We start from the raw sequence: 57671 nt of genomic DNA on the forward strand, positions 1-57671 counted from the left end.
CCCTCGACGAGCTCGACCCGCTGGTCCGCCAGGCGTACGAGATCGCCATCGAACGTCGCCGCGTCGTCGCCCAGCAGGAACTCGGCCCCCAGCAGGTCGACGTCGAGGTGGCGACCGGCGCGGTCATCAGCCAGAAGATGATCCCGGTCAACCGGGTCGGCCTCTACGTCCCCGGCGGGCGCGCACCGCTGGCCTCCTCGGTGATCCACAACGTCGTCCCGGCCCAGGTCGCGGGCGTACGGCAGATCGCCGTCACCTCGCCGCCGCAGGCCGACTTCGGCGGTCTGCCGCACCCGAACATCCTCGCCGTCTGCGCCCTGCTCGGCGTCGAGGAGGTCTACGCGGTCGGCGGCTCCCAGGCCGTGGCGATGTTCGCGTACGGCGTGCCCGACCTCTGTCGCCCGGTCGACATGATCTGCGGGCCGGGCAACATCTACGTCGCGGCCGCCAAGCGCTACGTCCAGGGCAAGGTCGGCATCGACTCCGAGGCCGGACCGACCGAGATCGCCATCGTCGCCGACGACAGCGCGATCCCCAGCCACGTCGCCGCCGACATGGTCTCCCAGGCCGAGCATGACCCGATGGCCGGCGCGGTCCTGATCACCGACTCCGAGGAGCTCGCCGCCCGCGTCGACGCCGTCATCGCGACCCAGGCCGTCGAGGCCCGGCACAGTGAGCGGATCCACGAGGCGCTGAAGGGTGAGCAGTCCGGCATCGTCCTGGTGCGGGACATGGAGCAGGGGCTCGCGGTCGCCGACGCGTACGCCGCCGAACACCTGGAGATCCACACCCGCGATGCGGAGGCGCTCGCCCAGCGGGTCACGAACGCCGGCGCGATCTTCATCGGCACCTGGTCGCCGGTGTCGCTCGGCGACTACCTTGCAGGGTCGACCCACGTGCTGCCGACGGGCGGCGGGGCCAAGCACTCCTCCGGGCTGAACGTGAAGTCGTTCCTCCGCGCGGTGCACCTGATCCGCTACCAACGGGGCGCCACGGACGCCGTGGCGAAGGACGTCATCACCTTCGCCGAGTCCGAGGACCTGCCCTCACACGGCAACGCCCTGCGTGTCCGCGTCGAGGACCCCGAGGGGAGCCGGTCGTGACCGACGTCCCGCTGAGGGCCGCGGCTGACGTCGGCCTGGCCGACCTGCCCCTGCGTCCCGAACTTGTCGGCGAGGAACCGTACGGTGCCCCCCAGTTGGACGTGCCGGTCTGCCTCAACGTCAACGAGAACCCGTACGGGCCGAGCCCCGAGGTGCTGGCCGACATCTCCCGCGCCGTCACCACGGCGGCCGCCTCGATGAACCGCTACCCCGACCGTGAGGCGACGGCGCTGCGGGTGGCCCTGGCCGGTTACCTCAACCGGGGCGGCTACGCGCTGACGGCGAACCACATCTGGGCGGCGAACGGGTCGAACGAGGTGATGGTCCACCTGATGCAGGCCTTCGCGGGCCCCGATCGGGTGGTGATGTCGTTCCCCCCGACGTACTCGATGTACCCGGAGTACGCCCGCGACACCCACAGCCGTTATGTGACGGTCCCGCGGCGCGAGGACTTCACCATCGACGTGGACGAGGCGCTGAAGCGGATCGGCCTGGACCGGCCGGACCTGATCATCGTCTGCTCACCGAACAATCCGACCGGCACCAGCACCGATCTCGAGGTGCTGCGCACGCTCTGCCGGGCGACCGACGCCATCGTGGTGGCGGACGAGGCCTACCAAGAGTTCGCGCGGGAGGGCACCCGCTCGGCGCTCGACCTGCTGCCCGACCACCCCAACCTGGTGGTCAGCCGCACCATGTCGAAGGCCTTCGCGTTCGCGGGGGACGGCTCGGCTACCTCGCGGCTGCCCCGGCGATCGTGGACGCCTGCCGTATCGTCCGGCTGCCGTACCACCTGTCGACCATCACCCAGGCCGTGGCCAGGGTGGCCCTCGAGCACGCGGACGAGATGCTGTCCCGGGTCGACGACCTGCGCTCGGAGCGGGACAAGCTGGTCACCTGGCTGGGCGAGCAGGGGCTGCGGACCGCCGAGACGAATGCGAACTTCGTCCTCTTCGGCCGCTTCGAGGACCGCCACGCCGTCTTCGAGGGCCTGCTCGATCGCGGCGTGCTGATCCGCGAGGTCGGTCCGGAGGGTTGGTTGCGGGTCAGCGCCGGCACGCCCGCTGAGATGGACGCGTTCCGGACCGCCCTGCTGGAGGTCCTGCCGAGCACCCGCGTGCTGACCGACCCGACCGCGAACACCGAGGAGTGACGATGGGCGAGCGTTCCGCCGAGATCAACCGGGAAACCTCCGAGTCCTCCGTCTTGGTGCGGATCGACCTCGACGGCCGGGGCCGGACGGAGATCAGCACCGGTGTCCCGTTCTACGACCACATGCTCACCTCCCTGGGCAAGCACGGCCTGTTCGACCTGACGATCCGGACCACCGGCGACGTCGACGTCGACGCCCACCACAGCGTCGAGGACACCGCGATCGTGCTGGGGCAGGCCTTCCTGCGCGCCCTCGGCGACAAGAAGGGGATCCGGCGCTTCGCCGATGCGTACGTGCCGCTGGACGAGGCGCTGGCCCATGCGGTCGTCGACGTCTCCGGGCGTCCCTACAGCGTCGTGTCCGGTGAGCCGGACGGCCAGGCGTACGCCCTCATCGGGGGAGGCGGCGGCGCGGTGCCCTACGCCGGCTCGATGACCCGGCACGTGCTGGAGACCTTCGCAGCCAATGCGCAGATGTGCCTCCACCTGCGTCTGCTGGCCGGTCGCGATCCGCATCACATCGTCGAGGCGCAGTTCAAGGCCCTTGCCCGGGCCCTGCGCGACGCCGTCGCGCTCGACCCGCGGGTCGAGGGCGTGCCGTCCACGAAGGGAGCCCTGTGATGGCCCCGATCGTCGCACTGCTCGACTACGGGTCCGGCAATCTCCGCTCCGCCGAGCGGGCCCTCGAGGCCGCCGGCGCGGACGTACGGCTCACTGCTGATCCGGTCCTCGGTCGCGACGCGGACGGGCTGGTGGTGCCCGGAGTGGGCGCCTTCGCGGCCTGTGTCGAGGGCCTTCGCGCGGTCGACGGGGAGTCGGTGATCCGCGACCGGGTCGCCGCCGGCGGCCCGGTGCTGGGCATCTGCGTCGGGCACCAGATCCTCTTCGGTGCCGGGGACGAGCACGGCAAGCACAGCACCGGTGTCGGCGTGCTGCCGGGGGTCGTCGACCGGTTGCGGGCCCGGCGGCTGCCCCACATGGGGTGGAACACCGTCGAGGCAGCTGCGGGCAGCACCCTCTTCGCGGGCGTCGAGGACGCCTGGTTCTACTTCGTCCACAGCTACGGGGTGCACGCCGGCGCCGCCTTGCAGGACCTGCCCGGGGGGCGCCTCACCTACGCCACCCACGAACAGGACAGGTTCGTCGCGGCGGTCGAGGCGGGCCCGGTGTCGTCCACCCAGTTCCACCCGGAGAAGTCCGGCGAGGCCGGCGCCCGGCTGCTCCGCAACTGGATCGCGACCCTCGGTTGAGCGGGGACGTCAGCGATGTCCGGTAGGGTTCCGTCCGTGAAACCCTTGGAACTCCTCCCTGCAGTCGATGTCCGCCATGGCCAGGCCGTCCAGCTGGTCCAGGGGATCGCCGGCACCGACAAGCGGTTCGGCGACCCGGTGGCCGCGGCCAAGCGTTGGCAGGACGCGGGCTCGGAGTGGCTGCACCTGGTCGACCTCGACGCCGCCTTCGGCGAGGGGGACAACGCCGACATCCTGGCGGAGGTCGTCCGATCGGTCGACATGAAGGTTGAGATGTCCGGCGGCATCCGCGACGACGCCTCGCTGGAACGGGCGCTCGCCACGGGCTGTACCCGGGTCAACATCGGCACCGCCGCCCTCGAGAAGCCCGAGTGGTGCGCCGAGGTGATCCGTACCTACGGTGACAAGGTGGCCATCGGGCTCGACGTCAAGGGCGACCGACTCGCGGCGCGCGGCTGGACCCGTGAGGGCGGCAACGTCTTCGAGGTGCTCCAGCGGCTCGACGACGAGGGCTGCCAGCGCTACGTGGTGACCGACGTCCGGTCCGACGGCATGCTGTCGGGGCCGAATCTGCAACTGCTCGGCGCGATCTGCGCCCGGACCGAGGCCCCCGTGGTCGCCTCCGGCGGGGTTTCCAGCCTGGAAGACCTGCGCCAGCTGGCCGGTCTGGTGTCGATCGGCGTCGAGGGCGCCATCGTGGGCACCGCGCTCTACCTGGGCAACTTCACCGTCGAGGATGCCCTTGATCTCACCCGCAGCATCGCAACCGCCCTCGAGCAGTAGGACACACGCCTTGACGATTTCCACCGACATCCCCGAGGTCGTCGGGCCGCCGCCGCTGGGCGGACGCCTGCGTGATCTGCTGGCCGGCAAGAAGATCGTGATGACCGGCGCCACCGGCTTCATCGGCGAGCAGTTGCTCTGGAAGATCCTCACCGAGCTGCCCGAGACCACTCCCGCCGTCCTGGTGCGCCGCAAGGGTTCGGCCTCGGCACGTGACCGGGTGATCACCCTGGTCGGCAAGCCGATCTTCCGTGACCTGGTGAAGGCCGCGGGCAGCAAGGCCGAGCTGGTCGACTCGCGCATCGAGGTGATCGAGGGTGACCTGCCCAACGTTCCGCCCCTGCCGCGCGACCTCGATGTGGTGCTGCACTGTGCCGGCGACGTGTCCTTCGACCCGCCGATCGACAAGGCCTTCGCGACCAACACGGTCGGCACCCGGGCCCTGATGGACGCGATGCTGGCGGCGGTCACCGACGACGCCGGGACACTGGTCAAGGTGCCGCACTACGTGCACGTCTCGACCGCGTACACGGCCGGACGACGCCGCGGCATGATCCCCGAGGCGCAGCACGTCCACGACATCGACTACGACACGGAGACCCGCTGGGGACTCAAGCTCAAGGAGACGATCGAGCTCGAGTCCCGGACCCCGGAACGGCTCACCCGACTGCGGCGTCAGGCCGAGCGGGTGCACCGCAAGGCCGGCTATCTGACCACCGCGCGGGACACCGAGCAGCGGCGTCGCGACTGGGTCCACGACAAACTGGTCGAGGCCGGCACGGAGCGCGCCCGCTCACTCGGCTGGACCGACTGCTACACCCTCACCAAGGCCCTCGGTGAGCGGGTGGTCGCGGACGTCGGGCGCGACATCAGGGTGTCGGTCGTCCGCCCGGCCATCGTCGAGTCCTCGCTGAAGTACCCCTATCCCGGGTGGATCGAGGGCTTCAAGATGGCCGATCCGATCATCCTGGCGTACGGCAAGGGCAACATGCCCGAGCTCCCCGCCTCGCCGGACTCGGTGATCGACATCGTGCCCTGCGACATGGTCGTCAACGCCACTCTCGCGGTCTGCGCCACCGAGCCGCAGATCGGCAAGCCGGTCTTCTATCACGTCAACTCGGGCGCACGGAACCCGCTGACCTTCGCCGACCTGTACGACCACGTCCGGCGCTACTTCCTCGACCATCCGCTGAGTCCCGGGGGACGGGGGGCGGCGCACCTGCCGACCTGGAGCTTCCCGGGCGCCCAGCGGGTCGACCAGCTGCTCAACACCTCGACGAAGGCGTACCAGTTCGCCGACATGGCGCTCAAGGTCGCCCCGCGCGTCGAGATCTTCCGCCGGCTGGCCCGCGACCTCGACAAGGGCGGCGAGCAGATCGCCTTCCTGCGCCGCTACCTCACCATCTACGGCGAGTACCTGCGTTCCGAGGTCACCTACCTGGACGACAACACGCTCGCGCTGCACAACGAGCTCGACCCGGCCGACCTCGAGGCCTTCGCCTTCGACTCCTCGGTGTACGACTGGAAGGACTACATCGAGGACATCCACTGCCCGGCGGTCACCAAGCCGGTGCGCCGGATGGAGGAGCTCAAGCGGCGCCGTAGTGCGCGCCCGGCGACCTACCGCGAACTCACCGCGGCCAAGGAGCCGGGCACCGTCCTGGCCGCCTTCGACCTCGACGGCACCGTCCTCAACTCCGACGTGATCCGCAGCTACCTGTGGGCCAAGCTCCCCGAACTCGGCCGGTGGGGCCGGGCCAAGGAGGTGGCTTCCCTGGTGCGGGACCTGCCGGGCTACCTGTGGACCGAGAACCGGGACCGGGGCGCCTTCCTGCGCTCGCTCTACCGCCGCTACCGCGGCGCCGACCTGGCCGCTCTGGAGGACTTCGTCGACCAGGAGCTCACCGAGGTGATCATGGACCGGCTCGCCCCCGAGGCGATCCGCCGGATCCGCGACCACCGCGAGGCGGGCCACGTGACGATCCTGCTCACCGGCACCATCCGGCCCTTCACCCGCCCGCTCGCCCCGCTCTTCGACGAGATCGTCGCCGCGGACCTGGCGACGGACGAGCAGGGCCGCTGCACCGGCTACCTCACCGGCCCGCCACTGGTCGGCGAGTCACGTCCGGCATGGCTGCGCTACTACGCGGCCACCCGAGGCATCGACCTGAAGGCCAGCTATGCGTACGCCGACTCCCACGCCGACGAGTCGATGCTGCGGGCAGTGGGCAATCCGGTGGCCGTCAACCCCGACGTCCCGCTGATGCGGGTGGCGCAGGCCGACCACTGGTCGATCGTGGAATGGAGCTCCCACAGCGCCGGGAGCCGCAACCGGCCGCGCGGCCGCTAGACGAGGAGAGCCGAACATGACACGACCGGGATTCATCCTCGAAGTCGAGAAGCGCACCCCCGCCCTGCTGATCGGTGACGGGGGAGCGGGCCACCTGGCCACGCTGCCGCTCGGCACCCAGGTGGTCTATCCGAACGAGTACGACGCCACCATTCTGGACGTCAACCAGGCGATCGGCGCCGCCCTGCGCACTCCGCGCGGCTCCGCCCCGCTCGCCGAGTTGCTCGGCCCCGGCCGGACGCTGACCGTGGTGGTCAGTGGGCTGGACGTCGCGCCGATGGCCCAGGACATCCGCGGCAGGCTGGTCGAGCAGATCCTCGACGTCGCGGCCTCCCGCCAGGTCAACGACGTCCGCGTCCTGATCGCGGTCGGCATCGGGCGCCGGCTCACGGACCGAGAGCTCGTCGCCGTGCTCGGACAGCGTGTCGTCGACGCCCTGCAGCCGGACGGGCTCGTGCTCCAGCATGACCTCGCCGATCCCGCGGGGAGCGCCGACCTCGGCCTGACCGAAGCCGGTGAGCCCGTCCTGGTGAACCGCCGGCTCGCCGAGTCGGACGTCGTGGTGACGGTGAACGTGGCTCGCGCCTTCGAGGACGCCGGAGCCGGATTCCTCGCCGAGGGTGTCGTCGCGGGGCCCACGCTGGACGTCTGTCTGGGCTTCGGTGCGGTGGACGGCGCGCTCGAGCGGGTCGCCGCCGTCCTCGCGGAGAAGCTGCCGCTGTTCGCCATCGACGTGGTCACCGACCAGGCCGACGTCGCGCCCTCGTTCGACTACCTCGGTCGGCGCGAGTGGGAGTGGAGCGTACGTCAGCGCCTGGCCCTCCGCCTGGCCCGCCAGGGCCGGGGCGTCGCCCGCGACCGGCTGTACCGCTCCATGTGGGAGGCCGGTCATCCCCGAGCGACGGCGGCCATCACCGCCGGGGCCGCCACGGACGTGGCCGAGGCGACCCGACGGGTGCTCGCCGACCAGCAGGTGGTGCAGCTTCCCGCCCCGGTCGATGTGCTGATCACCTCAGCCCCGGGGCGCACCCGTTACAACGCCGGGACACCGGCCGACCCGATCACGGCGGCCTGGTCGGCCCTGCGCGGGCTCGATCGGCCCGGCAGCCCGCTGCGTCAGGGCGGTGCGGTGATCATCAGCCATCCGCTACGTCAGGACTTCAGCAGCACCGAGCACCAGGCCTCGGGTGACTTCTTCGCCCAGGTGCTGACCCGGACCACCGACCCCGCGGTGATCAACGCGGAGCACGAACGCCGCTTCGCGGAGGACGACTGGTACGGCCACGTCCACCGCGATCGGCATGCGTACGCGGGTATTCTTCCCGTGTACCAGTGGTACGCGATCTCCCGGGCCCGGGCCCACTGCGGCGACATCGTCTGGGTCGGCGCGGATCGGGAGAGCGCGGCCCGGATGGGGATGCGCGCGGCGACCACCCTCGCCGATGCGCTGGAGATCGTGTCGAACCGGGTCGGTCCGGACCCGCGGGTCGGGTACCTGCACCCCGGGGCGACCATGGTCACTGATGTCGTCGACGAACGTGTGGAAGGACGGGGGTGACGCAGTCATGAGCATGAGCACCGACATCGCCGGAGGACGAGTACCCGACCCCGGTGGGGAGCGCCCTCCCGCTCCCGGATGGACCGGCCGGTTCACCGGGACGACCGCTCCCGCCGTCGAGAGCGGTGCGGCGCCATGGCGCCGCCGCTGGGCGCAGTCCGTGCCAGCGACCCCCGAACACCCGCGCATCTGGGGCTGACGCCCCGGGGCGCACATCAGACAGGAGTCACCCATGAGTGGGCATTCCAAGTGGGCCACCACGAAGCACAAGAAGGCCGTCATCGATGCCAAGCGCGGCAAGCTCTTCGCCAAGCTGATCAAGAACATCGAGGTCGCCGCCCGTGTCGGTGGCGGTGACCCCGGCGGCAACCCGACCCTCTACGACGCCATCCAGAAGGCGAAGAAGTCCTCGGTGCCGAACGACAACATCGACCGCGCCGTCAAGCGCGGCTCCGGTGAGGGCAGCGAGGCCGTCAACTACGAGACGATCATGTACGAGGCGTACGGCCCCGCGGGCATCGCCCTGCTGATCGAGTGCCTCACCGACAACCGCAACCGCGCGGCCTCCGACGTCCGGGTGGCCATCACCCGCAACGGCGGCACGGTCGCCGACCCGGGGTCGACCTCGCGGATGTTCCAGCGCAAGGGCGTCGTGTCGGTCGCCAAGAAGCAGGACGGCAAGGAGTTGAGCGAGGACGACCTGCTCGAGGCGACCCTGGAGGCCGACCCGGAGGACGTCCAGGACGCCGGGGAGTCGTTCCGTGTGATCAGCGACCCCAACGCTGTCGTCGACGTACGCAAGGCGATCCAGGCCGCGGGGCTGGACTACGACTCCGCCGAGGTGGAGTTCGTGCCGGACTTCACCCAGCAGGTCAACCTCGAGACCTTCGAGAAGGTCGAGAAGCTGGTCGATGCCATCGACGACCTGGACGACGTGCAGAACGTCTACGGCAACTACGAGCCCGACGCCGAGGCACTCGCGTCCCTCTCCGAGGACTGAGACCGGCGGCGTGCGCGTCCTCGGCATCGACCCGGGCCTGACCCGGTGCGGCTTCGGCGTCATCGACGGCGACCGGTCGCGCCGGTGCACCCTGGTCGACGTCGGGGTCTTCCGCACGCCCGCCGACCTCGACACGCCGCGCCGTCTCGTCCTGCTGGAGCAGGAGATCGAGGCGAAGCTCCGGGAGCACCGTCCCGACGTGGTGGCCGTCGAGCAGGTCTTCGCCCAGCACAACAGCCCGACGGTGATGGGCACCGCCCAGGCTGCCGGGGTCGCCATGCTGGTCGGCGCTCGGCACGGGCTGCCGGTCCGGCTGCACACTCCCTCGGAGGTCAAGGCGGCGGTGACCGGATCGGGGCGCGCCGACAAGCAGCAGGTGGGCACCATGGTGAGCCGGATCCTCGGCCTGGCCGAGATGCCCCGGCCCGCGGACGCGGCGGACGCCGTCGCCCTGGCGGTCTGCCACCTGTGGCGGACCGGGCTGGAGGGGACCGCCGCCGCGGCCGGTGCCGCGACAGCACCCAATAGGTGGCAACAGGCCATCGACGCCCACCGCGGCGACCAGCACCCGAACTGGAAGGAGGCGCGGTGATCGCGCACCTCACCGGGACCGTCACCGCGGTCCGGCCCACCTCCGCCGTGATCGACGTCGGGGGTCTGGGACTCGAGGTGGCGTGCACCGCGCGCGCCCTCTCCCGGCTACGACCGGGCGAACCGGGCCATGTCGAGACCTCCCTCCAGGTGCGTCAGGAGGTGTTCACCCTCTTCGGCTTCGTCGACCCGACCGAGCGGGAAGCCTTCGAGATGCTCCTCGGGGTAAACTCCGTCGGCCCCAAGCTGGCCCTGGCCATCCTCTCCCTGCTGGAGCCGGCGACGCTGGTCACGGCGATCCGTACCGAGGACATCCACGGGCTCACCCGGGTCCCGGGCGTCGGGAAGAAGTCGGCCGAACGCATCCTCGTCGAGCTGAAGGACAAGATCGTCCGGCTCGGCGTGGAGCCCGAGCCGGGCACCCCGGTATCCACCGGACCCGACCGGCCCCTGTGGCGCGAACAGGTATCCAGCGGCCTGCAGGGACTCGGCTGGTCGGCCAAGGACGCGGAGGCGGCCTGTGACACCGTCGAGCCGTTGGTGGCCGAGGACGCCTCCCTCGGGGTGGCACAGTTGATGCGGGCGGCGCTCCAGTCGCTGGCCAAGTGACCGGAACGGCCGGGGAGGTGGCGTGGTGACGGAGCGCGGAGCGGTCGACCCGTACGCGTCCGCCGATGACACGGCGGTGGAGGCTGCGCTGCGGCCCGGTCACCTGGCCGATTTCGAGGGCCAGCCGCGGGTCAGCGCCCAGCTGGGGCTCGTGCTCGCCGCCGCCCGCCAGCGCGGCACCACCCCGGACCACGTCCTGCTGTCGGGCCCGCCCGGGCTGGGCAAGACCACTCTGGCGATGATCATCGCCGCGGAGATGGGTGTGCCGCTGCGGATCTCGTCCGGTCCGGCGATCCAGCACGCCGGCGACCTGGCCGCGATCCTGTCCGGCCTGGTGGAGGGCGAGGTCTTCTTCCTCGACGAGATCCACCGGATGTCGAAGCCGGCCGAGGAGATGCTCTACCTCGCGATGGAGGACTACCGGGTCGACGTCGTGGTGGGCAAGGGCCCTGGCGCGACGGCGATCCCGATCGAGATCCCACAGTTCACCCTCGTCGGCGCGACCACGCGGGCTGGACTGCTCCCCGGGCCGCTGCGCGACCGGTTCGGGATGACCGCCCAGCTCGAGTACTACGCGCCCGAGGCGCTGGAGCACATCGTCCAGCGATCCTCCCGGGTGCTCGACGTCCCCGTCGAGGTCGACGCCGGCGCCGAGATCGCCCGGCGCTCGCGCGGCACGCCGCGGATCGCCAACCGTCTGCTGCGCCGCGTCCGCGACTACGCCCAGGTGCACGGCGACGGGATCGTCGACCGTCGCATCGCCCGGGCAGCGCTCGACCTGTACGAGGTCGACGAGCTCGGCCTCGATCGTCTCGACCGGGGCGTCCTCGACGCGCTCTGCCGCCGCTTCAACGGCGGCCCGGTGGGCCTGTCCACCCTCGCCATCGCGGTGGGGGAGGAGCCGGACACGGTCGAAGAGGTCGCCGAACCCTTCCTCGTCCGCCTCGGCTTCATCATGCGTACGCCCCGCGGCCGCGTCGCCACCCGTGCCGGTTTCGCCCACCTCGGCCTGAGCGGCCCCGGTGAGGAGAACGGCGCACCGGCCCTGTGGGACTAGACTCGCCCCGTCCACCCCGACCAGGAGAACTGAGACACAATGTTCAACGGCTCTTCCACGAGCACCCTGCTGATGATCGTGCTGTTCATCGCGCTCGGCTACTTCATGCTGGTGCGCCCCGGTCGCGTCCAGGCCAAGAAGAAGGCTGAGCTGATGAAGGAGCTCGCGCCCGGTGCCCGCGTCCAGACCCAGATCGGCGTGTACGGCACCCTGATCGAGATGGGTGACGTCCAGGCCCTCCTGGAGATCGCCCCGGGCGTCGTCATCACCGTCGACAAGCGGCTCATCTCCGGAGTGACCCCGCGCAGCCGCGACGAGTTCCACACCTACCCCGACGACGACGAGACGAGCACTGTCGAGACGAGCACGGTCGAGTCGCCCGCTGAGACGACCCCCGTCGAGACCACCGCTGGGGACGTGCCGCCGGCCGGGACGCCCGAGGCTCCCTCGGCGCACAGCTCCGCCGCTGATCAGACGATCCCGCCGGCCACGGCTCCGGAGTCCGCTCCCCGCACGGACGAGGGACCCGCGGGCTCCGCGCCGCGGAACGCCTGAGCCGCCGCCGATGGCGACGAAGTCGGCTCGCTCCGCCCAGCCCGTCCACCCCTGGCGGCCGCTGCTGGTCATCCTCGTGGTGCTGGCGGCGGTCTACGGGACCATGGGCGGGTTGCAGTCGTGGTTCCCCAAGCTGGGTCTCGATCTGCGCGGAGGCACCACGATCACCCTCACCGCGGCCAACAGCACCGGCTCCGGCCAGGTCGATCGCAACAGCCTCGAGCAGGCCCGCACGATCATCCAGCAGCGCGTCGACAGCCTGGGAGTGGGCGAGTCCCAGGTGACGACCGCGGGCAACAACCAGATCACCGTCAGCGTCCCCAACGTCAGCCAGGACCGGCTGCGGGACATGGTGGGCCAGACCGCCCTTCTCAACTTCCGGGTGGTCTACTACGGCCAGACGGTGTCGGTGCCCTCCGCGTCCCCGAGTGCCGCCCCCAGCCCGCAGGCGCAGCCAAGCACGTCGGCGTCCAGTGCGCCGACCGGCAACAACCTGCCGACGGCACCTGCGGCGAGCGCCGCGGCGACGCCGACGCTCAAGCCGTCTGCCTACCCGAGCCTGGCCGGCAGCGGCACCTCGCAGGACAAGGCCCTGGCCTGGCAACCCACCGAGCAGGACTTCGCCAACTTCCAGGCCTACTCGTGTGGGCAGCCGGTCAACGACGTGGCGGACCAGCCGCTGATGACGTGTGACCGCGAGGGCACCACGAAGTACCTCCTCGGCCCCACCGTCGTCACGGGCAACCAGGTGACCAACGCCAGCGCCGGCATCCCGCAGAACCAGTTGCAGTGGGTCGTCTCGCTGGAGTTCGATCAGGCCGGGACGAAGCTCTTCGCCGACGCAACCACCCAGCTTGCCCAGGGCGTTCCCTCCAAGCAGTTCGCCATCGTCCTCGACGGCAAGGTCGTCTCCGCTCCCCAGGTCAATGAGGTCATCCCCAACGGGCGGGCCCAGATCGACGGTGGCTCGACCGGTTTCACCCAACAGGCTGCACAGAACCTGGCATCGGTGCTGAAGTACGGCGCCCTGCCGCTGTCGCTGAGCATCGATTCCGTCGACACCGTCTCGCCAGTTCTCGGCGGTGAACAGCTCCAGGGGGCGCTGATCGCCGGTGCCCTGGGCCTGGTGCTCGTGGCGGCCTTCGCCATCGCGATCTACCGCAGCCTGTCCTGGGTCGTGATGGCCACCATCGTGCTCGCCCTCGGACTCACCTACGGGCTCCTCGTACTGCTCGGTCAGTCCCTCGGTGTCGCTCTCAACCTGCCCGGTGTCGCCGGCGCCATCGTCGGCATCGGTGTGACGGCGGACTCATTCGTCATCTTCTTCGAACGCATCAAGGACGAGGTCAGGGCCGGGCGTACGCTCCGCTCGTCGGTCGAGTCGGGCTGGCGCAAGGCCCGCGGCACGATCCTGATCTCCGACGGGGTCCAGCTGCTCAGCGCGCTGGTCCTGTTCATCCTGTCCATCGGCGCTGTTCGCGGCTTCGCCTTCATCCTGGGCCTGACCACGCTGATCGACATCGTCATCACCTTCCTGTTCACCAAGCCGATGATGACCCTGCTCATGCGCACCCGGTACTACGGGGAGGGCCGGCGCGGATCCGGTCTCGAACCCGCCCAGATCGGGGTCGACTCGCTGCCGATCCGGCGTCGGCGCCGTACCGCCGCCAGCACTCCCGAGGAGGCCTGATGGCTACCCCGTTCCGCGCCCTCGTCCGGCTCTCCCACGGCGAGAACGTCTTCGACCTGCTGTCCCGGCGCCGCCGCTGGTACGTGATCAGCGCCGTCGTCCTCACCCTGTGCATCGTCGGCCTGTTCGTCCGCGGCCTGAACCTCAGCATCGAGTTCCGCGGCGGCTCCGACTTCCGCGTACCCCATGCGGTGACCGCCACCACCGTCACCGAGGCCCAGCAGGTCGTCGCGAAGTCGGGCGTGCCCGATCTCTCGGACATCACGGTGACGACGATCGGTGCCAACACCGTCCAGGTGCAGACCCGATCGCTGACCAGCCCGGAGGTCACCGAGGTCCGCGGCGCGCTCGCGCGCTGGGCCGGCGTTCCCTCCGAACAGGTCTCCTACAGCCTGATCGGCGCCTCCTGGGGCAAACAGATCACCCAGAAGGGGATCATTGCCCTCTCGGTCTTCCTCGTCCTGGTCGGGATCGCCATCGCGCTGTACTTCCGCGACTGGCGGATGGCGGTGGCCGCCATCGTCGCTGTGCTGCACGACCTGTTGGTCACCATCGGCATCTACGCCTGGGTGGGCTTCTCGGTCACCCCGGCGACGCTGACGGCACTGCTGACCATCCTCGGCTACTCGCTGTACGACACGATGGTCGTCTTCGACCGGGTCCGGGAGAACGTCCACGAGCTGCCCTCACACCGTGAGACGTACACCTCGGCTGCGAACCGCAGCCTGAATGAGGTGCTGGTCCGGTCGATCAACACCACGATCATCGGTGTGCTGCCTGTCCTGGCGCTGCTGATCGCCGGCGTGTTCGTCCTCGGCACCGGGCCGATCAAGGACCTGTCGCTGGCGATGTTCGTCGGCATGATCGCCGGGTCCTACTCCTCGATCTTCATCGCCGCCTCGTTGCTGGTGGACATGAAGGAGCGCACCGCGGAGATGCGGGACTGGCGGCGCAAGCTGGCCCGGCACGAGGAGCGGGAGCGCCAGCGCGAAGAGTCCCTGGCCGCCGCGATGGGTGCCCAGACCACGTCGACGGCGCCGGTGGTGCTGGCGGTCGACGTGAACGACACCTCCGCCGACGTGGCTCCGGCGCCGCCGCAGCCGTTGGCACCGGGGGACCGCCACCAGCCGCAACACCGCACCCGCGAGCAGCGCCGCGGACACTGAGAGGGATAGATGACGTCGACGACACAGACCACCTCCGTGCAGCGGCGGGCCCTGATCGCCTCGCTGATCCGCGACATCCCGGACTTTCCCCAGCAGGGGGTCGGTTTCAAGGACATCACCCCGTTGCTGGGTGACGCCGCGGGCTTCCGCGCCACCATCGACGAGCTCGTCGCGACGGCGCCGGCGGGCATCGATGTCGTGGTCGGGATGGAGGCCCGGGGATTCATCGTGGGGGCCCCCGTCGCGATCGCGCTCGGTGCCGGCTTCGTCCCGGTCCGCAAGCCGGGCAAGCTGCCCGCGGAGACGTACGAGGTCAGCTACGACCTGGAGTACGGCAGCGAGACGCTGACGATCCACACCGACGCGATCAAGCCGGGGTCCCGGGTGCTGGTCGTCGACGACGTGCTGGCCACCGGCGGCACGCTCGCCGCGACCGCGGGACTCATCCAGCGCCTCGGCGCCGAGCTCGTCCACGTCTCCGTGCTGATGGAACTGGCCTTCCTCCAGCCCCGGCAGTTGCTCGCGAGGGCGGGACTGGGGGAGACGGCGATCACAGCCCTGGTCACGGTCGCCTCCTGACCGGGCCATGGCTGGATTCGGGGACGGATCGGTTTCACGGGGACGGTGTTCCTTGTCGGCGGGTCTAGACTCTCAGGCCATAACAAGGTGACTCCGGGAGGAGGCCGCCGTGAGTGACGAACTGTTGCCCGTGGCCATGAACGATGTGCCGCGCCTGTCGATGCGGCAGCGACTGGCGCGCCTCGGCACCAAACCTCCACAGCCCAATGTCCTGGATCCGCTGTACCAGGCGATCCGGGCCAGCCACCCCCGGGCCAACCTCGCCGTCGTTGAGCGGGCCTACCTCACGGCGTCCCGGCACCACGCCGGCCAGAAGCGCAAGAGCGGCGACCCCTACATCACCCATCCGCTGGCCGTTGCGACGATCCTGGCCGAGCTGGGTGCCGCCGAGGAGACGATCTGCGCCGGCCTGCTGCACGACACCGTCGAGGACACCGCGTACACCCTGGACCAGGTCACCGCGGACTTCGGCCCGACGGTGGCGTTGCTGGTCGACGGCGTGACGAAGCTGGACAAGGTGACGTACGGCCCCTCGGCCAAGGCCGAGACCCTGCGCAAGATGATCGTCAACATGAGCCAGGACATCCGGGTCCTGGTGATCAAGCTGGCCGATCGCCTGCACAACATGCGTACCCTGCACTTCCTGCGCCCGGACAAGCAGAACCGGATCGCGGCGGAGACCCTCGAGGTGTACGCGCCGCTGGCCCACCGCCTCGGCATGAACACGATCAAGTGGGAGCTCGAGGACCTCGCGTTCTCCACCATGCAGCCGAAGCTGTACGACGAGATCGTGCACCTTGTCGCCCAACGGGCACCTTCCCGGGAGCGCTTCCTCAAGCAGGTCTCCGAGTTCATCGACGGTGATCTGCACCGTGCCGGGATCCGGGCGACCGTGACCGGGCGGCCCAAGCACTACTACTCGATCTACCAGAAGATGGTCGTCCGCGGCCGCTCCTTCGACGACATCTACGACCTGGTGGCGCTGCGGATCATCGTCGACTCGATCCAGGACTGCTACGGCGCCCTGGGCGTCCTGCACTCGCGCTGGAACCCGCTGCCCGGGCGGTTCAAGGACTACATCGCGATGCCGAAGTACAACATGTACCAGTCGCTGCACACCACGGTGCGCGGTCCTGAGGGCACCCCGGTGGAGTTCCAGATCCGCACCTGGGAGATGCACCGTCGCGCCGACTACGGCGTCGCCGCGCACTGGAAGTACAAGGAGGGCAAGGGCGACCGCGCCGACCCCAACGAGCTCAACTGGGTCCGTGCCCTCAACCAGTGGCAGCGCGAGACGGAGGACCCGGAGGAGTTCCTCGACGACCTGCTCTTCTCCATCAGTGTCGACGAGGTCATCGTCTACACACCCAAGGGCGACATGGTGACCCTGCCGCAGGGTGCCACCCCGGTGGACTTCGCCTACTCGGTCCACACCGAGGTCGGGCACCGCTGTATCGGAGCGCGGGTGAACGGTCGCCTCGTGCCGCTGGAGTCGAAGCTGCAGACCGGGGACAAGGTCGAGATCCTCACCTCCAAGGCCGAGGGCGCCGGGCCGTCACGCGACTGGCTGGAGTTCGTCGCCAGCCCGCGGGCCCGGGCCAAGATCCGCCAGTACTTCACCCGGGAGCGGCGCGACGAGGCGATCGAGAGCGGCAAGGACGCGCTGGCGAGGCAGATGCGCCGGATGGACATGCCGATGCAGCGGCTGCTGACCATCGAGCACCTGACAGAGGTCGCCACCTACTTCCGCGTCGCCGACGTCAACGGCCTCTACAAAGCTGTCGGCGAGGGGTCCATCTCACCCCAGTCGGTCTGCCAGCGCCTGGTCGAGATCGCCGGTGGCCCTGAGGAGGTCGCGGAGGAGACCAGCGAGGACTCCATCGTCCTGCGTCGGCCGCGCGCCGTGCCGACGTCGTCGGAGACCGGCGTGATGGTGCACGGTGACAAGGGTGTCTGGGTCAAGCTGGCCCGTTGCTGCACCCCGGTGCCGGGCGACGACATCATCGGTTTCATCACTCGCGCCTCGGGGGTCTCGGTGCACCGGCGCGACTGCAGCAACGCGCAGGACCTGCTGGAACACTCAGCGGAGCGGATCGTCGAGGTCTCCTGGGCACCGACGTCGGCCAGTTCGTTCCTGGTCACCGTGCACATCATGGCGCTGGACCGCAGCGGTCTGCTCTCCGATGTGACGCGCTCCATCGCCGAACAGCACATCTCGATCACCTCGGCGAGCGTCGCCACCCACCGGGACCGCACCGCGCGGATCACGATGTCGTTCGAGACCCCCGATCCGACGCATCTGGACCACGTGATGAACGCGATCCGCCGGGTGCCGGGGGTCTACGACGTGGGCCGGGTCAGGGCCTGACCTGCCCACCCCGTAGACCCCGAAGGCTCAGGCCCCGAAGTCGTGCGCCGCGCGCTCGGCCTGCTCGAGCCAGGTCTGGTACGTGTCGATCGAAGCCCGCAGTTCCTTGGCCTTCTTCGCGTCGCCACGGGCCTCGGCCTTCGACGCCTTGTCCGCCAGGTCGTCGATCTGGGCCTGGATCTTGCGGGCCGTGTCCGTCGCCAGCTCGCGTGCCTGGGGGTCCGTACGCTTCCACTCGGCCTCCTCGCGCTGCTTGATCGACTGGTCGATCTTGTGCAGCCGGTTGTCGAGGCCGCGCATCGAGTCGCGCGGGACCTTGCCGATCTCGGCCCAGCGGTCGAGCATCTGGCGGTAGAGCTGCTTGGCCCGGGCGAGGTCCGCGTCGGGCTTGATCTGCGGCTCGTACTCGTCAAGGAGGGCCTCCTTGGCCTCCTGGTTGCCGCGGAACTCCTCGTCCTGCTCGTTCTGGGCGGCGTTGCGCGCGTCGAAGAAGGTGTCCTGGAGGGCACGGAACTGCTTCCAGAGCTTGTCGTCAATCTCGCGCGGGGCAGGCCCGGCGGCCTTCCAGCGCTGCATCAGATCACGGAAGTCGCGTGACGTCTGGCCCCAGTCGGTCGAGTGGGCCAATGGCGTCGCCTCCGCGACGATCGCCTCCTTGAGTGCGCGAGACTCGTCGCGCTTGGCACTCTGCTCGGCGAACTGGTGCTTGCGGCGGCGGGTGTAGGTGGTCCGGGCGGTCGAGAACCGATGCCACAGCGCGTCGTCGGTCGCCTTGTCGATCCGCGGCAACGCCTTCCACTGGTCGAGCAGCGTACGGAACCGGTTGACACCGCCGCGCCAGTCGGTGCCGGCGGCGATCTTCTCGGCCTCGGCGACCATCGCCTCCTTGGCGGCGCGGGTCTCCTCGTTCTGCGCGGCGCGGGCAGCCTTGCGCTCCTCGTTTTTCGCTTCGATCAGCGGGGTGAGGGCGTCGAGGCGGGCCTCCAGGGCGGCGAGATCACCGACCGCGGCGGCGTCGTGCACGTTCGCCCGGACCATGGCGATCCGCTTGCGGGCGTCGTCCGGCGTCAGTGCGCCACCCTTCAGGCGCTTCTCCAGCAGGTCGACCTCGACCGTCAGGTTTTCGAAACGACGGACGTAGATGGCGAGCGCCTCGGCAGGCTCCGCACCGGAGACCTGGCCCACGGCACGTTCTCCCTCCGGGGTGCGGACGAATACGGTGCCGTCGGTGTCGACGCGACCAAAGGAAGCTGGCCCTGTCATTTCGCTCATGCGTACATCTTGCCGGATATGGTGGCCGTTGTGTTCATAGCCTCATTTCCCGCCGGGCCGTGGCAGACCAATTGCTACCTCGTGGCCCCGGGTGACCAGGGGCCGTGCGTGGTGATCGATCCCGGTGTCGGGGCGCTGGGCCCGGTCCACGACCTGGTCGCAGAACACGGCCTGGAGCCGCGCGGCGTCCTGCTGACCCACGGCCACATCGACCATCTGTACTCGGCGGTGGACGTCTGCGCGGCGTACGACGTGGGCTGCTGGATCCATCCGGGTGACCGGGCGCGGTTGACGGATCCCTACGAGATCGCGGGTGCGCGTGAGGTCGTCGAGCAGGAGCTCGGCCACGCCCGTGACTTCAGCGGACGTGAGCCCGCCGTCGTCCATGAGGTCGCCGACCGGGAGCCGATCACCCTGGCCGGGTTGGCCTTCGAGCCCCTGCACGCGCCCGGGCACACCCCGGGCTCGACGCTCTACCGCATCGCCCCACAGGAGCCGGAGACCCGCTCGCTGGTCTTCACCGGCGACGTGGTGTTCGCCGGCAGCATCGGGCGGGTGGACCTGCCCGGCGGCGACGCCGCGACGATGCGTGAGACGCTGCGCACCGTCGTGCTGGAGTTGGCGGACGACACGGTCCTCCTGCCGGGCCACGGCGGGCAGACCACGATGTCCCGTGAGCGGGCCTCCAACCCGTACCTGTCAGCGCAAGGACTAACCTCGTTCTGACCCTCTCGCCCGATCAGAAAGGCCTGTGCCCGCATGAGCCGCCCCAAGCCGATGTCCGGTTTCCCCGAGTTCCTCCCGGCCGAGCGGATGGTCGAGCTGCATGCGCTGCGGATCCTGACCTCGACCTTCGAGCTGCACGGCTTCGCCCCGATCGAGACGCGTGCCGTGGAGCCGATGGAACAGCTGGCCCGCAAGGGCGAGATCGACAAGGAGATCTACGTCGTCCGCCGCCTGCAGGGCCTCGAGGGCGACAACACCGACGGCGACGACCTCGGCCTGCACTTCGACCTGACGGTCCCGTTCGCGCGCTACGTGCTGGAGAACGCCGGGCACCTGGTGTTCCCGTTCCGTCGCTACCAGGTGCAGAAGGTCTGGCGCGGTGAGCGGCCGCAGGAGGGGCGCTACCGCGAGTTCGTCCAGGCCGACATCGACATCGTCGGCCAAGGCGCCCTGGCCGGCCATCACGACGTCGAGATCCCGCTGGTCGCCCTCGATGCCTTCGAGAAGTTGCACGTCGACCTCGGCATCCCGCCGGTCGTGCTGCACGTGAACAACCGCAAGCTCTCCGAGGGCTTCTACCGCGGCCTCGGCATCGAGGACACCGCCGCCGTCCTGCAGCGGGTCGACAAGTACGACAAGGTCGGCCCCGATGTCGTCACCGCGCTGCTGGTCGAGGAGGCCGGCCTGTCGGCTGCCCAGGCGCAGCGCTGCGTGGCGCTGGCGGAGATCGCCACTCCCGACGAATCGTTCGTCGACCAGGTCCGGGCCCTGGGGGTCGAGCACCCGATGCTGGACGAGGGTCTCGAGGCGCTGGCCGCCGTCGTCCGGGTGGCCGAGCGCCAGGTGCCCGGCCGGATGCTGGCCGACATGAAGATCGCGCGGGGGCTCGACTACTACACCGGCACCGTGTACGAGACCGTGCTCCAGGGGTCCGAGCGGATGGGGTCGGTCGCCTCCGGTGGCCGTTATGACGCGCTGGCCTCCGACGGGAAGGTCACCTTCCCCGGTGTCGGCTACTCGTTCGGTGTGACCAGGCTGCTGGCGCCGATCCTGGGCCGGGGCGAGCTCACGTCGAGCCGATCCGTGCCGACCTGCGTGCTGGTCGCGGTGGACAACGAGGACGCCCGAGAGCGCGCGCTGCGCACGGCCGACCTGCTGCGCAGGCGCGGTATCCCCACCGAGGTGGCACCCAAGGCGGACAAGTTCGGCAAGCAGATCCGCTACGCCGACCGGCGCGGGATCCCGTTCGTCTGGTTCGGGGCGGGGGAGCACGACGAGGTGAAGGACATCCGCTCCGGCGAGCAGGTCGGTGCCGATCCGCAGGCCTGGACGCCGCCGGCCGAGGACCTGTTTCCGAGGACCGTCCGCGGCTGACCGACACCGGTCACGTCACGTCGTCGGCCAGCGGGATCGCCGCCCGGACGAGCCACTGCTCCCCGGAGGGGCCGGCGGAGAACTCGCCACCGAGCAGGTCCACCCGCTCGGCGATGCCGCGCAGGCCCCAGCCCGTCGGTCCCAGCCGCAGATCGACGGGGACCTGGTGCGCTCCCAGGGTGTTGACCACGGTCAGCACCACCGCATCGGGCTCCAGGCGGATCGTGGCCGCGCACTCGCTCCCTTTGGGGGCGTGCTTGACGATGTTGGTGCTGGCTTCCTGGAGGATCCGGATGATCGTGCGGGTCAGCGTGGCCGGCAGGTCGTCGATCGCCTCCGGCACCACGCAGTCCGCCCGGAAGCCGAGATCGCCCAGCTGGTGATGCAACTGTTCGACGACGCGTACGACCGACGTGTCGTCGCTGAGGTGGCCGAGGTCGGACTCGTCGTCCCCGCCCTCGCGGAGCAGCCCGACGAGGAGGCGCAACTCGTAGAGCGCCGAGTGGGCGGACCGCTGGACGCTGGTCAGCACCCGATGCAACTCGACCGGGTCCTCGCTGCGGCTGCGACTGGTGATCTGCAACGAGATGATGGAGAGCTCGTGGGCGACGACGTCGTGGAGTTCGCGGGCGAGCGCAGCGCGCTCGTCCTCGCGGATCCGCAGGTTCTCCTCCCGCAGCTCGGTGAGCCGACGCCGGTCGGCCGCCCGACCGCGCTGGAATCCTTGGACACCCGTGCCCAGGGCCGCCGCCATGAAGAACATCAGCAGCACCGGCCAGAACAGTTGCGGCCAGCGGGGGCCGTGCAACGCGCTGGCCGCCACCAGCCAGGCGAGGTAAAGGCCCCAGGTGAGCCCGGTGAAGAGCCAACTCGTCGTCATCGGGGCGAGGAGCACGATCAGGGCACCGGTCAGGATCCCGGTGACGTCATCTCCGGTGATCAGCACCACGACCAGCAGGGGGAGACAGGCCAGAACGGCCCAGGTGGTCCGCCAGAGCACCAGATACAGCACGGCGTACATGAGGATCGTCCCGAAGACGATCAGTGGCCCGTCGAGTGCTGCCGTCCCGCCGGCCACCCCCCGGGTGAGGTCGTCAACCGCGCTGACGGTCACCAGCACCGCGAGCGACAGGCGCAACCAAGGGGCTAGCGGCCGGTCGCGCAGGAAGGCGGGCAGTTGGCGGGCAACGCGAATCACCGGCTCGCCCCGGCCCGTAGAAGAGGGTCGGTCAGGAGGATGGGCCCTCGTGACGTCAGGCGCAGGCGATCGGCAGCCACCAGCAGATCGCGTCGCGGAAGCCGGCCGGTTGGGCCTTGGCCCCGGTGGCAGCCAGGGAGGTGGGCGCCGACAGAACGACCAGTGCAACGCTCACCATCACAATGCGCTCTATCACTGTGTGTTTCACAACTGGTTTCATCGGTCCCCACCTTCCTGGACTGACAGCACCCCCCGGCGCCACTACCCATGGTGGTCGACATCATCGCCCTGGCACCATCGCCTTTCGGATAGTTCTTCGCCTCGTAGTCTAGGAACGTGCGACGGACGAGAATACTGGTGGTCGATGACGAAGCGGTGGTTCGTGATGCCTATCGGCATCTGTTCGGCGACGTGGAGGACTGCGAGGTGATCGCGGAGGCCCGCGACGGGCGCGAGGCCGTCGCCCGGTTCGAGGAGGTCCGCCCCGACGTCGTCCTGATGGACCTGAAGATGCCGCGGATGTCCGGTGTCGAGGCGATGGCCGAGATCGGGCGCCGGCACCCCGACGCGTGCATGATCGCGGTCACCAGCTTCGCCTCCCTCGACTACGTCGTCCCCGCGCTGCAGGCCGGCGCGGCCGGCTACCTCGTCAAGGACGCCCCTGCCGAGGCGCTCATCGACGGCATCCGCCAGGCCCTCGCCGACGAGATGCCGCTCTCGCCGCGGATCGCGCGGGCCCTGGCACGCAGCATCGCCGACTCCCCGGCCGAGAGCCCACGTGCGCAACCCCCGAAGATGGGCCGGTTCGCCGCGCCGACGCCCCGGGAGCAGGAGGTGCTCGACCACCTGGCGCAGGGGTTCAGCAACAAGGAGATCGCGGAGGCCCTGTGCATCTCCGAGGCGGCGGTGAAGGCGCACCTGCGCCACCTCGGCGACAAGCTGGGCGTACGGTCCCGGACGCAGATCCTCGTGCTGGCCTACCGATACGGTCTGGCCGTCCCGGAGACCACCCACTGACCGGCTGGTCGCCCGATCACGGGTCTGCGGGCGATCGGCGGTAGGCTGGGCTGCCGTACGCCCCCGACCGCCCCTGGAAGGACCACCTGTGATTCGTACCCATGACGCCGGCACCCTGCGCGCCGCGCACGCCGGTCAGACCGTCACCCTCGCGGGTTGGGTGGCACGTCGACGTGATCACGGCGGGGTGGCGTTCATCGATCTCCGTGACGCCAGTGGGGTCGCCCAGGTGGTCGTCCGGGACGAGATCCTGCAGTCGTCGGGCGCGCACGACCTGCGCAACGAGTTCTGCATCGCCGTGACCGGCGTCGTCGAGGAGCGCCCCGAGGGCAACGCCAACCCCGACCTGCCGACCGGTGAGATCGAGGTCGCGATCAGCGAGCTCGAGGTGCTCAACCCCGCTGCACCGCTGCCGTTCCAGATCGACGAGCACGTGAGCGTCGGCGAGGAGGCGCGGCTCAAGTACCGCTACCTCGATCTGCGTCGGCCGCAGCAGGCCAAGGCCCTGCGGCTGCGCTCGAAGGTCTCCCAGGCCGCCCGCCGGGTGCTCGACGCGCACGACTTCGTCGAGATCGAGACCCCGACGCTGACCCGCTCGACGCCCGAGGGCGCTCGGGACTTCCTCGTGCCGGCGCGTCTCGCTCCCGGCTCCTGGTACGCCCTGCCGCAGTCCCCGCAGCTGTTCAAGCAGCTGCTGATGGTCGCCGGCATGGAGCGCTACTACCAGATCGCCCGCTGCTACCGCGACGAGGACTTCCGTGCCGACCGCCAGCCGGAGTTCACCCAGCTGGACATCGAGATGAGCTTCGTCGACCAGGACGACGTCATCGCGCTGTCGGAGCAGGTGATGGCCGCGATCTGGAAGCTCATCGACGTCGACCTGCCGACCCCGTTCCCGCGGATGACCTACGCCGACGCGATGGACAAGTACGGCTCGGACAAGCCGGACCTGCGCTTCGACCTGCAGATCACCGAGATGACCGAGTACTTCAAGGACACCACCTTCCGGGTCTTCCAGGCCGCCTACGTCGGTGCCGTCGTGATGCCCGGCGGCGCCTCGCTGCCGCGGCGCCAGTTCGACGCCTGGCAGGAGTGGGCGAAGCAGCGCGGGGCCAAGGGCCTGGCGTACGTCACTGTCGGCACGGACGGCACCCTGGCCGGCCCGGTGGCCAAGAACATCACCGACGCCGAGCGTGAGGGCCTCGCCGCCGCGACCGGGGCGAAGCCCGGCGACGCGATCTTCTTCGCCGCGGGCGGCCGCAAGTCCTCCCAGGAGCTGCTGGGAGCGGCGCGGCTGGAGATCGGACGCCGGACCGGGATGATCGACGAGAACGCCTGGAGTTTCCTGTGGGTCGTCGACGCCCCGCTGTTCGAACCCACGTCCGAGGCCGTCGCCGCCGGTGACGTGGCGGTCGGCGAGGGTGCCTGGACCGCCCTGCACCACGCGTTCACCTCGCCCAAGCCGGAGTCGATGGACACCTTCGACACCGACCCTGGGTCCGCCCTGGCGTACGCGTACGACTGCGTCTGCAACGGCAACGAGATCGGTGGCGGCTCGATCCGTATCCACCGCCGCGACATCCAGCAGCGTGTCTTCGCGGTGATGGGGATCGGTGAGGAGGAGGCGCAGGAGAAGTTCGGCTTCCTGCTCGACGCGTTCAAGTTCGGCGCCCCGCCGCATGGCGGCATCGCGTTCGGCTGGGACCGGATCACCGCGCTGCTGTCCCACAGCGAGTCGATCCGCGACGTGATCGCGTTCCCGAAGTCCGGCAACGGGTACGACCCGCTGACCGGCGCCCCGGCGCCGATCACGGTGAAGCAGCGGCGGGAGGCCGGTGTGGACTCCAAGCCGAAGGCCAAGGGCGCCGCCTCGGACGCCCCGCAGCCGCAGAAGGCGGCCACCGCCTCCTGAGTCGTCGTCGCGTTCGGGTTCCCCGGTGCCCGCGGATAGACTCATCCGGATGAGTCAGGACCTGTTCGGGGAACCCGTCGACGAGACCGTCCGCGCAGAGCGCGGGGGGACCTTGAGCTGGGCGGGCAACGGGCAGCAGCCCCTCGCGGTGCGCCTGCGCCCGCGGACCCTGGACGAGATCGTCGGCCAGGACCACCTGCTCACGCCGGGGTCACCGTTGCGCCGGCTGGCGGCGGGCGAGCCGGGTTCGGTGTTCCTCTGGGGGCCGCCGGGCGTCGGCAAGACGACCATCGCGGCGGTCGTGTCGCGCTCGACCAACCGCCGGTTCGTCGAGATCTCGGCGGTCACCGCCGGGGTGAAGGACGTGCGTGCCGAGTTGGACACCGCCAAGCGGGAGCTCGCCCGCGGCAATCCGACGGTCCTCTTCGTCGACGAGGTGCACCGGTTCTCCAAGGCCCAGCAGGACGTCCTGTTGCCCGCGGTGGAGAACCGCCTCGTCACGCTCATCGCCGCGACGACGGAGAATCCGAGCTTCTCGGTCATCTCACCCCTGCTCTCGCGTTCGCTGCTGCTGACGCTGAAGCCGCTCACGGACGAGGGGGTCGGAGCCCTCCTGGACCGGGCACTGACCGACGACCGCGGGCTGCGGACCCCGGACGGGGGACCGTACGCCTTGGCGGCGGACGCCAGGGCGGCCCTGCTGCAGATGGCCGGTGGCGACGCGCGGCGGGCCCTCACCTATCTCGAGGAGGCCGCTGCGGGCGCGACCGCGCGGGGTGGCGACACGATCGACCTGCCGGCCCTGGAGCAGGCCGTGGACCGGGCCGCGGTGCGCTACGACCGCGCCGGGGACCAGCACTATGACGTGATCAGTGCGTTCATCAAGTCGATCCGCGGCTCCGACGTCCAGGCCGCCCTGCACTACCTCGCCCGGATGCTGGAGGCGGGGGAGGACCCCCGGTTCGTCGCGCGACGGCTCATCATCTCCGCCAGTGAGGACATCGGCATGGCCCAGTCCTCTGTCCTGCAGACCTGTGTCGCGGCCGCCCAGGCGGTGCAGCTCATCGGCATGCCCGAGGCCAGGATCACCCTGGCCCACGCCACCGTGGCCTGCGCGATGGCGCCGAAGTCCAACGCCGCCTACCTCGGTGTCGCGCGGGCCTTGGAGGACATCCGGACCGGGAAGGGCCGATCGGTCCCGCCGCACCTGCGTGACGCCCACTACCAGGGGGCGGCGGCCCTCGGCCATGGCAAGGGGTACCTCTACGCCCACGACGCGCCGCACAGTGTTGCCCGCCAGCAGTACCTGCCCGACGACCTCGTCGACGCCGAGTACTACACGCCGACCCGCAACGGGGCCGAGGCAGCCCTGGCCGACCGGCTCGCCGTCCTCGAGGAACTCCTCGGCAAACACCGGCCGCGAGCCTCGCAGGGCTGAGGGATCGCCTCTGAGGCCTCAGCCCGGGGACGGTGCCACGAACTCCACGGCGCTGTCCGTCGACGCCTGCAGCCAGGACCGGATCGCGTCGACACTCGTCGGCGCTCGTCCGGGCATCACCGGCGCGGCCGCAAGATCGACCAGGTGCTCCAGCACCATCCCGGCGTCGCGCCAGGGGGTGACGTAGAGCTCGCCGGCCGGGACGAGGGCCGGGTCGGCCCCGAAGAAGCGGCGCAGCGGACGGTGGCCGAGCGTCGCGAACTCGAGGAACCAGCACTGCGGGACGTACGGCGCGCCCTCGTCAGCCGGGTCGACACCGACCCGGATCACCAGGCCGGCCTCCCGGTACTCGGCCATCGGGGTGTCCTCGACCGTGAGAAGAGTCCAGCCGGCGGCGGCGAGCCGCTCCCGCCAGTCCTCGGGGGCCCGCTGGGGCGGCGTGGCGCCGTCCTCGAGCTCGCCCGTCCATGCGAATCCCGGCAGGACGGCGGGCCAGGCCAGCAGCCCGACGCGCTTGTTCAGTTCGACCAAGGCTGTCGCCACGCTGATCCCCTCCATCCCGAGGACGTCGGCCAGTTGCGCCGCATCGGGGCCGGTGAGGTGGAAGCTCTGGGAGTCGTGCAGCCGCCAGAACGACACCAGCCAGGACCGGGCGCGTGGCCAACCGCCGATGCTCTCGGGGCTGGGCACGGGCGGGAGGTGCCGGAGGACGCGGATGTTCAGCCCGTCGGCACGTCGCCGGTGGACGGCGGAACAATCGCGGTACGCACCGCGTTCCCACTGGGAGAAGTTCTCGGTCCATGGGTGGCTCGCCATGGGTTCACACTCTATTGGCTGCGTGCGGGGGATGGCTGAGCCGGGCTGTAGGGTCAACCCTGTTGAATTCGAACAGTACTGTCTCTTACGGAGGTACCTGATGACCGTCGGTGGCATCGCCGGACTGCTCGCGGCCGTGGCCGCCCTGCTCCTGGTGGCTTTCCTCGCCCGCCCGCTGCTCAAGCTCGCGCGGGTCCTGGAGGAGGTCCGGCTGGTGGTGCGCGACTTCGGGCATTCGCTGGTGCCGATCATGACGGAGCTGCGTGGCACGGTCGTCGCGGCCAACTCCGAGATCGAGAAGGTCGGGGTGATCACCGAGGACGCCTCCCGAGTGGCTGCCAATGCCACCACCCTCACGCGCAACGCTGCGGAGCTGACCACCCTGTTCCGCGCGACCGTCGGCGGGCCGTTGGTCAAGGTCGCCGCGTTCAGCTACGGCGTGCGTGCCGCGGCCGGGCGCCGGAGCAAGGCGGGGGTCCGATGATGGCGGGTCGGGCACGAAGCGCGATGTGGTTCGTGATCGGCGCGGCGGCGAGCGCCGTCGTCGTCCTGGTGGGGCGCCGCGTGATCGCGGCGAGCCAGGACACTCCCGCACTGGAGCGCGTGAACGCGTTCATCACTGACGTACGGCGGGCCTCCGCCGAGCGCGAAGCGGAGATCCGCGACGCGCTGAACCTGCCTGAGGAGGGCGACGAATGAAGACAGCCGATATCCGGCGTACGTACCTCGACTTCTTCGAGAAGCGGGGTCACACCGTGGTGCCGTCGGCACCGCTGGTGTACAACGACCCGACGCTGCTGTTCGTCAACGCCGGCATGGTGCCGTTCAAGCCGTACTTCATCGGGGACGAGGTGGCGCCGTTCGACCGCGCCGTCAGCTCCCAGAAGTGCGTCCGCACCCTCGACATCGAGGAGGTCGGCAAGACCACTCGCCACGGCACCTTCTTCCAGATGCTGGGCAACTTCTCCTTCGGCGACTACTTCAAGGAAGGCGCCATCGAGTACGCGTGGGAGCTCGTCACCTCCCCGCAGGACCAGGGCGGCTTCGGTTTCGACGGGGACCGTATCTGGACCACGGTGCTGACCGATGACGACGAGGCGTTCGCGATGTGGCGCGCGGTCGGCATGCCGGCCGAGCACATCCAGCGTCGCGGCATCAAGGACAACTACTGGCACATGGGCGTCCCCGGTCCGGGTGGCCCGTGCTCCGAGATCTACATCGACCGCGGCCCGCAGTACGGGCCCGACGGTGGTCCGGAAGCGGACGAGGACAGGTTCCTGGAGATCTGGAACCTCGTCTTCCAGACCCAGGACCTCATCGGCGTCCGCTCGAAGACCGATTTCGACGTGGCCGGTGACCTGCCGAAGAAGAACATCGACACCGGTGCAGGTCTGGAGCGCATCGCGTACCTGCTGCAGGGCAAGCAGAACATGTACGAGATCGACGAGGTCTGGCCCGTCATCGAGCGCGCGGCCGAACTCGCGGGCAAGACGTACGGCAAGGACCACGGCGATGACGTGCGCCTGCGCGTGGTCGGCGACCATGTCCGCTCCGGTCTGATGCTGATGTCGGACGGCGTCTCGCCCGGCAACGAGGCGCGCGGCTACGTCCTGCGTCGCCTGCTGCGGCGCGCCATCCGCGCGATGCGGCTGCTCGGCGTGCACGACCCGGTGCTGTCGGAACTGCTGCCGATCAGCCGGGACCTGATGAAGGTCTCCTGGCCCGACGTGGCGACGAACTGGGCGCGGATCAGCGACGTGGCGTACGCCGAGGAGGACACCTTCCGGCGCACGCTCACCGCCGGTACCCAGATCTTCGACGTCGCCGTCCGGCGTACCAAGGAGTCCGGTCAGGACACCCTGTCGGGCACCGACGCCTTCCAGCTGCACGACACCTACGGCTTCCCGATCGACCTGACGCTCGAGATGGCCGAGGAACAGGGGCTGACGGTCGACCGCAAGGCCTTCCAGAGTCTGATGCAGGAGCAGCGTGACCGAGCCAAGGCCGACGCCCGCGCCAAGAAGGGCGGCATGGTCAGCACCGACACCTACCGTGAGCTGCGGGCGGGCGGGGAGACGGCGTTCACCGGGTACGACGAACTGGTGACCCCCTCGATCGTCCGCGGCGTGGTGCGGGACGGACGCGTCGTCCCCGAGGCACGCCCCGGGGAGACCGTCGAGGTGGTGCTGGCGGAGACGCCGTTCTATGCGGAGTCGGGCGGTCAGGACGCCGATCTCGGCATCATCACCGGCGACGGCCTGCACCTCGATGTGCTCGACGTCCAGCGTCCGGTGCCGGGCCTGGTGGTGCACACCGTCCGGGTGGGGGAGGGTGAGCTGCACACCGGGCAGACCGTCGATGCGCGCGTGGATGCGGACCACCGGTTCTCGTCCCGCCAGGCGCACTCCGCCACCCACCTGGTGCACGCCGCCCTGCGCGAGCTCGTCGGCCCGTCAGCGGTCCAGGCGGGCTCGTACAACAAGCCCGGCTACCTGCGGTTCGACTTCAACTCGACCCAGGCGCTGTCCAAGGATCTGCAGCAGGCGATCGAGGGTCGCACGATGGAAGCGATCCACGACGACCTGGGCGTCTCGACGACGATGATGAACCTCGACGACGCCAAGCAGGCCGGCGCCATGGCCATGTTCGGGGAGAAGTACCCCGACCGGGTCCGTGTCGTCCAGATGGGCAGCCCCTGGTCGCTGGAGTTGTGCGGCGGCACGCACGTGTCCCACACCTCCCAGATCGGACTCGTGGCGATGACGGGCGAGTCGTCGATCGGGTCGGGCATCCGGCGCGTCGAGTTCCTCGTCGGGTCGCAGGCGTTCGACCACTTCGCGGCCGAACGCCAGCTCGTCCAGGGCCTCGCCGACAGCCTCCGGACCCAGCCCGAGCAGCTGGCCGACCGGGTGGCCCGGATGGCTGAGCAGCTGAAGGCGGCAGAGAAGGAGATCGCGGCCTACCGCGCCAAGGAGCTGCTGGCCACGGCCGGCGCCTTCGTCGACCGGGCCGTCCGGATCGGTGGCGTGACCCTGGTGGCGGAGACCGTCGCCGAGGTCGCTCCCGCCGACCTGCGGACCCTCGCCACCGAGATCCGTGGCCGCCTCGGGGAGAACCCGGCGGTCGTCGCCCTGGTCAGCGGCACCCAGAAGCCGGCCGCGGTGGTCGCCACCACCGCCGCTGCGCGCGAGGCCGGCCTCAGGGCCGGCGACCTCATCCGCGTGGCCTGCGCCGAGCTCGGCGGCAAGGGCGGCGGCAAGCCGGACCTGGCGCAGGGCGGCGGCACCGATCCCGCCGGGGCGCCGCGGGCACTGGCGGTCGTGAAGGCGGCCGTCGAGAAGGTGGGCGCCACTCGATGAGCCTGCGTCCCGGCGTACGACTCGCCCTCGACTGGGGCGACGCCCGCATCGGCGTGGCGGCCTGTGATCCGGCCGCCACGCTCGCCTACCCGGTGAGGACCGTCCAGGTCCGCAGGGACGAGGTCGCCGCCGTCGGCGAGATCCTCGCCCTCGTCGAGGAGTACGGGCCGCTTCTCGAGGTGGTGATGGGGCTGCCGCGGACACTGAAGGGCAAAGAGGGTCCGGCCGCGCAGAAGATGCGCCAGCGGGCCGCCGTGCTCCGCCGCCGCCTGGCCCCGTCCGTGAGTCTGCGGCTGGTGGACGAACGGATGACCACCGCAGCCGCCACCCGCGACCTCCATGCCGCTGGGCGCAACACCCGCTCCCAGCGGTCCGTCATCGACCAGGCCGCCGCCGTGGCCATCCTCGACTACGCGCTGTCCGCCGAGCGCTCCACCGGCGAACCCGCCGGGGAGCTCGTGCCGGTGCCCGACCAGGGAGACCCCCGATGAGCCATTTCCTCGACGGACCCGACGAGCCGGGCCCGCGTCGGGCCCAGCGTGCCAAGGAGAGGCGCGGATCGCGCCGGGCCGGGGTGATCCTTGCCCTGGTGACGGTCATCGTCCTCGTCGCGCTCGTCGGCGGCGGATGGTACGCCGCGGGTGTCCTCGGCCTTCGCGCGCCCGACTACAGCACCTCCACGACCGCAGGGCCCCCCGTGGCCGTCAAGATCCCCAGCGGGGCAACCCTGAAGGAGATGGGTCAGATCCTCGCCGACAAGGACGTGGTCAAGTCCGAGGCAGCCTTCGTCAAGGCGGCCAAGGCGAACAGCAAGGCCTCCGGGATCCAGTCCGGCGACTACCGGCTGAGCACCCACCTTCCCGCCTCCCAGGCGGTTGACGCGATGCTCGATCCGAAGAACCGGGCCGCCAAGCAGATCACCCTGCGTGAGGGGCTGAGCCTGGCCAAGCAGCTGGACAGCATCGCCGAACAGAGCGCCCTGCCGCGCCAGCAGTTCGCGGACCTGGCCAAGGACCCGGCCTCCGTCGGAGCCCCTGCCTATGCCAAGACGCTCGAGGGCTATCTCTTCCCCGACACCTACCAGCTCGGTGACACCACCACCGCGAAGCAGATCCTCGTCGCGATGGTGGACGAGTACAAGCAGGCCGCCGGGCAGGTGGGCCTCGAGCAGGCCGCGACGGCCCTGCACCACACCCCCGCCGAGGTCGTCGCCGTCGCCTCGGTCGTCGAGGCCGAGGCGCGCACGCCCGCTGACCGCCCCAAGGTCGCCCGCGTCATCTACAACCGGCTCGACCGGGGCATGCCGCTGCAGATGGACTCCACCGTCAAGTACCTGACCGGGCTGGACGGCAAGGTCACCACCACCGACAAGGAGCGGGCACAGGACAGCCCGTACAACACCTATCTCCACCCCGGGCTCCCGCCGACGCCGATCGACGCCCCCGGCAAGGCGTCCCTGGAAGCGGCCGCCCACCCGGCGGACGGGCAGTGGCTCTACTTCGTCACCGTCAATCTCGAGACGGGGGAGACCAAGTTCGCCACCACCCTGGCGCAGCACAACCAGTACGTCACGGAATTCCAGTCCTGGTGCACCGCCAACAAGTCGAAGGGGCTGTGCTGATGGCCGGTCATTGCTGTGCCGTGCTCGGATCGCCCATCCGACACTCGCTGTCCCCGGTCCTGCACCGGGCGGCGTACGAGGCCCTCGGCCTGACCGGCTGGTCGTACGAGGCGCACGAGGTCGACGACCACCAGTTGGCGGACTTCGTGGCCGGCTGCGGCAGCGACTGGGTGGGACTCAGTCTCACCATGCCGCTCAAGGAGGCGGTGCTGGAGCTGGGCCGGCCCAGTGAGGGTGCCCGCGTCGTCGGCGCTGGCAACACGCTGATCTTCGACCATGCCCGGGGCTGCCACCGGGTCGAGAACACCGACGTCACCGGGATGACCGCCGCGCTGACCCGGGCCGGGGTCGCCCATGCCCGATCCGCCCTCGTCATCGGTGCCGGCGCCACCGCCCGGTCCTCGCTGGCGGCGCTGGCGCCGCTCGGGGTCCGTACGATCACCGTGATGGCCCGCTCCGCCGAGCGGGCCCACGCGAGCCTGGATGACGTGGCGGCGCACTTCGGGCAGCGGCTGACAGTGGTGGACTGGGGCGAACTCCCGGCCGAGGCTCACGACGTGACCGTCGCGACGACCCCCGCCGCCGTCGAGCCCGACGTCGCCGCCCGGATCGCCGCCGCCTCACCGGTGGTGTTCGACATCATCTACCACCCATGGCCGACCGTCCTCGGGGACGCGGCGTCGCGGGTCCCGGGGTGCACCGTGCTGGACGGCATGGATCTGCTCGCGCATCAGGCCGTGGACCAGGTACGGCTGATGACCGGCCACGACGTGCCGGTCGAGGTGCTGCTGTCTGCGGGTCGGTCGGCCCTCGCCGCCCGGGTGGAGTGATGAGAGAGTAACCCCCATGGTGCGTTGGTTGACTGCCGGAGAATCCCACGGTCGGGCCCTGGTGGCCGTGCTGGAGGGGATGCCGTCCCACATCAGGGTGACGTCGCAGGACATCGCCGATTCCCTGGCCCGGCGTCGACTGGGCTATGGGCGTGGGGCCCGGATGAAGTTCGAGGCCGACCAGGTCACCATGCTCGCCGGCGTACGACTGGGCGAGACCTTGGGGTCGCCGGTGGCGATCGAGGTCGGCAACACCGAGTGGCCCAAGTGGGAGACCGTCATGTCGCCCGATCCCGTCGACCCCGGTGTCGTGGCCGCCCAGGCGCGCGGGGCCAAGCTGACTCGTCCGCGCCCGGGCCACGCGGACCTCGCCGGGATGCAGAAGTACGACTGGGACGAGGCCCGGCCGCTGCTGGAACGCGCCTCGGCCCGGGAGACCGCCGCCCGGGTGGCGCTCGGCCGGGTCGCCGCGAACTTCCTCGAGCAGGCGTACGGCATCACCATCCTGTCCCACGTCGTCGAGCTCGGCCCGGTCAAGGCCCCGGCGGGCCTCTTCCCGACCATCGCCGACCTCCCGCTGATCGACGCCGACCCCGTGCGCTGCGCCGACCCCGACACGTCGGCGCGGATGATCGCCGAGATCGACGCCTGCCAGCAGGAGGGGGACACCCTGGGTGGTGTCGTCGAGGTCCTCGCCTGGGGCGTCCCGGCCGGCATCGGCTCGCACGTGCACTGGGACCGACGCCTGGACGCGCGGCTCGCCGCTGCCCTGATGGGGATCCAGGCGATCAAGGGGTCGAGGTCGGCGACGGCTTCGACCTGGCCCGGGTCCGTGGTTCCCAGGCCCACGACGAGATCGCCCCCGGACCCGAGGGCATCCACCGGCTCTCCCAGCACGCTGGCGGCACCGAGGCCGGCATGTCCACCGGCGAACTGCTGCGGGTCCGGGCCGCGATGAAGCCGATCGCCACGGTTCCGCGGGCCCTGCGCACCCTCGACACCACCACCGGCGAACCCGCCGTGGCCCACCACCAGCGCTCCGATGTCTGTGCGGTGCCCGCCGCCGGCGTCGTGGCCGAGGCGATGGTCGCCCTGGTGCTCGCCGACGCGTGCCTCGAGAAGTTCGGTGGTGATTCGGTCGCCGAGACCCGGCGCAACTACCAGTCCTACCTCGCCGACGTCGCCTCCCGCGGGCTGGCGGTCCACGAATGAGCGCCGCTCGGCTGGCCCGGCCGCTGATCCTGATCGGCGCCCCGGGCGCCGGCAAGACGACCGTCGGGCACCTGCTCGCACAACGCCTCGACTGTGACTTCATCGACGTCGACGACGTGGTCGAGGAGCGGATGGGACGCTCCGTCCGCGACATCTTCGCCTACGACGGCGAGGCCGCCTTCCGCGAGGTCGAGAGTGCGGTCACCCTCGACCTGCTCGACCGCGGAGCGGTGATCAGCCTCGGCGGTGGCGCACCGATGACGCACTCGATCCAGGAGGGGCTCGTCGGCCACACCGTGGTGTGGCTGGAGGTCGCGGCGGGCCGCGCGGCCGACCGCGTCGGACTGAACGTCGCCCGCCCGCTGCTGCTCGGCAACGTCCGGGGCCGGCTGCGCGCCCTGCTCGAGGAGCGCCTGCCCACCTACGCGGCGCTCGCCACCTACCGGGTGGACACCGATTCCCGCACGCCCGACGAGGTGGCCGACGCCATCCTCGACTACGTCCACAGCGAGGTCCTTCCCGGCCTGCCGGGCCCCGAGCGCCGAGCGGCCTCGACCGCGATCGAGGTGCACACCGACGACCCCTACGTCGTGCAGGTGGGGCCGGGGGTGCTGGACCAGGTCGGGTCACTGGCCGGCGATACCAGCCGGGTCGCGATCCTGCACCCACCCACCCTGCGTCATGTCGCTCGCCGGGTGGCGGGCCAGGTCACGGGCGAGACCTTACTGATCGAGCTGCCCGATGGTGAGGCGGCCAAGACCGTCGCCGTCCTGACCGACTGCTGGGACCGGCTCGCCGCCGCGGGCTTCACCCGTTCGGACCTCGTCATCGGTCTGGGCGGCGGTGCCACCACGGACCTGTCCGGCTTCGTCGCCGCCTCGTGGCTGCGTGGCGTACGGTTCCTCAACCTCCCGACGACCGTGCTGGCGATGGTCGATGCCGCCGTGGGTGGCAAGACCGGGATCAACATCGGGGCCGGCAAGAACCTCGTCGGGGCCTTCCATGAGCCGATCGGCGTGCTCTGCGACACCGATCTGCTGCGCACCCTGGATCGGCGCGAACTGAGGTCCGGGATGGCCGAGGTGATCAAGTGCGGCTTCATCGCCCACCCGGAGATCCTCGACCTGGTCGAGAGTGACATGACGGCCGCCCTGACCCCGGCCAGTGAGCTGCAGACCGAGGTGATCCGCCAGGGCATCGCCGTCAAGGCCCGCGTCGTGGCGGGGGACCTGCGGGAGCGGACCAGCACCCCCGATCACGTCGGCCGCGAACAGCTGAACTACGGCCACACCCTGGCCCACGCGATCGAGCAGCGGGAGCACTTCCGCTGGCGCCACGGCGAGGCGATCAGCGTGGGGATGGTCTTCGTCGCCGAGGTCGCGGGCCGGCTCGGCCTGATCGACGAGGCGCTCGTGTGGCGGCATCGTACGATCCTCGAAGCGGCGGGCCTGCCGACCCGCTACGAGCCCGACGCCTGGCCCGAGCTGCGCGCCACGATGGCTCTGGACAAGAAGAACCGCGGCACCACGCTGCGCCTCGTCCTGCTGCAGGGACTCGGTGTGCCGGTCATCGCCGAGGGTGTGGATGAGGACCTGCTCGCCGAGGCCTACGCCGCGACCTGTCGCTGACCCGGCAGGTCAGCGGCCGAGCGTGGCGAGACGTTCGGCCGCCTCGGCCAGCAGCGCCGGCCGCTTGCAGAACGCGAAGCGCACCAGGGACCGGGCGCCGGCGGGGTCGCTGTAGAAGACCGAACTCGGCACCGCGACAACGCCGCGCAGGTCCGGCAGACGCCAGCAGAAGTCGACGGCGTCGTCATACCCCAGCGGCGCGACGTCCGCGGTGACGAAGTAGGTGCCCTCGGTGGGATGAACGGTCATTCCGGCCGCCACCAGGCCCGGCACGAGGATGTCCCGCTGGTCCGCCAGTGCGGGCGCCATCGCCGCGAACCGCTCGTCGGGGAGCGCGAGCCCCTCGGCGATCGCCCACTGGAACGGACCGCCGGACACGTACGTGAGGAATTGCTTTGCTGTCGTCACGGCCGTCACGAGTTCGGGGGTCGAACACACCCAGCCGATCTTCCAGCCGGTGGTGGAGAAGGTCTTGCCCGCCGAGGAGATCTGCACCGTGCGCTCCGCCATCCCCGGGAGCGTCGCCAGCGGGACGTACGGGGCGCCGCCGAAGGCCAGGTGTTCGTACACCTCGTCGGTGATCACCAGCAGGTCGTGCTCTACCGCGACGCGGGCCACCGCGTCCAGTTCCGCCGGACCGAGGACGTGACCGGTCGGATTGTGCGGGGTGTTGATCAGCAGAAGGCGGGTGCGGTCGCTGATCGCCGCCCGCAGGTCGGCCTCGTCGAGGCGGTAGCCCGGCTCGGTGTCGGAGGGATGGCGCAGCCGTACCGGCCGGGGGACCGCCCGTGCCATCGCGATCGCCGCGGTGTAGGAGTCGTACGTCGGCTCCAGCACCACGACCTCGTCGCCGGTGTCACACAGCGCGAGGATCGCCGCGGTCAGCGCTTCGGTCGCGCCGGCGGTGACCAGCACCTGCGTCGCCGGGTCGTACGACAGGCCGTACCAGTGCCGCTGGTGCTCCGCGATCGCCTCACGCAGGGCAGCGATGCCCCGCCCGGGCGGGTACTGGTTGTGCCCGGCGCGGATGGCGCGCACCGCGGCCTCCAACACCTCGGTCGGCCCGTCGGTGTCGGGGAAGCCCTGCCCGAGGTTGATCGCCCCCTTCTCCGCCGCCAACGCGCTCATCGACGCGAAGCTCGTGGTCCCGAAGGGGCGCAGGTGCGCCACCAGGTGGTCGGTCATAGGGGTCACCGTACGCGTCGGGCCTGGACGGGAGTGTGGGGGTGGGGCCCGTGTGCCGGAACGATTGGGCGAAGATGGAGCCTACGACTAGACTGTCTCGACGGCCCGCCCGGCCGGGTGGTCCGCGAGCGGTGGCGAAAGGCGGAGAAGCGTGGCTTCCACGAATGACATCAAGAACGGCATGATCCTCGATCTGGACGGTCAGCTGTGGCAGGTGCTGTGGTTCCAGCACCACAAGCCGGGCAAGGGCAACACGGTGGTCCGCACCAAGATCAAGAACATCATGTCGGGCAAGATCGTCGACAAGACCTTCAACTCCGACACCAAGGTCGACACCGCCACCGTGGACCGCCGCGACATGCAGTACCTCTACAACGACGGCGAGAACTACGTCTTCATGGACGTCACCAGCTTCGAGCAGCTGGAGCTCACCCCCGCGGTCGTCGGAGACGCCAAGGACTTCCTCCTCGAGGAGAACACCGCGACCGTCGCCATCCACGAGGGCACCCCGCTCTACATCGAGCTGCCGGCCTCCGTCGAGATGGAGATCACCTACACCGAGCCCGGCCTGCAGGGCGACCGCTCCACCGGAGGCACGAAGCCGGCCACGATCCAGACCGGGCGCCAGATCCAGGTCCCGCTGTTCCTCAACGTCGGCGACCGGGTCAAGGTCGACACCCGTACCGGCGACTACCTCGGCCGTCTGTGAGCGGGACACCCCAGCGCCACCCCTCGTCCACCCGGCACAAGGCCCGCAAGCGCGCGCTCGACATCCTCTTCGAGGCGGAGTTGCGCGGGCGGTCCGTGCTGGACACGCTCGCCGAGCGGACGGACGCCGCGGAGCCTCCGGTGCGCGACTACACCGGCGAGATCGTCCGCGCCTTCAGCGACCACGCCGCCGACGTCGACGCCCGCATCAGCGCGGCGCTCGACAAGGACTGGTCGCTGGACCGCATGCCACTGGTCGACCGCACGGCCTGCCGGATCGCGGTGACCGAGATGGCCTATCTCGCGCTGCCGATCGGCGTGGCCGTCACCGAAGCCATCGCCATGGTCGAGGAGCTCTCGACCGACGAATCGCCGACATTCGTCAGTGGCGTCCTGAACAACGTCATCATCGACTGATCCCGAAAGGACCGTCCCCAATGCCCGTCGCTCGTCACCGCGCACTGCTCGTATTGGAGGATGGTCGACACGTCGTCGGCACGTCCTTCGGGGCCGAGGGGGAGACCTTCGGTGAGGCGGTCTTCTCCACCGGCATGACCGGCTACCAGGAGACCCTCACCGATCCCTCGTACCGCAACCAGATCGTCGTCGCGACCGCGCCGCACATCGGCAACACCGGCTGGAACGACGAGGACGATGAGTCCGCGCACATCTGGGTCGCCGGCTACGTGGTCCGTGACCTCGCGCGGATCCCCTCCAACTGGCGGTCCCGCCGCACCCTGGAGGAGGCGATGCGGGCCCAGGGCATCGTCGGCATCGCTGGGGTCGACACCAGGGCGCTGACCCGGCACCTGCGCGAGCGCGGCGCGATGCGGATGGCGATCTCCACCACTGAGACCGACCCGCAGGCGTTGCTCGCCCGCGTGCTGGCCCAGCCGTCGATGGCCGGGCAGAACCTCGTCGGGGATGTCACGACCACCGAGCCGTACGTCGTCGAGGCGATCGGGGAGAAGCGGCTCGCCCTGGCCGCGGTCGACCTGGGCATCAAGTCGATGACCCCGCACCGGCTCGCCGAGCGCGGCGTGGAGACCACGGTCTTCCCCGCCGATGTCACGTACGAGCAGCTGATGGCGATCAAGCCCGACGGGGTGTTCTTCTCCAACGGCCCCGGCGACCCCGCCACGGCCGATACCCAGGTGGCGCTGCTGCAGCAGGTCCTCGCCGGCGGCACCCCGTTCTTCGGGATCTGCTTCGGCAACCAGCTCTTCGGCCGTGCCCTGGGCTTCGGGACGTACAAGCTCAAGTACGGCCACCGCGGGATCAACCAGCCGGTGAAGGACCTGTCCACCGGCAAGGTCGAGGTCACCTCGCACAACCACGGCTTCGCCGTCGACGCGCCCCGTGAGGGCAGCACCGAGACCCCGTACGGCCAGGCCCGGGTGAGCCACGTCAACCTCAACGACGACGTGGTCGAGGGCCTCGCCCTGCATGACGCGGAGGGCCGGCTCACGGCCTTCTCCGTGCAGTACCACCCGGAGGCCGCCGCCGGACCGCACGACGCCAGCTACCTCTTCGACCGTTTCGTCGCCCTGATGGAGGCCTGAGAATGGGACGCCGCACCGACATCACCTCGATCCTCGTCATCGGCTCCGGCCCGATCGTCATCGGTCAGGCCTGTGAGTTCGACTACTCCGGCACCCAGGCGTGCCGGGTGCTGCGCGAGGAGGGCTACCGGGTCATCCTGGTCAACTCCAACCCGGCGACGATCATGACCGACCCGGAGTTCGCCGACGCGACCTACCTGGAGCCGATCACCCCCGAGTTCGTCGAGAAGGTCATCGCCAAGGAGCGCCCCGACGCGCTGCTGCCGACGCTGGGTGGCCAGACCGCACTCAACACCGCCGTGGCGCTGTACAACAACGGCGTGCTGGAGAAGTACGGCGTCGAGCTGATCGGCGCCTCGGTCGAGGCGATCCAGCGCGGTGAGGACCGCGAGCAGTTCAAGCAGATCGTGGAAGCCCTCGAGGTGCCCGGTCCGAAGGCCGAGTCCGCCCGCTCCCGGATCTGCCACACCATGGACGAGTGCCTGGCCGCGGCCGAGGAGCTGTCCTACCCGGTCGTCGTGCGGCCCTCGTTCACCATGGGTGGGCTGGGTTCCGGTTTCGCGTACGACGAGAACGACCTGCACCGCATCGCCGGCGCCGGACTCGACGCCAGCCCCACCACGGAGGTGCTGATCGAGGAATCGATCATGGGGTGGAAGGAGTACGAGCTCGAGGTGATGCGTGACCACGCCGACAACGTCGTGGTCGTCTGCTCCATCGAGAACTTCGACCCGGTCGGCGTCCACACCGGCGACTCGATCACCGTCGCGCCGGCGATGACGCTGACCGACCGCGAGTACCAGCACATGCGTGACGTCGGCATCGCGATCATCCGCGCGGTCGGCGTCGACACCGGTGGTTGCAACATCCAGTTCGCCATCAACCCCGAGGACGGCCGGATGGTCGTCATCGAGATGAACCCGCGCGTCTCCCGCTCCTCGGCGCTGGCGTCGAAGGCCACCGGCTTCCCGATCGCCAAGATCGCCGCCAAGGTCGCCGTGGGTTACACCCTCGACGAGATCCCCAACGACATCACGGCGGAGACGCCGGCCTCCTTCGAGCCGACCCTCGACTACGTCGTGGTCAAGGTGCCGCGGTTCGCGTTCGAGAAGTTCCCCGCCGCCGACGACACGCTGACCACGCACATGAAGGCGGTCGGCGAGGTGATGGCGATCGGGCGCAACTTCACCGAGGCGCTGGGCAAGGCCCTGCGCTCGATGGAGGACGACAAGGCCCCGCTCGACGTCGCCGGCCCGATCAGCGAGACGGTCGAGGAGTTGCTCGCCACCGCGGCGCGCCCGCACGACGGGCGGATCAACGACGTGTACCGGGCCCTGCGGCTGGGCGCCACGCCCGAGCAGGTCTTCGAGGCGACGAAGATCGACCCCTGGTTCATCGACCAGCTGCTGCTGATCACCGAGGTGGTCGAGGAGGTCCGCCAGGCCGAGGAGCTGACCCCGGACATCCTGCTGCACGCCAAGCACCACGGACTGTCCGACAGCCAGATCGGCGCCATCCGTGGTCTGCGCACCGATGTGGTCGCCGGTGTGCGGTGGGCGCTGGGGATCCGCCCCGCGTACAAGACGGTCGACACCTGCGCCGCCGAGTTCGCCGCCCGCACGCCGTACCTCTACTCGTCCTACGAGCTGGCCGACACCGAGAGTGAGGTCACCAGTCGGGAGAAGCCCGCGGTGATCATCCTCGGCTCGGGCCCGAACCGGATCGGTCAGGGCATCGAGTTCGACTACTCCTGCGTGCACGCCTCGATGACCCTGCACGAAGCCGGCTACGAGACGATCATGGTCAACTGCAACCCCGAGACCGTCTCCACCGACTACGACACCTCCGACCGGCTGTACTTCGAGCCGCTGACGTTGGAGGACGTCCTGGAGATCTACCACGCCGAGTGCGCCGTCGGTCCCGTCGCCGGGATGATCGTCCAGCTCGGCGGCCAGACGCCGCTGAAGCTGGCCCAGGCGCTCAAGGATGCCGGTGTCACGATCGTCGGCACCAGCCCCGAGGCGATCGACCTCGCCGAGGAGCGGGGCGCCTTCGGTGCGGTCCTGGAGGAGTCGGGGCAGCTGGCCCCGAAGTACGGCACGGCCTACTCGTTCGAGGAGGCCTCCAAGGTGGCCGCCGAGATCGGCTACCCCGTGATGGTGCGCCCCTCCTACGTCCTCGGCGGGCGCGGGATGGAGATCGTCGACAGCGAGGACGGGCTGCGGGAGTACATCGGCCGGGCGGCGGCGATCTCGCCGAAGCACCCGGTGCTGATCGACCGGTTCCTCGACGACGCGATCGAGATCGACGTCGACGCCCTGTATGACGGCACCGAGCTCTACCTCGGCGGCGTGATGGAGCACATCGAGGCCGCCGGCGTGCACTCCGGGGACTCCGCCTGCTCACTGCCCCCGCCACGCTCGGTCAGGAGGTCATCGACGCCATCCGGGTGGCCACCGAGGCGATCGCCGCGGGCGTGGGCGTCCTGGGCCTGATCAACATCCAGTACGCGCTGCAGGGCACCACCCTGTACGTGCTGGAGGCCAACCCGCGGGCGTCGCGTACGGTCCCCTTCGTCTCGAAGGCGACCGGCACCCAGCTGGCCAAGGCGGCCGCCCGGATCATGCTCGGGCAGACCATCGCGGACCTGCGGGCCTCCGGCATGCTGCGGGCCGAGACCGACGGGGCGGCCATCTGGCCGGGCCTGCCGATCGCGCTCAAGGAAGCCGTGCTGCCGTTCAACCGGTTCCGCACCGCCGAGGGGCAGTTCGTCGACACCGTGCTCGGGCCGGAGATGAAGTCCACCGGCGAGGTGATGGGTCTGGACGACGACTTCGGCACGTCCTTCGCCAAGGGCCAGATCGCGACGTACGGCAGCCTGCCGACCGGCGGCACGATCTTCGTCTCGGCGGCCAACCGGGACAAGCGCACCATGGTCTTCCCGATCAAGCACCTGGCCGACATGGGTTTCCGGATCATGGCGACCGGGGGCACGGCGTCAGTGCTGCGGCGCCACGGCGTGGACGTGGTCGAGGTCCGCAAGGCGAGCGAGGGCACCGGCCCGAACGGCGAGCCGACGGTCACCGACCTGATCAACAGCGGTGAGGTCGACCTGATCTTCAACACCCCGCACGGCTCGACCCAGGCCGGCGGACAGCCGCGCAAGGACGGCTGGGAGATCCGCACCGCCGCCGTGCTGCACAACGTGCCGTCGGTGACGACGGCGCAGGGCCTGTCCGCCGCGGTGCTGGGCATCGAGGCGCTCCGCAACGGGGGGATCGGGGTCCGCTCGCTGCAGGAGTGGGAACGGATCACTGCCGGCATCGTCGCGGCGCACACCAGCGTCACCGTGCGTAGCGGGCACTGACATGCGCCCGCACCTGCCCGCAGCCCTGGTCGACGCCGCGTACGACGGCGTCGGCCGCCCGGCCCTGTTCCGCATCGGCGGAGGAGACCCCGAGGTCGCCCACGAGACGACGCTGGACTGGCTGACCTGGTGGGGGCGCACGCCGGCGCGCCGGGCGATCCTCGAACTGGCGTTCGGCAGCCGGGGACGACCCGTGGACGTGGCGGGGATCCGCTTCGAGGGGCCGGTCGGCCTGGCCGCCGGGATGGACAAGGACGCCCGCGCCCTGATGGCCTGGTCGCGGCTGGGGTTCTCCCACGTCGAGTTCGGCACGGTCACGGGCCGTCCCCAGCCCGGCAATCCGAAGCCGCGGATGTTCCGGCTGCGGGACAGCCGCGGTGTGATCAACCGGATGGGGTTCAACAACGCCGGCGCCGAGGCGATCGCGGCCCGGCTCGAGCTGGCCGGGGTCCGGCGCGGCAACCTCGCCGCGGGCATGCCGGTCGGTGTGTCGATCGGCAAGACGAAGGTGGTCGCACTCGAGGACGCCGTCGAGGACTACCTGTCCTCCGTACGCCACCTCGTCCACCTGGTCGACTACCTCGCCATCAACGTGTCCAGCCCGAACACGCCGGGTCTGCGTTCCCTTCAGGGTGCCGACGAACTGTCCGCCCTGGTCCATGCCCTCGTGGACGAGGCCGCGGTCCAGGCCGAGGAATCGTCCCAGTCGGTGCTCGGCCCGGTCCCGATCTTCGTCAAGATCGCCCCCGATCTGGAGTGGTCCGCCATCGACGAGGCGCTCGCGGTCTGCGAGGCCGCCGGTGCGTCCGGGGTGATCGCCACGAACACCACGCTGGGGCGCAACGGTCTGGCGCCCGCGGACGTCGCGCGGGGGCCGAAGCGGGTGGCCTGTCCGGCGCCCCGCTGACCGCCCGGGCCCTCGAGGTGGTGTCGTACGTCACGCAGCACACCTCACTGCCGGTGATCGGGGTCGGCGGCATCATGACGGCGGATGATGCGCGGGCGATGCTGCAGGCGGGCGCGGCCCTGGTGCAGGTCTACACCGGCTTCATCTACTCCGGACCGGGACTGGTCCGCGACATCAACAGGCTCGGCGACCCCCGGGCCTGATACAGGAGGCACCATGCCCGACTCCAGCTACGCCGCCCGACTCGGAGCGGTGACCGCCGCCCGTGGCCGGCTCTGCGTCGGTATCGACCCGCACCCCTCGATGCTCGATGCCTGGGGCCTGCCGCACACCGCCGCCGGCCTCGAGTCCTGCGCCCGTGGGATGGTGGAAGCACTGGGCGAGACCGTCGCCACCTTCAAGCCCCAGTCCGCGCTCTTCGAGGAGTACGGCGCGGCCGGTATCGCCGTCCTGGAGAGCGTCCTCGACGACATCCGGGCCGCCGGCGCCCTGTCCATCCTCGACGTCAAGCGGGGAGACATCGGCTCGACGATGGCCGGCTATGCCCGCGCCTACCTGCGCGACGAGGCCCCGCTGGCCGCGGACGCGATCACGCTGAGCCCCTACCTGGGGTACGACTCCTTGCTGCCGGCCATCGACCTGGCCATCGCGTCCGGGCGTGGGGTCTACGTGCTGGCCCGCACCTCGAACCCGGAGGGTGACCACGTCCAGCTCGCTGTCGGGGACGACGGCCGGGTGGTGGCCCAGCAGATCGTCGACGCGGCCACGGAGACGAACCGCCGGGTCCTTGCCGAGCTGCCCCCGGAGGGTGCCACAGCTCCCGCCATCGGTCCGGTCGGCCTGGTCGTGGGCGCCACCCGGCTCGACACGGGGGTCGACCTCGATGCCTTCAACGGGTCGATCCTGGCGCCGGGCATCGGCGCCCAGGGCGGGAAAGTGACCGATCTACCCGCCATCTTCGGGGCTTCGCTCGGTCATGTGCTGCCGACGACGAGTCGTGGTGTGATGGCCGCGGGGCCGGGGGCGGAGGCTTTGCGTCAGGCCGCCCGCACGCAGGTCATGTCCATGGTCTAACCTGCAACGCGTAGAGCGGGAGACGTCATGCGAAAGGGGCCACGGTGCCGATCCCACCCTTGAGCGAGGAGCAGTTGCAGGACGCCCGCGCGGCCGCTGCACGTGCCCGCCGGGAACGCGCGACCATCAAGGCCAAGGTCAGGGCGGGTGAGCTCACCGTCGGGGACGTGCTCGATCTGGCCGCCGGAGACGATATCATCGCCCACATCCGCGTGGTCGACCTGCTGAAGTCCGTCTCGCGGGTCGGTCCCAAGCGCGCCGAGGTGTTGATGGAACGGTTCGACATCGCTTCCGGAAGGAGGCTGCGCGGCCTGGGCCGGCATCAGATCGCCGCACTGAAGAAGGAGTTCTCGTGACGGGTGGCCCCGGTCGAGTCGTCGTGTTGTCAGGTCCCACCGCGGTGGGCAAGGGCACCGTGATGACCCGGTTGCGGCAACGCCACCCCGAGGCGTACGTCTCCGTCTCCGCCACCACCCGACCTGCCCGTCCGGGCGAGATCGACGGTGTGCACTACCGCTTCCTCTCCGACGCGCAGTTCGACGCGCTGATCGCCGAGGGGGCCTGCTGGAGTGGGCCGAGGTGCACGGCGCCGCCCGCTACGGCACGCCCCGGGGTCCGGTCGACGAGGCGGTCAGCGCGGGTCGTACGGTCATCCTCGAGATCGACCTGCAGGGCGCGCGCCAGGTGAAGGGGAACTGTCCCGAGGCCTATTTCGTCTTCCTGGCCCCGCCGAGCACCGAGGAACTGGTCCGTCGACTCCAGGGTCGCGGGACGGAGACGGCGGAGCAGCAGGCTCGCCGCCTGGAGACCGCCAACACCGAGATGGCGGCACGTGACGAATTCGACGTGGTCCTCGTGAATGAGGATGTCGAGCGAACCGTCGACAAGCTGGTAGAGTTGTGTGGTCTGTGACACCGTCGGTGCCACGCTCCTAGGTTGCAGAAGGCTGATCTTGACTACTGAATCCACGCCCCCGGGAATCACGAACCCTCCGATCGACGACCTGCTGACGCATGTCGACTCGAAGTACCGACTGGTGCTGTTCGCCGCGAAGCGTGCCCGCCAGATCAACGCCTACTACGCCCAGCTCGGCGGTGGGCTGCTCGAGAACGTCGGTCCGCTCGTCGAGACCGAGATCCAGGAGAAGCCCCTCTCGATCGCCCTGCGCGAGGTCAACGAGGGCCTTCTCGAGTTCACCGAGATCGACCCCGAGGCCGAGGCCGCTGCCCAGCAGGCCGCCTTCGGTGAGGACTTCCTCGAGGGTGACTTCGGGTCGTACGACTTCGGCGACGGCCTCGACGCCGGCGACGGCTTCGATCTGCCCGGCAGCGAGCCGGTGAGCGACGAGTCCACGGACAAGCAGGACTGACCGCCAGCCATGGCTCGGGTCATCCTCGGCGTCGCCGGTGGCATCGCCGCCTACAAGGCTTGTGAGGTCATCCGGCGGCTGAGGGACTCGGGCCATGACGTATGCGTCGTACCGACCGCGAACGCCCTGAACTTCGTCGGGGCGACCACGTGGGAGGCGCTGTCGGGCCACCCCGTCAACACCGACGTGTGGACCGGCGCGGCCGACGTCCCGCATGTGCGGTTGGGGCAGGAGGCCGACCTCGTGCTGGTGGCGCCCGCGACAGCCGATCTGCTCGCCCGGGCGGCCGCGGGGCGCGCCGACGACCTGCTGACCAACGTGTTGCTCACCGCCCATTGTCCGGTGGTGATGTTCCCGGCGATGCACACCGAGATGTGGCTGCACGCCGCCACCCGGGCCAACGTGGCCACCCTCCGGGAACGCGGGGTCGTCATCGCCGATCCCGACTCCGGTCGACTCACCGGGGCCGACTCGGGACCCGGCCGACTGCCCGACCCGGTCGACATCCGGGCGGTGGCGGAGGCCCTCCTCGAACGCCCCGAGCTCGCCGGCCCGGTCGCCGCCCGTGACATGGCCGGGCTGCGCGTCGTCGTTTCGGCCGGCGGCACCCAGGAGGCCCTCGACCCGGTCCGGTTCCTCGGCAATCACTCCTCGGGACTGATGGGCATCGGCATCGCCCGCGCCGCCCTGCTGCGCGGGGCGGAGGTGACTCTGGTCGCCGCACGGATGGACCATGAACCGCCCGCCGGGGTAGAGGTGCGTCGCGTCGTCTCGACCGGTGATCTCGCCCGCGCCATGCAGGAACTGTCGCCCTCGGCCGACGTGGTGGTGATGGCGGCCGCACCGGCGGACTTCACGGCGGCGGATCCCGCGGACCGAAAGATCAAGAAGCAGGGCACCTCGGGTCTGACGCTGGAGTTGGTCCAGACCACCGATGTGCTGGCCTCGTTGGCCGCGGACCGGCCCTCGGGCCAGACGCTGGTCGGGTTCGCTGCGGAGACCGCCGACAGCCGCGCCCACCTGGTCGAGCTCGGCACCACCAAGCTGGCCCACAAGGGCGCCGACCTGCTGGTCTGCAATGACGTGACCGGTGGCAAGGTCTTCGGTCATGCCGACACAGCCGCGGTCATCATCGACCGCAGCGGCATCGTGGCGGAATGTGCCGGCAGCAAGGATGTCGTGGCGCACTCGATCTGCGACGCCGTCCTGGCCGAACGCGCCGGTCGATAGGGGCCGACCCCTCAGCGACCGCCGGCCCGGATGCGTACGTACGTCTGGATTGTCAGAGCCGCCCCGTAGCCTGAAGGCATGATCGCGAGCGACGAGCGTCCCTGGGACGACGGGGGAGATGCCTTGGGCTGGGTGTCGCCGGACGGGCCTCTGCCCGCCGGCCCGGTCGCGACCTGCGACCACCTCCGGACGCTGCGGTCACTGCGAGCCGGCGTGGAGGCCCGCGAGCTGGTGCTGGTTGCCCACCTGTGCGACGAGGCACCGCCGCCCCCGCAGCAGCACGGACTCGTGCCCGGGCGCACCGCGATGGTCCCCGGAGGTGCCGACGGCACGCCCAGGATCCCGGAGTTCCTTCATCTGGAGCTCGGCCCCCTGCTGGGCACCACCCCGTTCTCCGCCCGCCGTCTGATCGCCGATGTGCTCGATCTGCGCCATCGCCTGCCGCGGCTGTGGCAGGCGGTGCTGGACCTGGCGGTCCCGGTGTCCCTCGCCCGTCGGGTCGCCGCTCTGTGCGCCACCAGCGGCCTGTCGAGGGACCAGGCGCGAGGAGTGGACGAGGCTCTGGACGGCCGGCTGGCCGGGCTCGGCTTCGGTCGGGCGATGGCCCTGGCGGAGGCCGAGGTGATCCGCGCCGACCCCGAGAGGGCCCGTCAGCAGGAGGAGCGTGCCCGCACCGAGCGGACCTTCCGGCTCGGGCGCCCGGATGATTCGGGCACCAGGAGTGTGTACGCCCGGGTCAACGCCGCGGATGCGGTCCATCTCAAGGCGATGGTCGGACGGCTGGCGGACGTGTTCGCCGGCGCCGGCGACGAGCGGTCAACGGGTGAACGGGAAGCCCGGGCCCTGGGCCTGCTGGCCACCCCGGCCAGGGCGGTCGCTGTTCTGGCCGGCGCCCGCACCCCACAGCCGGCGCTGGACGGCGAGCAGGATCCCGACCTGGGACAGCGCGCTGCCTGGAACGACCCGCAGGCGCTCGCCGCGGTGGCGGACGCGTTGGCCGGCATCGACCCCGATCGTCTCGCCCCACCAGTGCGGCTCTACGTGCACACCGACGCCGACCACCTCGGCCCCGATGACGTGGCTCGGGTGGAGGGCGGCCGGGCCGTTCTGGTGGGCGAGTTGCGCGAGTTGCTGGCCGACAGCCGTGTGCGCCTCACCCAGGTGATCGACCACCGCGAGTCGGTGGCGACCGACGCGTACGAGGTGCCGGCGGCGATGCGGGAGAGGATGTGCACCGCCCAGCCGTTCGAGGTCTTCCCCTGGTCGACGCGGCGCTCACGGGGCCTGGACATGGACCACACCCGTCCGTTCCACCCCGGCATCGCCCGTCAGACCCGCCCTGGCAATCTGGGGCCGTTGAGCCGTACCGTCCACCGGGCCCGCACCCACGGCGGCTTCTCCTTGCGCCAGCCGTTGCCGGGCCTGTGGATCTGGCGGACGCCGTTGGGTGGGGTCCATTCGGTGTCGAATCGCGGGGCGCGCAGTTGGAACCGCCAGCACAGCACCCTCGACATCATCCTGCTGCACCAGCTGTCGTCGGGACCCGGCCGGTCAGAGGACCCGTAGCAGCGCCAGGAACATGGCATCGGTCCCGTGCCGGTGCGGCCACAGCTGGGCGAAGCGGTGTCCTCCCCAGGGATCGGTGCGGGCACAGTCGGGGACCTCGGGCAGGTACGAGGGTGCGTCCAGCAATTCCACGGCGGGGGTGCCGTGCGGGTGTCCGGACAGGGCGTTCCACTCCTCGACCGCGGCCTGGACGATGTCCTCGGTCTCGGCCTCGTGGGGGGAGCAGGTGACGTACGCAACGACCCCGCCGGGCAGCGTCGAGCGGAGGGCCGTCATGAGCAGTCGGGTCTGCAGCGGAGCCAACTCGTCGACGTCCTCCGCTTGGTGGCGCCAGCGGGACTCGGGCCGCCGACGCAGCGCGCCCAGACCCGTGCAGGGGGCGTCCAGCATGACCCGGGCAAAAGTCTTGGGCGGCCACGCCGGCTGCGTGCCGTCGGCGCAGATGACCCCGACCGGCGGCGTGAACGCCCGAAGACCGCGCGCCACGAGGTCGGCCCGGTGCTCCTGCAGCTCCGCAGCCAGCAGATCCTCACCGCGTGCACGGGCCAGGCCGGTGAGCAGGGCCGCCTTGCCGCCGGGTCCGGCGCACATGTCCAACCACCGACCGGCCGGCGCGTCGACCCTCGACAGGGCGAGTGCCACCAGCTGCGACCCCTCGTCCTGGACCCCCGCCCGCCCCTCACGGACCACGGCGAGGTCCGCGGGATTGCCGTCGAGGACGGCGCCGTACGGCGACCAGCGGGTCGGCGCGGCGCCGGCTTCGACCAGTTCGTCGCGCTCCGCGAGGCCGGGACGGACCACCAGGGTCGGCCGGGGAGCGACGTTGTCGGCTTCGAGGGCTTCCGCTGCCTCCTCCCCGAGCAGGTCGGCGTACGTCTGGGTGATCCACCTGGGGTGATGGGTGCGGACCGACAAGCGGGCGACGCCCGTGAGGTCGGCGGACAGCACGTCGAGCCACTCGTCGAGGTCGCGGGCCGCCACCTTGCGGAGGATGGCGTTGACCAGGCCCGTCACCCGCTCACCGATCGCGGCGCCGGCCAGGTCGACGGCACTGTCCACGGCGGCCCGGGTCGGGATGCGCATCGACAGGACCTGGTGCGTGCCCAACCGCAGAACGTCGACGACGGCCGGTTGCAGGGACGAGAGGGGCCGTCCCGCGGCGGCCACGAGAATGGCGTCGTACGTTCCCTCCAACCGGCCCGTGCCGGCGACGAGCTCGGTGGCCAGCGCGGCGTCCCTGTCATCGAGCCGGCGCCGGTCGAGGATGTCGCTGAGCGCTAGGTTGGCGTACGCCCCTGCGGCGTGCACCGAGCGCAACGCATCGAAGGCGGCGCGCCGGGCCGGGTCCACGGGTCGGCGGGGACGTGACCGCGGGGGACGTCGGCTCATCGGTCGAACCGGATCTCGTCGGTGTGCAGACCGCGGGCCCAGTCGATCGCGGCCATCGCCTTCTTGCCGGCCGGCTGCACGCGCAGCAGCTGGAGTTGGCCTGAGCCGGTGTGCACGTGGACACTGCGCCGGTCCCGCTCGACGAGGCCCGGGTCGGTCGAGGGTCGCTCGCTGGGGGCGACCTCGAGCAGCCGGAACCGCTGGCCGCCGAGGGTCGTCCAGGCGCCCGGAGCCGGGGTGCAGGCCCTGATCCGGCGGTCGATCTCGTCAACCGGGGCGCTCCAGTCGACGTGGGCGTCCTCGACCTCCAGCTTGCTCGCGTACGTCCCGCCCTCGGGTGCCTGGTCGGTGAATGTGGCGGTCCCGTCCTCGATCCGGTCCATCGTCTCGGTGAGCAGCGTGGCGCCGCTCTCGGCGAGGCGCCCCAGCAGGTCACCGGCCGTCTCGTGGGCCCCGATCGGGGTGCGCAGCGTGCCGCAGACGGGCCCCGCATCGAGCTCCTCGACGATCCGGAAGGTGACCGCGCCGGTCTGCGTCTCACCGTGCAGGATCGCCGACTGGACCGGAGCGGCGCCCCGGTACGCCGGCAGCAGGGAGAAGTGGAGGTTGACCCACCCGTGGGCCGGGATGTCGAGCAGCGACTGGGGGAGCAGCGCACCGTACGCGACGACGGGGCAGCAGTCCGGGGCGAGGGCCCGCAGCGCGGCGTGGAAATCCTCGTCGCGTGGCCGGGCCGGCTTGAGAACCGGGATGCCCAGTTCGGCCGCCCGGGCGGCCACGGGGCTGGGGCTCAGTGTGCCCCCGCGACCGCGGCGAGCGTCGGGGCGGGTCACCACCGCGACGACGTCGTGCCGCGACGCGGCGAGGGCATCGAGGCTCGGCAGGGCGACATCGGGGGTTCCCGCGAAGACAAGGCGCACCAGCCGAGTCTATCCTCAGCCGATCTGCTGGGGATCGACGACGATCCGGACGCTGCCCGGGTCCTTGTGCGCCGTCCGCAGCGACTGGACGTCGCGGACGGCCTCGACGGCGGCGGCGCCGGCGGGCAGGGGAGCGCGCAAGGTGAGGCGCCAGGTGTCGCCCAGGGTGCCGTCCGGTTCGAGCACCGGTGCCGGCCCCCAGACGTCGACACCCTCGGGCACCAGGAGACCAGCGGCGACTCCCTCGACGCCGACCTGGTCGCCCTCCACGGCGATCAGCCGCACGGCGGGCGGGAATCCGGCCTCACGCCGGTCCTCCAGCTCACGGGCGGCCAACCCGGCCGGGTCGAGGCGGATCAGTGCCTGGACGGCCGGATGCTCCGCCGTCCCCACCACGAGGACGGAGCCTCCGTCCTCCCCGGGACGGACGAGCGCGCAGACGTGCAGCCAACGACGCAGGGCCTCCTCACCGGCCCGCAGGTCCGCGCGCAGCAACGGGGTGTCGGCGTCGAGGAGGACGGCGGCGCTGTAGCCGTCCTCGGCGGCCGGCTCCGCGCCGGGGGTGCAGATGACGAGCGAGGCGCGGTCGTCGACCGACTGGAGGATGTGTCCGGCGTGGGACTGCCGGATCGGCACCTGGGGGAACGCCCGGCCCAGTTCCTCGGCGATCCGTTCGGCCCCGACGACGGGCGCGCGCCAGCGCGTGTCTCCACACTCGGGGCAGATCCAGCCCTGCGGGCGGGCTCCGCACAGCCCGCAGATCAGGCCGTCCTCACGCCCATGCAGCGGGCCGCCGCAGTCGGCGCAGCGCAGGTGGGAGTGGCACTGCTCGCACACGACGACCACCTGGTAACCGGCACGAGGCGTCTGGACGAGGACCGGCCCGGAGGCCAGCCCTGCACGGATCAGGTCGAACGCGTCGGGAGGCAGCCGGCCCGCCGGGCTGCCCTCGCGGGGCGCCCGCACCACCGCGGAGACCTCGCGCTGGTCATGGCCGGCCAGCGCGATCGGGTGCAACCAGCCGCGCTCGATCAGGGACTGGGCCTCGGCGCTGCGGCCGTACCCGGCCAGCAGCAGGGCGGCACCGGCACGCTGGGCGCGCAGTGCCGCGACCTCGCGGACGTGAGGATAAGGTGCGCGAGGCTCGGCGAGCAGGTCGTTGCCCTCGTCCCACACTCCGAGGAAGCCCAGATCCTCCACCGGGGCCCAGACGGCGGCGCGCGTGCCGATCACGACCCTGGCCTGGCCCCTGAGTGCGGCGAGGAAGCCGCGATACCGCGCGGCCGGTCCCGAGTCGGCCGTGAGCGTGACGAATCCGCTGTCGGCGAACGCCCGGCGGCATGCCTCCGCCAGCCGGGTGACGTCCCGGGCGTCGGGCACGACGATGACGGCGCCGCGCCCGGCGGCGACGGCGGCTGCCGCGCCGGCCACCAGTCCGGATGCCCAGTCCCCGATCGGGTCGAGGGTCGGGGCGACCTGCCAGAAGGCTCGGGGGCCACCGCCTCGCCTAATGGCGTCGAGAAAGCCCGGACCGGCCGGATACGCCCCGAGGGGATGGGGCACGCCCTGGGCGCGGCGGGCGTCGAGCGGAGGCCGGTGCACGGGCTCGGCCGCCTCCGCGGCGGCGTGACGAGGGGGACGGCGAGCCGGACCACGTCGGCGAACGACCCTCCCCAGTGGTCAGCGACCGCCCGCACCAGCCCGGCGATCTCGGCGGTGAGCACCTGCTCGCCGGACACGACACGGCTCAGCTCGGAGAGTTGGTGCAACGCCGTCCCCGGGCCCAGGTCGTCGCCGTCGACCCGCTGGACGACGAAGCCGTCGCGCTGCTGGCCGGCGAACGGCACCCGGACCCTGACCCCCGGCCGCGCGGCCGAGGCCTGGGCCGCGCCGACCCGGTAGTCGAACAGCCTGTCGAGGTGCAGCAACGGCATGTCGACGGCCACGCGAGCCACCGGTTGCTCCACCGTCTCAGTCATGACTCGATCCTAGGAGTGCCCTCAGACACTAGACTCTGCCGCGTGGGAATCCAGATCACGCCGAGCATCCTTGCCGCAGACTTCGCCAACCTCGACCGTGACATCGCGGCGGTGCCCAGTGCGGATGCCATCCACGTCGACGTGATGGACAACCACTTCGTTCCCAACCTCACCATCGGCCTGCCGGTGGTCGAGGCGATCCGCAAGAGGACGACCCACGACCTCGACCTGCACCTGATGATCGAGGATCCGGACCGGTGGGCGCCGGAGTACGTCGAAGCGGGGGCGCAGTCGGTGAGCTTCCACGTCGAGGCGGCCGCCGCGCCCGTGCGACTGGCCCGGGAGCTCCGCGCCCTGGGCGCGAAGGCGGCCCTCGGCCTGAAGCCGGCGACCCCGATCGAGCCGTACGCCGACATCCTCGCCGAGTTCGACAAGATCCTCATCATGACCGTTGAGCCCGGATTCGGCGGCCAGGCGTTCCTCGACATCATGATGCCGAAGGTCCGCCGCACCCGGGAGCTGATCAAGGGCAGCGGGCGCCAGATCGCCCTGCAGGTCGACGGGGGCATTTCGGAGCGGACGATCGACCAGGCGATCGCCGCCGGTGCCGACGTCTTCGTCGCCGGATCGGCTGTGTACGGCGCGGACGACCCCGATGCCATGGTCCGCTCCCTGCGGGCCCATGCCGATGCCGAGCTGCACCAGAACCACGTGCACTGACCCCAAGGACGACATGCGATATATCTCCACCCGCGGTGGCGCGGAGCCCCGCACCTTCTGCGACATCCTGCTCGAGGGCCTGGCGCCGGACGGCGGTCTCTACCTGCCGGAGGAGTACCCGCACGTGACCCCCGAAATCCTGGGGCAGTGGCGTACGGCCCTCGCCGAGCAGGGCTACGCCGCGCTGGCGTACGAGGTCCTGAGGCTGTTCATCGACGATGTCCCGGCCGAAGATCTCCGCGAGATCTGTGCCCGGACGTACACCGCCGAGGCGTTCGGGAACGAGGAGATCGTCTCGATCACCGACCTGGGCGACGACGTCGTGCTCGAGGGGCTGTCGCACGGCCCGACTCTCGCCTTCAAGGACATGGCGATGCAGCTGCTCGGCGCGCTGTTCGAGTACGAGCTCGGGCGTCGGGGCAAGGAACTCAACGTGCTCGGTGCCACCAGTGGCGACACCGGGTCCGCGGCCGAGTACGCGATGCGGGGCCGGCCGGGGATCCGGGTCTTCATGCTGTCGCCGAAGGGCCGGATGAGCGACTTCCAGCGCGCCCAGATGTACACGCTGGACGACGCGAACATCCACAACATCGTCATCGACGGGACGTTCGACGACTGCCAGGACCTGATCAAGGCCGTCTCCGCTGATGCCGCCTTCAAGCGCGAGGCCCACATCGGCTCGGTCAACTCGATCAACTGGGCGCGCCTCGTCGCGCAGGTCGTGTACTACGTCGCCGGCTACCTGCGGGCCACCGCCTCCAACGACGAGGAGGTGTCCTTCGCGGTGCCGACGGGCAACTTCGGCAACATCTGCGCCGGTCACATCGCCCGTCAGATGGGGCTGCCGATCCGCCACCTGTTGCTCGCCACCAACGAGAACAACGTGCTCGAGGAGTTCTTCCGCACCGGTGTCTACCGGCCGCGGAGCTCCCAGGAGACCGTGAAGACGTCGAGTCCCTCGATGGACATCTCCAAGGCGTCGAACTTCGAGCGGTTCGTCTTCGACCTGGTCGGGCGAGACCCCGAACGGATCCTCGACCTCTTCGCGGCGAAGCTGGTCCGGCTGGGGCAGTTCGACCTCAGCGATGACCCCGACTTCCCGCGCTGTGGCGAGTGGTACGGCTTCCGTGCGGCGGCCAGCGACCACGGAGACCGGCTGCGGTCCATCCGTGAGGTCTGGGAGGACCGGGGTCTGCTGATCGACCCGCACACGGCCGACGCGGTCTGCGCCGCCCGGCGCCTGCAACAGCCGGGGGAGCGGATCGTGGTGCTGGAGACCGCGCAGCCGGTGAAGTTCGCCGAGACGATCCGGGAGGCCCTGGGCCAGGCCCCCGAGGTGCCCGAGGCGTACGCCCACCTCGCCGGGTTGGAACGCCACGTGGTGGAGCTGCCGCCGGACGTCGACCGGTTGAAGGCCTACATCGCCGGCAACATCGCCTGAGCAGCCACTCCGGCGGTCAGGAGCCGGGCGGTCAGGAGTGCTGGCCGCCTGGATGCAGGAAGACCTCGTCGTCGCCTTCGGGGAGTCGTCATCGGCGTGGGTCATGAACGTGAACGCGAGGCTGATCACCACGCCGAAGAAGGTCTCCCAGCCACGTTCGCTGAGGACCTGCAGCACCGGCTGAGGGTGGACGAGTTGGCCCATCAGCAGTGCCAGCGGGGTGATCGACAGCAGGCCGAGCGTGTAGTTGCGGATCACGAACAGCTCGGCGGTGGCCTGGAAGACGATGATCCCGAGCACCATCGGCAGCCCCCGCGGGATGAGGACGATGCACACCCCGGCGACGATCAGCCCGCCGAGGGTCCCGACCAGGCGGTGCAGGGCGCGGTTGACCTGGCGCGAGCTGTCGGGCGCCGCCAGCGGCGCTGCCGCGGCGACCATCCCCCAGTACGGGTGACCGATGCCGACGAGCGTGGAAAGGGTGCCGGTGGCCAGGGTGGCGCCGCCCATCCGGACGATATGACGCATCGTCGCGTCGGACCGGAAGTGGTCCCAGGCGACGGTGGCCCCAGGCAGTCTCGGCGCGGGACGGTACTCCCGCTCACGGCGCCCGATCATCGAGAGCAGGATCGCGAAGATGGCCGTCGCGGTGGTGATCACCGCCCCGACGCCGACGCTCGCCCAGCTGGTGTGAGCGGCGTTCGCGCACACGGCGAACCCGAACAGCTGGAAGAGCGGCCCGGGCGGGCCCCACTTCAGCAGATCGGCCGCCACTGACACCACGGCCGCCAGCGTGGACCCGACGATCACCACGACGAGGTCCCGCTGCGGGTGCATCGAGGTCATCGTCCCCAGGACGACCGCGATCACCAGGGCGACCGCGGCCTGCGCCTGCATCGACGCGCGGTGACGGCGGGAGATGTTGCGCCCGTAGATGCCGGTCATCGCCCCGAAGGCGACGAACGGCGCCCACTCGAGGTGCCCGAGGAACCAGATGGTGAGGAGAGGCAGGGACACCGCGCCGCCGGCCCGCAGAGCGGCGACATGGGCCCGGTTGTGGGGTCCGACGTCGAACAGCCCTTTCAGGGGTCCTGTGACGATCCGCCTCAACGTCCCCTCCGCCACCGGCCGTCCTTTCCTGTCACGTGTCGTCCCTGCGCCGCAGGAAACGCTCGAACTCCGCGGCGATCGCGTCGCCGCTCGCCTCGGGTTCCTCGGTGGCGTCCTTCTCCGATTCCAGCATCTGCACGTACTGGGCGATGTCCTCGTCCGCGCGGACCAGCTCGTCCACCCCGTGCTCCCACGCCGCCGTGTCGGCGACGAACGAGGACCAGTCGGCCCGTAGATCGAGCAGTGCCTCGACCCGGCGGGCCAGCGCCAGCGACGCCTTCGGCTGCGGTGGCTCGGAGACGTAGTGGGGCACGGCCACCCAGAGCGCCGTCGTGTCGATCGACGCCTCGGCCAAGGCCTGGGTCATCACGCCGGTGATGCCGGTCGGCCCCTCGTACTCGGAGATCTCGACACCCAGCTCGCGGGCATGGTCGGCGGTCAGCGGCGACCCGGAGACCGGGAACGGCCGGGTGTGAGGGGTGTTGGCCAGCATCGACCCGAGGACGACGGCCCGCTCCACCGCCGCGTCGTGCAGGATGGCGACGACCCGGGCGCACAGGGTCCGCCAGCGCAGGTTGGGCTCGGGACCGGTCACGGTGATCACGTCGACCTGCGGGAGGTGGGCGACGCCGATGCTGATCGCCGGCCAGGCCACTTCCCGGGCCCCGTCGTCGTCGATCAGGGCGGTCAGCGGCCGGGTGGTCTGGTAGTCGAACCAGTCCTCCTCGTCCAGATCCTCCAGGTCCTCCGACGGATAGGTCTGCAGGAGGTGATCGGCGACCGCACTGGCAGCGTCGCCGGCGTCCCCCCAGCCGCCGAACGCCACGAGGGCGACGGGGGCGGGACGCTCGTTCTCGGCAGAAGCTGACGTCATGAGAGGCAGGTTACCTGCCCGTGCCCAGCACGTAGAGTGTTGCGATGTGACCAACT

51 protein-coding genes and 7 pseudogenes (1 of these 58 running past the window's edge) are annotated in these 57671 nt (G+C 70.6%); 47 read left to right on the forward strand and 11 right to left on the reverse strand.

What is annotated here, in order from left to right; all coding sequences use genetic code 11:
* The 17 genes and pseudogenes from hisD to Rai3103_RS13605 form a co-directional block, all read left to right on the forward strand.
* A protein-coding gene (gene hisD, locus Rai3103_RS13525; RefSeq protein ID WP_422396010.1) for a histidinol dehydrogenase crosses the window boundary here: on the forward strand, positions 1-1103 show its 3' portion. It extends 223 nt beyond the left edge of the window; only the last 1103 of its 1326 coding nucleotides appear in the window; its start codon lies off the left edge, out of view; it ends in the stop codon at positions 1101-1103.
* An 11-nt stretch (positions 1104-1114) separates the two neighbouring features.
* A pseudogene (locus Rai3103_RS13530) lies at positions 1115-2256 on the forward strand (histidinol-phosphate transaminase).
* A gap of 2 nt (positions 2257-2258) precedes the next feature.
* On the forward strand, positions 2259-2876 hold the full coding sequence (gene hisB, locus Rai3103_RS13535; RefSeq protein WP_153573030.1) for an imidazoleglycerol-phosphate dehydratase HisB: 618 nt from the start codon (positions 2259-2261) through the stop codon (positions 2874-2876).
* A complete protein-coding gene (gene hisH / locus Rai3103_RS13540) occupies positions 2876-3505 on the forward strand; it encodes an imidazole glycerol phosphate synthase subunit HisH (protein ID WP_153573031.1) in 630 nt (209 codons plus the stop codon). Before hisB ends, hisH begins: the two co-directional genes overlap by 1 nt.
* A 15-nt stretch (positions 3506-3520) precedes the next feature.
* Positions 3521-4288, forward strand: a complete 768-nt coding sequence (gene priA / locus Rai3103_RS13545; protein WP_153573032.1) for a bifunctional 1-(5-phosphoribosyl)-5-((5-phosphoribosylamino)methylideneamino)imidazole-4-carboxamide isomerase/phosphoribosylanthranilate isomerase PriA — start codon at positions 3521-3523, stop codon at positions 4286-4288.
* A gap of 10 nt (positions 4289-4298) precedes the next feature.
* Positions 4299-6638, forward strand: a complete 2340-nt coding sequence (locus Rai3103_RS13550; protein ID WP_338420025.1) for an HAD-IB family hydrolase — start codon at positions 4299-4301, stop codon at positions 6636-6638.
* A 16-nt stretch (positions 6639-6654) separates the two neighbouring features.
* Positions 6655-8196, forward strand: coding sequence for a lactate racemase domain-containing protein (locus Rai3103_RS13555; protein ID WP_153573034.1), 1542 nt, complete (start codon positions 6655-6657; stop codon positions 8194-8196).
* A gap of 13 nt (positions 8197-8209) precedes the next feature.
* Positions 8210-8395 (forward strand): hypothetical protein, encoded by a 186-nt coding sequence (locus Rai3103_RS13560; protein ID WP_153573035.1) that lies wholly within the window; start codon positions 8210-8212, stop codon positions 8393-8395.
* 33 nt (positions 8396-8428) lie between these two features.
* A complete protein-coding gene (locus Rai3103_RS13565; protein WP_153573036.1) occupies positions 8429-9196 on the forward strand; it encodes a YebC/PmpR family DNA-binding transcriptional regulator in 768 nt (255 codons plus the stop codon).
* A gap of 10 nt (positions 9197-9206) precedes the next feature.
* Complete coding sequence (ruvC, locus tag Rai3103_RS13570) at positions 9207-9788, forward strand: crossover junction endodeoxyribonuclease RuvC (protein ID WP_153573037.1); 582 nt, start codon at positions 9207-9209, stop codon at positions 9786-9788.
* Positions 9785-10396 (forward strand): Holliday junction branch migration protein RuvA, encoded by a 612-nt coding sequence (gene ruvA, locus Rai3103_RS13575; RefSeq protein WP_153573038.1) that lies wholly within the window; start codon positions 9785-9787, stop codon positions 10394-10396. The genes ruvC and ruvA overlap by 4 nt, the downstream gene beginning before the upstream one ends.
* Before the next feature lie 25 nt (positions 10397-10421).
* Positions 10422-11453 carry a Holliday junction branch migration DNA helicase RuvB gene (ruvB, locus tag Rai3103_RS13580; protein WP_228488921.1) on the forward strand — a complete coding sequence of 344 codons (1032 nt, stop codon included), beginning with the start codon at positions 10422-10424 and terminating at the stop codon, positions 11451-11453.
* A gap of 39 nt (positions 11454-11492) precedes the next feature.
* Positions 11493-12008, forward strand: a complete 516-nt coding sequence (yajC, locus tag Rai3103_RS13585; RefSeq protein WP_153573040.1) for a preprotein translocase subunit YajC — start codon at positions 11493-11495, stop codon at positions 12006-12008.
* A 64-nt stretch (positions 12009-12072) separates the two neighbouring features.
* Positions 12073-13698: a protein translocase subunit SecD gene (secD, locus tag Rai3103_RS13590; protein ID WP_153573766.1), complete on the forward strand. Its 1626-nt coding sequence runs from the start codon at positions 12073-12075 to the stop codon at positions 13696-13698.
* The gene (secF, locus tag Rai3103_RS13595; RefSeq protein ID WP_153573041.1) at positions 13698-14864 is read left to right on the forward strand and encodes a protein translocase subunit SecF; all 1167 of its coding nucleotides are present in this window, start codon (positions 13698-13700) and stop codon (positions 14862-14864) included. The genes secD and secF overlap by 1 nt, the downstream gene beginning before the upstream one ends.
* A gap of 9 nt (positions 14865-14873) precedes the next feature.
* Positions 14874-15443 (forward strand): adenine phosphoribosyltransferase, encoded by a 570-nt coding sequence (locus Rai3103_RS13600; RefSeq protein ID WP_153573042.1) that lies wholly within the window; start codon positions 14874-14876, stop codon positions 15441-15443.
* Between the two features lie 109 nt (positions 15444-15552).
* Entirely contained in the window at positions 15553-17811 is a 2259-nt protein-coding gene (locus tag Rai3103_RS13605; RefSeq protein ID WP_338420026.1) for a RelA/SpoT family protein, read from the forward strand.
* Between the two features lie 27 nt (positions 17812-17838).
* Here the strand turns inward: Rai3103_RS13605 and Rai3103_RS13610 are convergent, their stop codons facing one another.
* Positions 17839-19083, reverse strand: coding sequence for a DUF349 domain-containing protein (locus Rai3103_RS13610; protein ID WP_153573043.1), 1245 nt, complete (start codon positions 19081-19083; stop codon positions 17839-17841).
* 18 nt (positions 19084-19101) lie between these two features.
* Between Rai3103_RS13610 and Rai3103_RS13615 the strand changes: the two genes are divergently transcribed.
* Positions 19102-19809 carry an MBL fold metallo-hydrolase gene (locus Rai3103_RS13615; protein ID WP_338420027.1) on the forward strand — a complete coding sequence of 236 codons (708 nt, stop codon included), beginning with the start codon at positions 19102-19104 and terminating at the stop codon, positions 19807-19809.
* A 33-nt stretch (positions 19810-19842) separates the two neighbouring features.
* Positions 19843-21183 (forward strand): histidine--tRNA ligase, encoded by a 1341-nt coding sequence (gene hisS / locus Rai3103_RS13620; protein ID WP_153573045.1) that lies wholly within the window; start codon positions 19843-19845, stop codon positions 21181-21183.
* A 10-nt stretch (positions 21184-21193) separates the two neighbouring features.
* Here the strand turns inward: hisS and Rai3103_RS13625 are convergent, their stop codons facing one another.
* Both Rai3103_RS13625 and Rai3103_RS18600 read right to left on the reverse strand, forming a co-directional pair.
* Complete coding sequence (locus Rai3103_RS13625) at positions 21194-22381, reverse strand: sensor histidine kinase (protein WP_153573046.1); 1188 nt, start codon at positions 22379-22381, stop codon at positions 21194-21196.
* Positions 22382-22436: 55 nt separating this feature from the next.
* On the reverse strand, positions 22437-22559 hold the full coding sequence (locus Rai3103_RS18600) for a hypothetical protein (protein WP_277872976.1): 123 nt from the start codon (positions 22557-22559) through the stop codon (positions 22437-22439).
* A gap of 179 nt (positions 22560-22738) precedes the next feature.
* Between Rai3103_RS18600 and Rai3103_RS13630 the strand changes: the two genes are divergently transcribed.
* The 3 genes from Rai3103_RS13630 to Rai3103_RS13640 all read left to right on the forward strand — a co-directional run bounded on the left by Rai3103_RS13630 (position 22739) and on the right by Rai3103_RS13640 (position 26748).
* Positions 22739-23398, forward strand: a complete 660-nt coding sequence (locus Rai3103_RS13630; protein WP_228488923.1) for a response regulator — start codon at positions 22739-22741, stop codon at positions 23396-23398.
* 88 nt (positions 23399-23486) lie between these two features.
* Entirely contained in the window at positions 23487-25310 is a 1824-nt protein-coding gene (gene aspS / locus Rai3103_RS13635) for an aspartate--tRNA ligase (protein WP_153573048.1), read from the forward strand.
* Between the two features lie 49 nt (positions 25311-25359).
* A complete protein-coding gene (locus Rai3103_RS13640) occupies positions 25360-26748 on the forward strand; it encodes a replication-associated recombination protein A (RefSeq protein WP_153573049.1) in 1389 nt (462 codons plus the stop codon).
* Positions 26749-26766: 18 nt separating this feature from the next.
* Here Rai3103_RS13640 and Rai3103_RS13645 read toward each other — a convergent pair whose 3' ends face one another.
* The gene (locus Rai3103_RS13645; RefSeq protein WP_153573050.1) at positions 26767-27564 is read right to left on the reverse strand and encodes a hypothetical protein; all 798 of its coding nucleotides are present in this window, start codon (positions 27562-27564) and stop codon (positions 26767-26769) included.
* 100 nt (positions 27565-27664) lie between these two features.
* On the opposite strand from Rai3103_RS13645, the gene Rai3103_RS13650 reads away from it, so the two are divergent.
* From Rai3103_RS13650 to aroB, 9 genes and pseudogenes are all read left to right on the forward strand, one after another.
* Entirely contained in the window at positions 27665-28048 is a 384-nt protein-coding gene (locus tag Rai3103_RS13650; RefSeq protein ID WP_153573051.1) for a DUF948 domain-containing protein, read from the forward strand.
* A 23-nt stretch (positions 28049-28071) separates the two neighbouring features.
* Positions 28072-28263: a hypothetical protein gene (locus tag Rai3103_RS13655; RefSeq protein ID WP_153573052.1), complete on the forward strand. Its 192-nt coding sequence runs from the start codon at positions 28072-28074 to the stop codon at positions 28261-28263.
* Positions 28260-30923, forward strand: coding sequence for an alanine--tRNA ligase (alaS, locus tag Rai3103_RS13660; protein ID WP_153573053.1), 2664 nt, complete (start codon positions 28260-28262; stop codon positions 30921-30923). Before Rai3103_RS13655 ends, alaS begins: the two co-directional genes overlap by 4 nt.
* The gene (gene ruvX, locus Rai3103_RS13665; RefSeq protein ID WP_153573054.1) at positions 30920-31414 is read left to right on the forward strand and encodes a Holliday junction resolvase RuvX; all 495 of its coding nucleotides are present in this window, start codon (positions 30920-30922) and stop codon (positions 31412-31414) included. The genes alaS and ruvX overlap by 4 nt, the downstream gene beginning before the upstream one ends.
* On the forward strand, positions 31411-32544 hold the full coding sequence (mltG, locus tag Rai3103_RS13670; protein ID WP_153573055.1) for an endolytic transglycosylase MltG: 1134 nt from the start codon (positions 31411-31413) through the stop codon (positions 32542-32544). Before ruvX ends, mltG begins: the two co-directional genes overlap by 4 nt.
* Positions 32544-33374: a shikimate dehydrogenase gene (locus tag Rai3103_RS13675; protein WP_153573768.1), complete on the forward strand. Its 831-nt coding sequence runs from the start codon at positions 32544-32546 to the stop codon at positions 33372-33374. The genes mltG and Rai3103_RS13675 overlap by 1 nt, the downstream gene beginning before the upstream one ends.
* Before the next feature lie 16 nt (positions 33375-33390).
* A pseudogene (gene aroC, locus Rai3103_RS13680) lies at positions 33391-34586 on the forward strand (chorismate synthase).
* Positions 34583-35080, forward strand: a pseudogene (locus Rai3103_RS17925) (shikimate kinase); the annotation flags it as partial. The pseudogenes aroC and Rai3103_RS17925, both read left to right, overlap by 4 nt.
* The gene (aroB, locus tag Rai3103_RS17930; RefSeq protein ID WP_338420112.1) at positions 35063-36214 is read left to right on the forward strand and encodes a 3-dehydroquinate synthase; all 1152 of its coding nucleotides are present in this window, start codon (positions 35063-35065) and stop codon (positions 36212-36214) included. The pseudogene Rai3103_RS17925 and the gene aroB, both read left to right, overlap by 18 nt.
* Positions 36215-36223: 9 nt before the next feature.
* On the opposite strand, the gene Rai3103_RS13690 is transcribed toward aroB, so the two are convergent.
* The gene (locus Rai3103_RS13690; protein ID WP_153573056.1) at positions 36224-37399 is read right to left on the reverse strand and encodes a pyridoxal phosphate-dependent aminotransferase; all 1176 of its coding nucleotides are present in this window, start codon (positions 37397-37399) and stop codon (positions 36224-36226) included.
* Positions 37400-37550: 151 nt separating this feature from the next.
* Here Rai3103_RS13690 and efp point away from each other — a divergent pair, with 151 nt between their 5' ends.
* The 12 genes and pseudogenes from efp to Rai3103_RS13745 all read left to right on the forward strand — a co-directional run bounded on the left by efp (position 37551) and on the right by Rai3103_RS13745 (position 49182).
* Positions 37551-38108, forward strand: a complete 558-nt coding sequence (gene efp / locus Rai3103_RS13695; RefSeq protein ID WP_153573057.1) for an elongation factor P — start codon at positions 37551-37553, stop codon at positions 38106-38108.
* On the forward strand, positions 38105-38524 hold the full coding sequence (nusB, locus tag Rai3103_RS13700; protein WP_153573058.1) for a transcription antitermination factor NusB: 420 nt from the start codon (positions 38105-38107) through the stop codon (positions 38522-38524). Before efp ends, nusB begins: the two co-directional genes overlap by 4 nt.
* 20 nt (positions 38525-38544) lie before the next feature.
* Positions 38545-39669, forward strand: coding sequence for a glutamine-hydrolyzing carbamoyl-phosphate synthase small subunit (gene carA, locus Rai3103_RS13705; RefSeq protein ID WP_153573059.1), 1125 nt, complete (start codon positions 38545-38547; stop codon positions 39667-39669).
* Between the two features lie 2 nt (positions 39670-39671).
* Positions 39672-43036, forward strand: a pseudogene (gene carB / locus Rai3103_RS13710) (carbamoyl-phosphate synthase large subunit).
* A 1-nt stretch (position 43037) separates the two neighbouring features.
* Positions 43038-43943, forward strand: coding sequence for a quinone-dependent dihydroorotate dehydrogenase (locus Rai3103_RS13715; protein WP_277872977.1), 906 nt, complete (start codon positions 43038-43040; stop codon positions 43941-43943).
* 20 nt (positions 43944-43963) lie between these two features.
* Complete coding sequence (locus tag Rai3103_RS18605) at positions 43964-44146, forward strand: nitronate monooxygenase (RefSeq protein WP_277872978.1); 183 nt, start codon at positions 43964-43966, stop codon at positions 44144-44146.
* A gap of 13 nt (positions 44147-44159) precedes the next feature.
* A complete protein-coding gene (gene pyrF, locus Rai3103_RS13720) occupies positions 44160-45017 on the forward strand; it encodes an orotidine-5'-phosphate decarboxylase (RefSeq protein WP_153573060.1) in 858 nt (285 codons plus the stop codon).
* A 44-nt stretch (positions 45018-45061) separates the two neighbouring features.
* Entirely contained in the window at positions 45062-45373 is a 312-nt protein-coding gene (gene mihF / locus Rai3103_RS13725; protein ID WP_153573061.1) for an integration host factor, actinobacterial type, read from the forward strand.
* A 62-nt stretch (positions 45374-45435) separates the two neighbouring features.
* A pseudogene (gmk, locus tag Rai3103_RS13730) lies at positions 45436-45929 on the forward strand (guanylate kinase).
* 37 nt (positions 45930-45966) lie between these two features.
* Positions 45967-46386 carry a DNA-directed RNA polymerase subunit omega gene (rpoZ, locus tag Rai3103_RS13735; protein WP_228489350.1) on the forward strand — a complete coding sequence of 140 codons (420 nt, stop codon included), beginning with the start codon at positions 45967-45969 and terminating at the stop codon, positions 46384-46386.
* A 9-nt stretch (positions 46387-46395) separates the two neighbouring features.
* Positions 46396-47616 (forward strand): bifunctional phosphopantothenoylcysteine decarboxylase/phosphopantothenate--cysteine ligase CoaBC, encoded by a 1221-nt coding sequence (gene coaBC / locus Rai3103_RS13740; RefSeq protein WP_153573062.1) that lies wholly within the window; start codon positions 46396-46398, stop codon positions 47614-47616.
* 78 nt (positions 47617-47694) lie between these two features.
* On the forward strand, positions 47695-49182 hold the full coding sequence (locus Rai3103_RS13745) for a 13E12 repeat family protein (RefSeq protein WP_153573063.1): 1488 nt from the start codon (positions 47695-47697) through the stop codon (positions 49180-49182).
* On the opposite strand, the gene Rai3103_RS13750 is transcribed toward Rai3103_RS13745, so the two are convergent.
* The 4 genes and pseudogenes from Rai3103_RS13750 to Rai3103_RS17935 all read right to left on the reverse strand — a co-directional run.
* Complete coding sequence (locus tag Rai3103_RS13750; RefSeq protein ID WP_153573064.1) at positions 49168-50571, reverse strand: RsmB/NOP family class I SAM-dependent RNA methyltransferase; 1404 nt, start codon at positions 50569-50571, stop codon at positions 49168-49170. The two genes, Rai3103_RS13745 and Rai3103_RS13750, sit on opposite strands and share 15 nt — an antisense overlap.
* On the reverse strand, positions 50568-51491 hold the full coding sequence (gene fmt / locus Rai3103_RS13755; protein ID WP_153573065.1) for a methionyl-tRNA formyltransferase: 924 nt from the start codon (positions 51489-51491) through the stop codon (positions 50568-50570). Before fmt ends, Rai3103_RS13750 begins: the two co-directional genes overlap by 4 nt.
* Positions 51492-51506: 15 nt before the next feature.
* Entirely contained in the window at positions 51507-53093 is a 1587-nt protein-coding gene (locus Rai3103_RS13760) for a primosome assembly protein PriA (RefSeq protein ID WP_153573066.1), read from the reverse strand.
* Between the two features lie 92 nt (positions 53094-53185).
* Positions 53186-53470 (reverse strand): annotated as a pseudogene (locus Rai3103_RS17935) (primosomal protein N' family DNA-binding protein); the annotation flags it as partial.
* Between the two features lie 42 nt (positions 53471-53512).
* Here Rai3103_RS17935 and rpe point away from each other — a divergent pair.
* The 3 genes from rpe to Rai3103_RS18610 are packed head-to-tail and all read left to right on the forward strand — an operon-like array spanning position 53513 to position 55815.
* Complete coding sequence (gene rpe, locus Rai3103_RS13765) at positions 53513-54190, forward strand: ribulose-phosphate 3-epimerase (protein WP_153573067.1); 678 nt, start codon at positions 53513-53515, stop codon at positions 54188-54190.
* 13 nt (positions 54191-54203) lie between these two features.
* The gene (gene thrC / locus Rai3103_RS13770) at positions 54204-55631 is read left to right on the forward strand and encodes a threonine synthase (RefSeq protein ID WP_153573068.1); all 1428 of its coding nucleotides are present in this window, start codon (positions 54204-54206) and stop codon (positions 55629-55631) included.
* A 52-nt stretch (positions 55632-55683) separates the two neighbouring features.
* Positions 55684-55815: a hypothetical protein gene (locus tag Rai3103_RS18610; protein WP_277872979.1), complete on the forward strand. Its 132-nt coding sequence runs from the start codon at positions 55684-55686 to the stop codon at positions 55813-55815.
* On the opposite strand, the pseudogene Rai3103_RS19110 reads toward Rai3103_RS18610, so the two are convergent.
* Positions 55806-56249, reverse strand: a pseudogene (locus Rai3103_RS19110) (FUSC family protein); the annotation flags it as partial. The gene Rai3103_RS18610 and the pseudogene Rai3103_RS19110 overlap by 10 nt on opposite strands.
* On the opposite strand from Rai3103_RS19110, the gene Rai3103_RS18615 reads away from it, so the two are divergent.
* Positions 56194-56325 (forward strand): hypothetical protein, encoded by a 132-nt coding sequence (locus Rai3103_RS18615; RefSeq protein ID WP_277872980.1) that lies wholly within the window; start codon positions 56194-56196, stop codon positions 56323-56325. The pseudogene Rai3103_RS19110 and the gene Rai3103_RS18615 overlap by 56 nt on opposite strands.
* 447 nt (positions 56326-56772) lie before the next feature.
* Here Rai3103_RS18615 and Rai3103_RS13780 read toward each other — a convergent pair whose 3' ends face one another.
* A complete protein-coding gene (locus tag Rai3103_RS13780) occupies positions 56773-57615 on the reverse strand; it encodes a PAC2 family protein (protein WP_153573069.1) in 843 nt (280 codons plus the stop codon).
* Positions 57616-57671: the final 56 nt, after the last annotated feature.

Source organism: Raineyella fluvialis (genome assembly GCF_009646095.1).
GTDB lineage: Bacteria > Actinomycetota > Actinomycetes > Propionibacteriales > Propionibacteriaceae > Raineyella > Raineyella fluvialis.

Excerpts from the sequence above, each read along its gene's own strand:
- hisH (WP_153573031.1), top strand. The coding sequence starts at position 2,876 with ATGGCCCCGATCGTCGCACTGCTCGACTACGGGTCCGGCAATCTCCGC.
- Rai3103_RS13565 (WP_153573036.1), top strand. The coding sequence starts at position 8,429 with ATGAGTGGGCATTCCAAGTGGGCCACCACGAAGCACAAGAAGGCCGTC.
- Rai3103_RS13690 (WP_153573056.1), bottom strand. The coding sequence starts at position 37,399 with ATGACCGACCACCTGGTGGCGCACCTGCGCCCCTTCGGGACCACGAGC.
- mltG (WP_153573055.1), top strand. The coding sequence starts at position 31,411 with ATGAGCCATTTCCTCGACGGACCCGACGAGCCGGGCCCGCGTCGGGCC.
- hisS (WP_153573045.1), top strand. The coding sequence starts at position 19,843 with ATGAGCCGCCCCAAGCCGATGTCCGGTTTCCCCGAGTTCCTCCCGGCC.
- Rai3103_RS18600 (WP_277872976.1), bottom strand. The coding sequence starts at position 22,559 with ATGGTGAGCGTTGCACTGGTCGTTCTGTCGGCGCCCACCTCCCTGGCT.
- carA (WP_153573059.1), top strand. The coding sequence starts at position 38,545 with ATGCCCGTCGCTCGTCACCGCGCACTGCTCGTATTGGAGGATGGTCGA.
- ruvX (WP_153573054.1), top strand. The coding sequence starts at position 30,920 with ATGAGCCTGCGTCCCGGCGTACGACTCGCCCTCGACTGGGGCGACGCC.
- Rai3103_RS18610 (WP_277872979.1), top strand. The coding sequence starts at position 55,684 with ATGCAGGAAGACCTCGTCGTCGCCTTCGGGGAGTCGTCATCGGCGTGG.
- alaS (WP_153573053.1), top strand. The coding sequence starts at position 28,260 with ATGAAGACAGCCGATATCCGGCGTACGTACCTCGACTTCTTCGAGAAG.
- pyrF (WP_153573060.1), top strand. The coding sequence starts at position 44,160 with ATGCCCGACTCCAGCTACGCCGCCCGACTCGGAGCGGTGACCGCCGCC.
- thrC (WP_153573068.1), top strand. The coding sequence starts at position 54,204 with ATGCGATATATCTCCACCCGCGGTGGCGCGGAGCCCCGCACCTTCTGC.
- Rai3103_RS13655 (WP_153573052.1), top strand. The coding sequence starts at position 28,072 with ATGTGGTTCGTGATCGGCGCGGCGGCGAGCGCCGTCGTCGTCCTGGTG.
- yajC (WP_153573040.1), top strand. The coding sequence starts at position 11,493 with ATGTTCAACGGCTCTTCCACGAGCACCCTGCTGATGATCGTGCTGTTC.
- Rai3103_RS13650 (WP_153573051.1), top strand. The coding sequence starts at position 27,665 with ATGACCGTCGGTGGCATCGCCGGACTGCTCGCGGCCGTGGCCGCCCTG.
- Rai3103_RS13750 (WP_153573064.1), bottom strand. The coding sequence starts at position 50,571 with ATGAGCCGACGTCCCCCGCGGTCACGTCCCCGCCGACCCGTGGACCCG.
- Rai3103_RS13715 (WP_277872977.1), top strand. The coding sequence starts at position 43,038 with ATGCGCCCGCACCTGCCCGCAGCCCTGGTCGACGCCGCGTACGACGGC.
- Rai3103_RS13640 (WP_153573049.1), top strand. The coding sequence starts at position 25,360 with ATGAGTCAGGACCTGTTCGGGGAACCCGTCGACGAGACCGTCCGCGCA.
- Rai3103_RS13555 (WP_153573034.1), top strand. The coding sequence starts at position 6,655 with ATGACACGACCGGGATTCATCCTCGAAGTCGAGAAGCGCACCCCCGCC.
- Rai3103_RS13675 (WP_153573768.1), top strand. The coding sequence starts at position 32,544 with ATGGCCGGTCATTGCTGTGCCGTGCTCGGATCGCCCATCCGACACTCG.
- Rai3103_RS13615 (WP_338420027.1), top strand. The coding sequence starts at position 19,102 with ATGGTGGCCGTTGTGTTCATAGCCTCATTTCCCGCCGGGCCGTGGCAG.
- Rai3103_RS13745 (WP_153573063.1), top strand. The coding sequence starts at position 47,695 with ATGATCGCGAGCGACGAGCGTCCCTGGGACGACGGGGGAGATGCCTTG.
- hisB (WP_153573030.1), top strand. The coding sequence starts at position 2,259 with ATGGGCGAGCGTTCCGCCGAGATCAACCGGGAAACCTCCGAGTCCTCC.
- Rai3103_RS13780 (WP_153573069.1), bottom strand. The coding sequence starts at position 57,615 with ATGACGTCAGCTTCTGCCGAGAACGAGCGTCCCGCCCCCGTCGCCCTC.
- Rai3103_RS13600 (WP_153573042.1), top strand. The coding sequence starts at position 14,874 with ATGACGTCGACGACACAGACCACCTCCGTGCAGCGGCGGGCCCTGATC.
- secF (WP_153573041.1), top strand. The coding sequence starts at position 13,698 with ATGGCTACCCCGTTCCGCGCCCTCGTCCGGCTCTCCCACGGCGAGAAC.
- priA (WP_153573032.1), top strand. The coding sequence starts at position 3,521 with ATGTCCGGTAGGGTTCCGTCCGTGAAACCCTTGGAACTCCTCCCTGCA.
- Rai3103_RS13645 (WP_153573050.1), bottom strand. The coding sequence starts at position 27,564 with ATGGCGAGCCACCCATGGACCGAGAACTTCTCCCAGTGGGAACGCGGT.
- Rai3103_RS13610 (WP_153573043.1), bottom strand. The coding sequence starts at position 19,083 with ATGAGCGAAATGACAGGGCCAGCTTCCTTTGGTCGCGTCGACACCGAC.
- coaBC (WP_153573062.1), top strand. The coding sequence starts at position 46,396 with ATGGCTCGGGTCATCCTCGGCGTCGCCGGTGGCATCGCCGCCTACAAG.
- Rai3103_RS13560 (WP_153573035.1), top strand. The coding sequence starts at position 8,210 with ATGAGCACCGACATCGCCGGAGGACGAGTACCCGACCCCGGTGGGGAG.